The sequence below is a fragment of the Loktanella gaetbuli genome (assembly GCF_020531945.1).
GTDB classification, from domain to species: domain Bacteria; phylum Pseudomonadota; class Alphaproteobacteria; order Rhodobacterales; family Rhodobacteraceae; genus Loktanella; species Loktanella gaetbuli.
Genome location: NZ_JAJATZ010000001.1, coordinates 1 through 56844, shown reverse-complemented (window position 1 = coordinate 56844; position 56844 = coordinate 1). Strand labels below are relative to the sequence as shown.

Annotated in this window: 53 protein-coding genes and 1 tRNA gene (1 of these 54 only partly in view); 16 read left to right on the top strand and 38 right to left on the bottom strand. The window is 62.1% G+C overall.

Annotated elements, in window-relative coordinates; all coding sequences use genetic code 11:
• The 4 genes from LGQ03_RS00270 to LGQ03_RS00255 form a co-directional block, all read right to left on the bottom strand.
• Window positions 1–116 carry the beginning of a gamma-glutamyl-gamma-aminobutyrate hydrolase family protein gene (locus LGQ03_RS00270; RefSeq protein ID WP_226746794.1) on the bottom strand. It extends 661 nt beyond the left edge of the window, so only the first 116 of its 777 coding nucleotides appear in the window; its start codon is at window positions 114–116; its stop codon lies off the left edge, out of view.
• 76 nt (window positions 117–192) lie between these two features.
• A complete protein-coding gene (locus LGQ03_RS00265) occupies window positions 193–618 on the bottom strand; it encodes a GlcG/HbpS family heme-binding protein (protein ID WP_226746793.1) in 426 nt (141 codons plus the stop codon).
• A 28-nt stretch (window positions 619–646) separates the two neighbouring features.
• Window positions 647–799 carry a DUF2256 domain-containing protein gene (locus tag LGQ03_RS00260; RefSeq protein ID WP_090158837.1) on the bottom strand — a complete coding sequence of 51 codons (153 nt, stop codon included), beginning with the start codon at window positions 797–799 and terminating at the stop codon, window positions 647–649.
• On the bottom strand, window positions 799–1002 hold the full coding sequence (locus tag LGQ03_RS00255) for a hypothetical protein (RefSeq protein ID WP_090158838.1): 204 nt from the start codon (window positions 1000–1002) through the stop codon (window positions 799–801). The genes LGQ03_RS00260 and LGQ03_RS00255 overlap by 1 nt, the downstream gene beginning before the upstream one ends.
• A 115-nt stretch (window positions 1003–1117) precedes the next feature.
• Here LGQ03_RS00255 and pepN point away from each other — a divergent pair, with 115 nt between their 5' ends.
• Both pepN and LGQ03_RS00245 read left to right on the top strand, forming a co-directional pair.
• Window positions 1118–3667 carry an aminopeptidase N gene (gene pepN, locus LGQ03_RS00250; protein WP_226746792.1) on the top strand — a complete coding sequence of 850 codons (2550 nt, stop codon included), beginning with the start codon at window positions 1118–1120 and terminating at the stop codon, window positions 3665–3667.
• 81 nt (window positions 3668–3748) lie between these two features.
• Window positions 3749–4624: a lysophospholipid acyltransferase family protein gene (locus LGQ03_RS00245; RefSeq protein ID WP_226746791.1), complete on the top strand. Its 876-nt coding sequence runs from the start codon at window positions 3749–3751 to the stop codon at window positions 4622–4624.
• On the opposite strand, the gene LGQ03_RS00240 is transcribed toward LGQ03_RS00245, so the two are convergent.
• The gene (locus LGQ03_RS00240) at window positions 4575–5495 is read right to left on the bottom strand and encodes a transglycosylase SLT domain-containing protein (RefSeq protein ID WP_226746790.1); all 921 of its coding nucleotides are present in this window, start codon (window positions 5493–5495) and stop codon (window positions 4575–4577) included. The genes LGQ03_RS00245 and LGQ03_RS00240 overlap by 50 nt on opposite strands.
• A gap of 124 nt (window positions 5496–5619) precedes the next feature.
• Window positions 5620–6180, bottom strand: coding sequence for a type 1 glutamine amidotransferase domain-containing protein (locus LGQ03_RS00235; protein ID WP_226746789.1), 561 nt, complete (start codon window positions 6178–6180; stop codon window positions 5620–5622).
• A 116-nt stretch (window positions 6181–6296) separates the two neighbouring features.
• Between LGQ03_RS00235 and gatB the strand changes: the two genes are divergently transcribed.
• Both gatB and LGQ03_RS00225 read left to right on the top strand, forming a co-directional pair.
• Window positions 6297–7811 (top strand): Asp-tRNA(Asn)/Glu-tRNA(Gln) amidotransferase subunit GatB, encoded by a 1515-nt coding sequence (gatB, locus tag LGQ03_RS00230; RefSeq protein WP_226746788.1) that lies wholly within the window; start codon window positions 6297–6299, stop codon window positions 7809–7811.
• 36 nt (window positions 7812–7847) lie between these two features.
• Complete coding sequence (locus LGQ03_RS00225) at window positions 7848–8228, top strand: DUF4177 domain-containing protein (RefSeq protein ID WP_226746787.1); 381 nt, start codon at window positions 7848–7850, stop codon at window positions 8226–8228.
• Here the strand turns inward: LGQ03_RS00225 and LGQ03_RS00220 are convergent.
• Window positions 8225–8479, bottom strand: a complete 255-nt coding sequence (locus LGQ03_RS00220; protein ID WP_090158845.1) for a BolA family protein — start codon at window positions 8477–8479, stop codon at window positions 8225–8227. The two genes, LGQ03_RS00225 and LGQ03_RS00220, sit on opposite strands and share 4 nt — an antisense overlap.
• Window positions 8480–8551: 72 nt before the next feature.
• On the opposite strand from LGQ03_RS00220, the gene LGQ03_RS00215 reads away from it, so the two are divergent.
• Window positions 8552–9199, top strand: coding sequence for a J domain-containing protein (locus tag LGQ03_RS00215; protein WP_226746786.1), 648 nt, complete (start codon window positions 8552–8554; stop codon window positions 9197–9199).
• A gap of 22 nt (window positions 9200–9221) precedes the next feature.
• Here LGQ03_RS00215 and LGQ03_RS00210 read toward each other — a convergent pair whose 3' ends face one another.
• The 4 genes from LGQ03_RS00210 to LGQ03_RS00195 all read right to left on the bottom strand — a co-directional run bounded on the left by LGQ03_RS00210 (window position 9222) and on the right by LGQ03_RS00195 (window position 11667).
• Entirely contained in the window at window positions 9222–9716 is a 495-nt protein-coding gene (locus tag LGQ03_RS00210) for a hypothetical protein (RefSeq protein WP_226746785.1), read from the bottom strand.
• Between the two features lie 92 nt (window positions 9717–9808).
• Window positions 9809–10267 carry a peptide-methionine (R)-S-oxide reductase MsrB gene (msrB, locus tag LGQ03_RS00205; RefSeq protein WP_226746784.1) on the bottom strand — a complete coding sequence of 153 codons (459 nt, stop codon included), beginning with the start codon at window positions 10265–10267 and terminating at the stop codon, window positions 9809–9811.
• Window positions 10268–10394: 127 nt separating this feature from the next.
• Window positions 10395–11126, bottom strand: coding sequence for an anti-sigma factor (locus LGQ03_RS00200; protein WP_226746783.1), 732 nt, complete (start codon window positions 11124–11126; stop codon window positions 10395–10397).
• Window positions 11116–11667 (bottom strand): sigma-70 family RNA polymerase sigma factor, encoded by a 552-nt coding sequence (locus LGQ03_RS00195; protein ID WP_226747253.1) that lies wholly within the window; start codon window positions 11665–11667, stop codon window positions 11116–11118. Before LGQ03_RS00195 ends, LGQ03_RS00200 begins: the two co-directional genes overlap by 11 nt.
• Window positions 11668–11844: 177 nt before the next feature.
• Here LGQ03_RS00195 and cobS point away from each other — a divergent pair, with 177 nt between their 5' ends.
• From cobS to LGQ03_RS00170, 5 genes are all read left to right on the top strand, one after another.
• Window positions 11845–12831, top strand: coding sequence for a cobaltochelatase subunit CobS (cobS, locus tag LGQ03_RS00190; RefSeq protein WP_090158850.1), 987 nt, complete (start codon window positions 11845–11847; stop codon window positions 12829–12831).
• Window positions 12828–13139 (top strand): hypothetical protein, encoded by a 312-nt coding sequence (locus LGQ03_RS00185; protein WP_226746782.1) that lies wholly within the window; start codon window positions 12828–12830, stop codon window positions 13137–13139. Before cobS ends, LGQ03_RS00185 begins: the two co-directional genes overlap by 4 nt.
• Window positions 13140–13157: 18 nt before the next feature.
• Window positions 13158–15035, top strand: a complete 1878-nt coding sequence (cobT, locus tag LGQ03_RS00180) for a cobaltochelatase subunit CobT (RefSeq protein ID WP_226746781.1) — start codon at window positions 13158–13160, stop codon at window positions 15033–15035.
• Window positions 15036–15109: 74 nt separating this feature from the next.
• Window positions 15110–16900 carry an aminopeptidase P family protein gene (locus LGQ03_RS00175; RefSeq protein WP_226746780.1) on the top strand — a complete coding sequence of 597 codons (1791 nt, stop codon included), beginning with the start codon at window positions 15110–15112 and terminating at the stop codon, window positions 16898–16900.
• A 43-nt stretch (window positions 16901–16943) separates the two neighbouring features.
• Window positions 16944–17285, top strand: a complete 342-nt coding sequence (locus LGQ03_RS00170) for a DUF427 domain-containing protein (protein WP_226746779.1) — start codon at window positions 16944–16946, stop codon at window positions 17283–17285.
• A gap of 9 nt (window positions 17286–17294) precedes the next feature.
• Here LGQ03_RS00170 and LGQ03_RS00165 read toward each other — a convergent pair whose 3' ends face one another.
• The 15 genes from LGQ03_RS00165 to ftsW all read right to left on the bottom strand — a co-directional run bounded on the left by LGQ03_RS00165 (window position 17295) and on the right by ftsW (window position 34634).
• Window positions 17295–18968, bottom strand: coding sequence for a chloride channel protein (locus LGQ03_RS00165; protein ID WP_404807230.1), 1674 nt, complete (start codon window positions 18966–18968; stop codon window positions 17295–17297).
• A gap of 215 nt (window positions 18969–19183) precedes the next feature.
• On the bottom strand, window positions 19184–20836 hold the full coding sequence (recN, locus tag LGQ03_RS00160; protein WP_090158854.1) for a DNA repair protein RecN: 1653 nt from the start codon (window positions 20834–20836) through the stop codon (window positions 19184–19186).
• A gap of 18 nt (window positions 20837–20854) precedes the next feature.
• Entirely contained in the window at window positions 20855–21700 is an 846-nt protein-coding gene (locus LGQ03_RS00155) for an outer membrane protein assembly factor BamD (RefSeq protein WP_226746778.1), read from the bottom strand.
• 135 nt (window positions 21701–21835) lie between these two features.
• Window positions 21836–22753 (bottom strand): UDP-3-O-acyl-N-acetylglucosamine deacetylase, encoded by a 918-nt coding sequence (gene lpxC, locus LGQ03_RS00150; RefSeq protein WP_090158855.1) that lies wholly within the window; start codon window positions 22751–22753, stop codon window positions 21836–21838.
• Window positions 22754–22937: 184 nt separating this feature from the next.
• Complete coding sequence (ftsZ, locus tag LGQ03_RS00145; RefSeq protein WP_226746777.1) at window positions 22938–24566, bottom strand: cell division protein FtsZ; 1629 nt, start codon at window positions 24564–24566, stop codon at window positions 22938–22940.
• Window positions 24567–24743: 177 nt separating this feature from the next.
• On the bottom strand, window positions 24744–26078 hold the full coding sequence (ftsA, locus tag LGQ03_RS00140) for a cell division protein FtsA (RefSeq protein WP_226746776.1): 1335 nt from the start codon (window positions 26076–26078) through the stop codon (window positions 24744–24746).
• On the bottom strand, window positions 26078–26959 hold the full coding sequence (locus LGQ03_RS00135) for a cell division protein FtsQ/DivIB (RefSeq protein ID WP_226746775.1): 882 nt from the start codon (window positions 26957–26959) through the stop codon (window positions 26078–26080). The genes ftsA and LGQ03_RS00135 overlap by 1 nt, the downstream gene beginning before the upstream one ends.
• On the bottom strand, window positions 26947–27825 hold the full coding sequence (locus LGQ03_RS00130) for a D-alanine--D-alanine ligase (protein ID WP_264194292.1): 879 nt from the start codon (window positions 27823–27825) through the stop codon (window positions 26947–26949). Before LGQ03_RS00130 ends, LGQ03_RS00135 begins: the two co-directional genes overlap by 13 nt.
• A 117-nt stretch (window positions 27826–27942) precedes the next feature.
• Window positions 27943–28881, bottom strand: coding sequence for a UDP-N-acetylmuramate dehydrogenase (gene murB, locus LGQ03_RS00125; protein WP_226746773.1), 939 nt, complete (start codon window positions 28879–28881; stop codon window positions 27943–27945).
• Window positions 28878–29138, bottom strand: a complete 261-nt coding sequence (locus LGQ03_RS00120; protein ID WP_226746772.1) for a DUF2484 family protein — start codon at window positions 29136–29138, stop codon at window positions 28878–28880. The genes murB and LGQ03_RS00120 overlap by 4 nt, the downstream gene beginning before the upstream one ends.
• On the bottom strand, window positions 29135–29389 hold the full coding sequence (locus LGQ03_RS00115; RefSeq protein ID WP_226746771.1) for a DUF2484 family protein: 255 nt from the start codon (window positions 29387–29389) through the stop codon (window positions 29135–29137). Before LGQ03_RS00115 ends, LGQ03_RS00120 begins: the two co-directional genes overlap by 4 nt.
• Window positions 29386–30957: a hypothetical protein gene (locus tag LGQ03_RS00110; RefSeq protein WP_226746770.1), complete on the bottom strand. Its 1572-nt coding sequence runs from the start codon at window positions 30955–30957 to the stop codon at window positions 29386–29388. Before LGQ03_RS00110 ends, LGQ03_RS00115 begins: the two co-directional genes overlap by 4 nt.
• Before the next feature lie 4 nt (window positions 30958–30961).
• Entirely contained in the window at window positions 30962–32356 is a 1395-nt protein-coding gene (murC, locus tag LGQ03_RS00105; protein WP_226746769.1) for a UDP-N-acetylmuramate--L-alanine ligase, read from the bottom strand.
• 20 nt (window positions 32357–32376) lie between these two features.
• A complete protein-coding gene (gene murG / locus LGQ03_RS00100) occupies window positions 32377–33468 on the bottom strand; it encodes an undecaprenyldiphospho-muramoylpentapeptide beta-N-acetylglucosaminyltransferase (RefSeq protein ID WP_226746768.1) in 1092 nt (363 codons plus the stop codon).
• Window positions 33465–34634 (bottom strand): putative lipid II flippase FtsW, encoded by a 1170-nt coding sequence (ftsW, locus tag LGQ03_RS00095; protein ID WP_090158865.1) that lies wholly within the window; start codon window positions 34632–34634, stop codon window positions 33465–33467. Before ftsW ends, murG begins: the two co-directional genes overlap by 4 nt.
• A 155-nt stretch (window positions 34635–34789) precedes the next feature.
• Between ftsW and LGQ03_RS00090 the strand changes: the two genes are divergently transcribed.
• Entirely contained in the window at window positions 34790–35974 is a 1185-nt protein-coding gene (locus tag LGQ03_RS00090) for a BaiN/RdsA family NAD(P)/FAD-dependent oxidoreductase (RefSeq protein WP_226747251.1), read from the top strand.
• An 88-nt stretch (window positions 35975–36062) separates the two neighbouring features.
• Here LGQ03_RS00090 and murD read toward each other — a convergent pair whose 3' ends face one another.
• From murD to LGQ03_RS00040, 10 genes are all read right to left on the bottom strand, one after another.
• Window positions 36063–37460: a UDP-N-acetylmuramoyl-L-alanine--D-glutamate ligase gene (murD, locus tag LGQ03_RS00085; RefSeq protein ID WP_226746767.1), complete on the bottom strand. Its 1398-nt coding sequence runs from the start codon at window positions 37458–37460 to the stop codon at window positions 36063–36065.
• A complete protein-coding gene (locus LGQ03_RS00080) occupies window positions 37457–37804 on the bottom strand; it encodes a hypothetical protein (RefSeq protein ID WP_226746766.1) in 348 nt (115 codons plus the stop codon). The genes murD and LGQ03_RS00080 overlap by 4 nt, the downstream gene beginning before the upstream one ends.
• A 1-nt stretch (window position 37805) precedes the next feature.
• Window positions 37806–38888: a phospho-N-acetylmuramoyl-pentapeptide-transferase gene (gene mraY, locus LGQ03_RS00075; RefSeq protein ID WP_056031059.1), complete on the bottom strand. Its 1083-nt coding sequence runs from the start codon at window positions 38886–38888 to the stop codon at window positions 37806–37808.
• A 27-nt stretch (window positions 38889–38915) separates the two neighbouring features.
• Window positions 38916–40331 carry a UDP-N-acetylmuramoyl-tripeptide--D-alanyl-D-alanine ligase gene (locus LGQ03_RS00070; protein ID WP_226746765.1) on the bottom strand — a complete coding sequence of 472 codons (1416 nt, stop codon included), beginning with the start codon at window positions 40329–40331 and terminating at the stop codon, window positions 38916–38918.
• Window positions 40328–41821 carry a UDP-N-acetylmuramoyl-L-alanyl-D-glutamate--2,6-diaminopimelate ligase gene (locus tag LGQ03_RS00065; protein ID WP_226746764.1) on the bottom strand — a complete coding sequence of 498 codons (1494 nt, stop codon included), beginning with the start codon at window positions 41819–41821 and terminating at the stop codon, window positions 40328–40330. The genes LGQ03_RS00070 and LGQ03_RS00065 overlap by 4 nt, the downstream gene beginning before the upstream one ends.
• Before the next feature lie 19 nt (window positions 41822–41840).
• Window positions 41841–43625, bottom strand: a complete 1785-nt coding sequence (locus tag LGQ03_RS00060) for a peptidoglycan D,D-transpeptidase FtsI family protein (protein ID WP_226746763.1) — start codon at window positions 43623–43625, stop codon at window positions 41841–41843.
• The gene (ftsL, locus tag LGQ03_RS00055; RefSeq protein WP_090159196.1) at window positions 43622–43981 is read right to left on the bottom strand and encodes a cell division protein FtsL; all 360 of its coding nucleotides are present in this window, start codon (window positions 43979–43981) and stop codon (window positions 43622–43624) included. Before ftsL ends, LGQ03_RS00060 begins: the two co-directional genes overlap by 4 nt.
• On the bottom strand, window positions 43981–44952 hold the full coding sequence (gene rsmH / locus LGQ03_RS00050; RefSeq protein WP_090158870.1) for a 16S rRNA (cytosine(1402)-N(4))-methyltransferase RsmH: 972 nt from the start codon (window positions 44950–44952) through the stop codon (window positions 43981–43983). The genes ftsL and rsmH overlap by 1 nt, the downstream gene beginning before the upstream one ends.
• 10 nt (window positions 44953–44962) lie before the next feature.
• Window positions 44963–45400, bottom strand: a complete 438-nt coding sequence (locus LGQ03_RS00045; protein WP_143056786.1) for a division/cell wall cluster transcriptional repressor MraZ — start codon at window positions 45398–45400, stop codon at window positions 44963–44965.
• A 696-nt stretch (window positions 45401–46096) separates the two neighbouring features.
• Window positions 46097–47185, bottom strand: a complete 1089-nt coding sequence (locus LGQ03_RS00040; protein WP_226746762.1) for an Mrp/NBP35 family ATP-binding protein — start codon at window positions 47183–47185, stop codon at window positions 46097–46099.
• Window positions 47186–47417: 232 nt separating this feature from the next.
• Here LGQ03_RS00040 and LGQ03_RS00035 point away from each other — a divergent pair, with 232 nt between their 5' ends.
• Window positions 47418–47627, top strand: a complete 210-nt coding sequence (locus LGQ03_RS00035) for a DUF1127 domain-containing protein (RefSeq protein ID WP_056032087.1) — start codon at window positions 47418–47420, stop codon at window positions 47625–47627.
• 509 nt (window positions 47628–48136) lie between these two features.
• Here the strand turns inward: LGQ03_RS00035 and LGQ03_RS00030 are convergent.
• Window positions 48137–48589, bottom strand: coding sequence for an Lrp/AsnC family transcriptional regulator (locus LGQ03_RS00030; RefSeq protein WP_226746761.1), 453 nt, complete (start codon window positions 48587–48589; stop codon window positions 48137–48139).
• Window positions 48590–48660: 71 nt separating this feature from the next.
• Here LGQ03_RS00030 and LGQ03_RS00025 point away from each other — a divergent pair, with 71 nt between their 5' ends.
• Window positions 48661–49260: a LysE family translocator gene (locus LGQ03_RS00025; RefSeq protein WP_226746760.1), complete on the top strand. Its 600-nt coding sequence runs from the start codon at window positions 48661–48663 to the stop codon at window positions 49258–49260.
• Here the strand turns inward: LGQ03_RS00025 and LGQ03_RS00020 are convergent.
• Window positions 49257–51668 (bottom strand): ATP-dependent helicase, encoded by a 2412-nt coding sequence (locus tag LGQ03_RS00020; protein WP_226746759.1) that lies wholly within the window; start codon window positions 51666–51668, stop codon window positions 49257–49259. The genes LGQ03_RS00025 and LGQ03_RS00020 overlap by 4 nt on opposite strands.
• 152 nt (window positions 51669–51820) lie before the next feature.
• Here LGQ03_RS00020 and LGQ03_RS00015 point away from each other — a divergent pair, with 152 nt between their 5' ends.
• The 3 genes from LGQ03_RS00015 (at window position 51821) to LGQ03_RS00005 (ending at window position 56770) form a co-directional block, all read left to right on the top strand.
• Window positions 51821–52954 carry an alpha-hydroxy acid oxidase gene (locus LGQ03_RS00015; protein WP_226747250.1) on the top strand — a complete coding sequence of 378 codons (1134 nt, stop codon included), beginning with the start codon at window positions 51821–51823 and terminating at the stop codon, window positions 52952–52954.
• Window positions 52955–53023: 69 nt separating this feature from the next.
• Window positions 53024–56467, top strand: coding sequence for a pyruvate carboxylase (locus tag LGQ03_RS00010; protein WP_226746758.1), 3444 nt, complete (start codon window positions 53024–53026; stop codon window positions 56465–56467).
• A 228-nt stretch (window positions 56468–56695) separates the two neighbouring features.
• Window positions 56696–56770, top strand: a tRNA-Gly gene (locus tag LGQ03_RS00005).
• Window positions 56771–56844: the final 74 nt, after the last annotated feature.

Here is a 56844-nt window from a genome sequence, read left to right as displayed (position 1 = left end):
AAGGCGTCGCAGACCGCAGCAATCGCTTCGAGGTTCATGTCACCCACGGCCTGCACCGCATAGGTATCATTCAGCAAATGCGAATTGGCGATAACGCCGATGACGGGACGGGACACGCGATGCAATCCTTTCGATCAGGTTCTGCAAAGCGTAACGCGATTGTGCTGCGACTGCAAAGCGAGACCTGCAGCGTCAGATTTCGGCCGACAGACCTGCCGCTTCCAGACCGGCCACCGCGCAGATCGCGTCATTGTCAGAGGTATCGCCGGTCACACCCACGGCCCCGACGACTGCACCATCATGGCGCGCCAACACGCCCCCTGGAACAGGCACGACCTGTCCGCCGAAAACACCGTTCACGGCGGCCATGAAATAGGCCTGATCCTCGGCCCGTTTCATCTGGGCGGTTCCGGCCATGCCCAGCATCACGGCACCGTAGGCCTTGCCATGGGCGATCGCAAAACGACCGGGTGCTGCACCGTCCGCGCGGCTAAAGGCCAGCACATGCCCACCGGCATCCAGCACCACGACGGACAGCGGCTTGAGCCCCAAGGCATCGCCTTTTGCAAAAGCGGTGTCGATGATCGTGCGCGCCTGCGCCTGGCTGATCTGCGTCATGGCAGCTCCTGTCATGTTTGGGCTGGATTCAGCCGGATGTCCGCCGCATCGCGCGGCATTTGTCAGAACAATATTTCACGTCGTCCCAGACCTTGGCCCAGGCCTTGCGCCAGACAAACGGTCTGCCACAGGTCACGCAGACCTTGGATGGCAGATCCGTTTTCTTGCGCATCTTGGGCATTATTCGGTTTCGGCCGGCAGCTCGGTACCGGTGCGACCATCAATTTGCACCTCTGCGCCTTCAGGCTCGTTTCCGTCTGCCGACAGGAAAAACAGTAAGGTCGCCAGCAACAGCAGCGCGAAGATGACGACGGTGCCGATCCCTGTCAGGGCACCGCGATGGCGTTTTTCTTGTTTGTCCAGATCCGTCTTTGGGGCTGACATGGTCCGGCTCCTTTTCTTTCAATTCCGTGTTCTGCATGAAAATAGCGCGTCTTGCGACTAATCAATGTTGAACATACCGTGGCCGCAAAACCCAGCCCATTATCAGGACAAAGTCATGAAAGACAGCGCACCGCAAACCGTCTACCTGGCGGATTACGCAGCACCCGGTTGGCTGGTCGACAGCGTGCATCTGACATTCCGGCTGGATCCTGAGGCCACGCGGGTGGTGTCGCGCATCGCGTTCCGGCCGAATCCCGAAGGCACGCAGGATCGGTTCTATCTGGACGGTGAAAACCTGAAACTGATCGGGGCCACGATCGATGGTCAGCCCGTCACGCCCGAAATCACCGCCACGGGTCTCACCTGCCCTGTCCCTGACGGCCCGTTCGTCTGGGAGGCCGACGTCGAAATCGCGCCCGCCGCCAATACCGCGCTGGACGGACTTTATATGTCGGGCGGCATGTATTGCACCCAATGCGAGGCCGAAGGGTTCCGCAAGATCACCTATTATCCCGACCGCCCTGACGTGATGGGGGTCTTTTCCGTCCGCATCGAAGGCGACATGCCTGTTCTGCTGTCCAACGGAAACCCGGTCGCATCAGGCGATGGCTGGGCGGAATGGCACGATCCCTGGCCCAAGCCAGCCTATCTGTTTGCCTTGGTTGCGGGTGATCTGGTTGCGCACAGTGATCTTTTCACCACGACAGAGGGGCGCGACGTCGCCCTCAACATCTGGGTACGCCCCGGCGATCTGGACAAATGTGCCTTTGGCATGACCGCGCTCAAGGCGTCGATGGTCTGGGACGAACAGGTCTATGGTCGCGCATATGATCTGGACCTGTTCAACATCGTCGCCGTCGATGACTTCAACATGGGTGCCATGGAAAACAAGGGGTTGAACATTTTCAATTCCAGCTGCGTTCTTGCGAAATCCGACACCTCGACCGATGCGGATTTCGAACGGATCGAGGCGATCATCGCACACGAGTATTTCCATAACTGGACCGGCAACCGCATCACCTGTCGCGACTGGTTCCAGCTGTGCCTGAAAGAAGGTCTGACCGTGTTCCGCGATCAGACCTTTACCGGCGATCTGCGCGGTCATGCTGTCAAACGGATCGACGATGCGCTGACCCTGCGTGCCCGTCAATTCCGCGAGGATGCCGGCCCCCTTGCGCATCCCGTCCGGCCCGCCAGCTTTGTCGAAATCAACAATTTCTATACGGCGACCGTTTACGAAAAAGGTGCCGAACTGGTCGGCATGCTGAAACGACTGGTTGGCGACGACGGTTACCGCGCGGCCCTGACGCTGTATTTCGACCGCCACGATGGTCAGGCCGCCACAATCGAAGACTGGTTGCAATGTTTCACCGATGCGACGGGGCGTGATCTGACACAATTCGCACTGTGGTACGCGCAGGCAGGCACGCCGCAGATCACCGTGACCGATGATTTCGTGGACGGCACATATCACCTGACGCTCGCACAGATGACGCCCCCCACGCCGGGGCAGCCGGACAAACAGCCGCTGCATATTCCCGTGGCCGTGGGTCTGCTGGCACCCGATGGATCCGAGGTCGTGCCGACCCGGATGCTGGAACTGACGCAGGCGCAGCAGACCTACACCTTTGCAGGCCTCGCGGCGCGGCCGATCCCGTCGGTTTTGCGCGACTTTTCCGCACCCGTCATCCTGAACCACACACAATCTGCGGCGGACCGGGGCGTCCTGCTCGCACATGACAGCGATCCGTTCAACAGATGGGAGGCCGGACGCATACTGGCCCGCGATGTGCTGCTGGCCGCCGTGCGCGATGGTAAGGCCCCCGATCCGGCCTATCTGGACGGGTTGCGCGCGACACTGACGGATGACCAGCTGCATCCGGCGTTTCGTGCCCGCATCCTGGCCCTGCCCAGTGAACAGGACGTCGCTGATGCACTGGTGCGCGCGGGCGAAACGCCCGATCCTGACAGGATCCACAGCGCACGTCGGCAGGTCCGGCAAGCCATCGCGACAGCTTTGGATGCGCAGATGGATGCGGTCTTTGCGACAATGCAGGTGCCCGGCCCCTATGACCCACGGGCAGAGGACGCAGGCCGCCGGACATTGGGCAATACCGTTTTGTCCTACCTGACGCTGCTGGACGCAGGGCACCGCGCGGCGGCCCAGTATGAGGGTGCCGACAACATGACCCAACAGATCGCGGCATTGGGCTGTCTGCTGGACATCGGTGCCGGACAACAGGAGCTGGCGGCCTTTCGCGCGCAATGGCAGGGTGATCGGCTGGTGATGGACAAATGGTTTGGCCTGCAGATTGCCCGGTCTGATCCGGCCGAGACGGTCACACGCGCGGAATCCCTGACCCGCGACCCGGCGTTCGACTGGAAAAACCCCAACCGATTCCGTAGCGTCTTTGGGGCACTCGCCGGTCATATGGCCGGGTTTCACCGCCAGGACGGGGCGGGCTATGACCTGTTGGCAGACTGGCTGATCAAACTCGATCCGTTGAACCCGCAAACCACGGCACGCATGGTCACGGCCTTTGACGCGATGGCCCGCTATGACGCGACCCGACAGGAACTGATGCGTGCGGCCCTGACGCGCATCGCACGCACCCCCAACCTGTCGCGCGACACCACCGAGATGGTCGCGCGGATCTTGGGCTAGGTTCCACTGACCGGTGGACAAATCGCGCACAACGGCTATGTCACTCGCGACACGGCATCGGCTTATTTGCGGGGTTTGCGCATGACCGAGATCAGAGATCGCATTACCCCACTTATCGTGGAACGTGCGCCCTGGATGTATCGGCCCATACCAGGCATGCGATACATTCGCGGTCTGATGCACCTCGCGTTGGCCTACGACAAGACGGTCGCGATCGGCGAGTCACTGGAACATGCCACGTCGCAACAGATCATGGACACGATGGGGGAACGGCTGGCCAAACTGGTCACCGTATCCGGTCTGTCACATATTCCGACGCGTGGCCCCGCCCTGATCGTGGCGAACCATCCGACGGGCATCGCAGACGGGATCATCCTGTGGCACCTTATTTCGCGGGTGCGGCCGGACCTCTATTTCTTTGCCAACAGCGACATCCTGCGTGTCATGCCGCAGATGATCGACATGATTTGCCCGGTCGAATGGCGCATGGACAAACGGTCCCGCGAAAAAACCCGCGAAACCATGCAATACGTCCGTGAAGCAACCGCCGCGGATCGCCTGGGGGTCATCTTTCCCTCTGGCCGATTGGCCAAGCGGATCGGGCTGAAACTGCATGAACGCGAATGGATGCCATCGGCTGCGATGTTGGCGCGCAAATTCGATCTGCCGGTGATCCCCGTGAACCTGCAGGCGCGAAATTCGTCACTGTTTTACCTGTTCGACAAATTGCACCCGACACTGCGCGACGTGACCCTGTTCCATGAAACGCTGAACAAGGACCGCCAGCCATATCGCGTGACGATCGGGGAACCCATTCCCGCCGACCAGATCGACCGCAACAGCGAGGACGGTATCGAAATGCTGAAAAAGGCGACACTGGATCTGGGCGGCGTCGATGCACCCAACGTCAGTCTGCTGCGGATGTCACGGTATCCATTGTCGAAATCGTGGGGCTGAGATCCCGTAGCACGGGACGCGGCGCGCCTGCGTTTTCCACCACGCGGGATTCGGGCCGCAACATCGGCCGGGGCCGGGTCTGGACCACGCAGTAGTCCTGCTTGCGCGTCCAGGCCGACATTTCGGCAATTTTTGCACGGTTGCTCATCGGGCCCCAGTCGGCGGCAACACCGCGCCAGCGGCCATCCTGAACGGCGACGGCCCGGTCGCGGGCAACAGTGTGACCCATGATCCGCGCAGCACAGGCAAGGTTCGCAATCGGATCCTTGAGAGCCGCACCGGTGGTTGCCCTGCAACCGTAACCACGCGCTGTTGCCGGCAAAATCTGCAACAGTCCGTACCACAGCCCGCCACCGCCCACGGCGTTGGGGTTATGTGTGCTCTCATATTTGGTCAGGGCCGACATCATGCCGACCCAGAATGCACGCCGCAGCGTCGGGGAGTTCTGGGCATAGGCCGGGCACCAGGCCGCGATATCGCGTGGCACCTGGGTATCCAGACCATGCGTCGCGACAGCCGCCATGGTGGCGCGCGTCCACATGCGGGCCGTATTGGTGCTGCCCCAGCGGGTGTCGGGAATGAAATTCGGACGGATCGCCGGACGCAGGGGTGGTGCGCCGGCGATGACATTTACCGGATAACGGATCATGTGCACGGGACGTGCCAAAGGGCGCACCGACTGCAATGCCGTCAGCAGCGCGGCCTGCCTTTGTGCCGCGGCATCCTCGCGACCAAAGGGCCGTACTTCTGACGTGATCGGCGCGACCGTGGCATTTCTGGCCGCCAGCACAGCGGCCTCGGTCGCTGCACGCGCGTCCCCCCCGACGACACCCGCCAACAGACCCGCAGTTATGAAAACCCCCCTGAGCATGGCCGTCAAACTGCCCAGATCGGATCAATCGCACAAGAAATGAATCGCAGGCGTGGGCAATACGCCGCCCACAGCGGAAACCGCCGGTGCCTGTGGCACCGGCTTTTTATGTGATGACAGTGGTTTAGGCTGCAGGTCGCGGGTGAGGACCTTCTTGCACTTCTTCCACGATCTTGGCGACAAAGGCCTTGAGGTCGGTCGGATTTCGGCTCGTGATGATTCCATTCGAGATTGCAACCTCTTGATCGACGACCTGCGCACCAGCATTTTTCAGATCCGTGCGAATGGACGCAAAGCTGGTCATTTCGCGCCCGGCGACGACCTCTGCCTCGATCAGCAGCCATGGTGCATGGCAGATTGCGGCAACGATTTTCCCTGCCTTGACGGCATCCTTGATCAACTGGATCGGCGCTGCCTCCACGCGCAGCAGGTCAGGGTTGATCTGGCCACCCGGCAAGACCAAGGCGTCATAGTCGTCTATATTGGCGTCCTCGATCCTGAGATCAGCCTCTGCGGTATCGCCCCAATCGTCGCCTTCCCATCCCTTGATCGGCTGGCCGTCCAGCGTGGCAACATGGACGGTGGCACCCTTGGCGCGCAATTGATCGCGCGGAAATTCCAGTTCGGATTGCTCGAAACCATCGGTTGCGATGATCAGTATTTTGGCGTCGCTCATCTGTGTCATCATGCGGTCCTTTCGTCGGGGTCTGCATTTCCTATCTGCTGCATCAACGGGTTGTCCCGGCCCCTTGTTCCATCCACGGTGCTGGCTTAGAACACCGCGAACGAAAGAGGTGCCCCATGCTTGATCTGGAATACACAGCCCCCGCCCCCAAGGTGATCGCCGGAGCGAAACACGACTGGGAACTGGTCATCGGGCTCGAGGTCCACGCACAGGTCGCCACCTCGGCCAAGCTGTTTTCGGGGGCATCGACGCTCTTTGGTGCGGAACCCAACAGCAACGTCGCATTCGTGGACGCAGGCATGCCCGGCATGTTGCCCGTCATCAACGAAGGCTGTGTGGCACAGGCCGTCCGCACGGGTCTGGGACTGAAGGCACAGATCAACCTGTTCAGCGCATTTGACCGCAAGAACTATTTCTACCCCGACCTGCCGCAGGGCTATCAGATCAGCCAGCTGTATCACCCCATCGTGGGCGAAGGTGAGGTACTGGTCGAACTGGGTGACGGCACCGCGCGGCGCGTGCGGATCGAACGCATCCACCTGGAACAGGACGCGGGCAAATCCATCCATGACATGGACCCGAACATGTCGTTCGTGGACCTCAACCGCACGGGCGTCGCCCTGATGGAAATCGTCAGCCGTCCCGACATCCGTGGCCCAGAAGAGGCCGCTGCCTATGTCGCCAAGCTGCGCCAGATCATGCGTTATCTGGGCACCTGCGACGGCAACATGCAGAACGGCAACCTGCGTGCGGACGTCAACGTGTCGATCTGCCGTCCCGGTGATTACGAGAAATATCAGGAAACGCAGGATTTCAGCCACCTCGGCACCCGCTGCGAGATCAAGAACATGAACTCCATGCGGTTCATCCAGATGGCGATCGAGGTCGAGGCCCGCCGCCAGATCGCGCTGGTCGAGGACGGCAAGGAGGTCGTGCAGGAAACCCGCCTGTATGACGCGGACAAGAACGAAACGCGGTCGATGCGGTCCAAGGAAGAGGCGCATGATTACCGCTATTTCCCAGATCCCGACCTGCTGCCGCTGGAAATCGAACAGGCTTGGGTCGACGATATCGCAGCCTCCTTGCCCGAACTGCCCGACGCCAAAAAGGCACGTTTCATCAGTGAATTCGGCCTGTCCGACTACGACGCCAGCGTGCTGACCGCCGACGTGGCCAACGCCGCGTATTTCGAGGAGGTCGCCGCCGGAAACGATGGCAAGCTTGCCGCCAACTGGGTGATCAACGAATTGTTCGGTCGTCTGAAAAAGGATGGTGACAAGGGCATCGCAGACAGCCCGATTTCAGCCGCCCGGCTCGGCCAGATTGTCAGCTTGATCAAGGCCGAGACGATCAGCGGCAAGATCGCCAAGGACGTGTTCGACATCGCCTACACCCAGGACCGCGATCCCGAAGAAGTGGTCGAAACCGAGGGCATGAAACAGGTCACCGACACAGGCGCCATCGAGGCCGCCGTGGACGAGATCATCGCCGCCAACCCCGCGCAGGTGGAAAAGGCCAAGCAAAACCCGAAACTTGCCGGCTGGTTCGTCGGTCAGGTCATGAAGGCGACAGGCGGCAAGGCAAACCCCGCCGCCGTCAACACGCTTGTCGCGGCAAAACTGGGGCTGTAAGCCCCGACGACCGCTAGCGCTGGCACAAGGGATAACATGGTGCATTACGAATATCTGGTCGTCCCCGCCCCGCGTCGCGGGCTCAAGGCAAAGGGTCTGAAGGGTGCCGAGGCACGCTTTGCCAAGGCGCTGTCGGATGTGATGAACGCCCATGCCGCGGATGGCTGGGAATATCAGCGTACCGACACGCTGCCGTCGGACGAACGCGACGGGCTGATGATGAACCGCACGACAGTATTCCAGAACATGATGGTGTTCCGTCGCCCCTCACAGCCCGCGCCCGACACGCCGTCAGAAACCCTGCCGTTGATCGAAGATCTGACAGACGACGCGCCGGAGACCGAGGACATCCCTGCCCCGGTGGATGACACCCCGGCAGCAGACGCCCCGACCGAGGACCCCAAACCAGCGACCTAGTCGAAACTGATTGCCAGCGCGTGGATGCGACCGATGATCGCGGGACCAAGGGCTGCGTGAACGGCGCGGTGTTTCGCGATCCGCGACTGACCCTCCAGCGAAGATGCCGCGATGACCACACGCCAGTGGCTTTCGCCCGATCCGTCGTCACCGGAATGCCCCGCATGCAGCGCGCTTTCGTTCACGACATCCAGACGTTCGGGGCTTAATCCCGCCATCAGGGCCGCGCGGATTTCTGCGTCAAGGGCCATTATTTTCTCCATTGCTCTTCACCTGCCGAACCATTGGTTTAGAGTGCTGTCTCCGAGTCGGAAAGGGCCACCATGAACAAGAAAGATCCCTTCGGTTTCGACATGTCGGTGTCGAGCAGCAAGAAGAAGAACCCGCGCGGACGTCGCGGGATGTCAGGCGCGTCCGAAACATCGACGCGCGTGTGCGAACACGAGGGTTGCGAGGAGGCCGGCAAGTACCGCGCGCCGAAATCACCAGATACGCTGGATGACTACATCTGGTTCTGCAAGGAACACATTCGGGAATATAACCTGAAATGGAATTTCTTTGACGGCACGTCAGAGGCTGAACTGATGGCGCAAATGGACAAGGACCGCGCCACCTGGGAACGGCCGACCAAGCCGTTGAAACGATCGGTCGAGGAACGGGCCTGGGCGCGTCTGGGCGTACAGGACCCGCACGAGGTGCTGGGTGACAATGCCACGCGAAACCCCGGTCGCAATGCGGCTGCTGCGGGCGGCACGCGGCGCCTGCCGCCGACCGAACGCCGCGCGATCGAAATTCTGGACGCCAAGGACAGCATGTCCAAGGCCGAGATCCGCAAATGCTACAAGGCGCTGATCAAGGTGCTGCACCCCGACATGAACGGGGGCGACCGCAGCCAGGAAGAACAATTGTCAGAGGTCGTCTGGGCCTGGGATCAACTGAAATCCAGCCGCAACTTCCGCGAAAAGGACTAAGCCTGCGAAGGCGCGGAACCCGTTAGCTCTGCGCCTGAAAGGACGAGAGCGCGAAAATGCTTTCGCGCTCTCGCCGCCAATCGCGGATCAGCTTGTCCGCAAGCAGCAGCATTGCGATCCATGTGAACGCCAGAACAGGTTTTTCGATCAGCATGAGCACGAACAGCATCGGCCCGAACATCGTGCCGTAAAGCGGCAACATCAGCGATCCGCCGACCAATGCTGCCATGAAAGTGACGATGATCATGCCGCAGAACGCCCGACAGGGCCCAAAGCGGCCGGTCGATCCCATCCAGCGTCGCGCGAAATAGAGGCCTGCCAGGGCACCAAAGACGCCGCACAGCACGAACCAGCCATCTGACGTGGTGAACACGCGCAGCATTGATTGTTCATAGGAAATGTTGCTGACAAGGATGTGGGCCAAAAACCCGCCCAGCAGGGCAACGCCGATCCACGCCGTCAACAGACGGCGTTCGCCCACCGAAGGACGCAGCGGATAAAGAATTCGGTCGCGCATCACAGTCAAGGATCCATGTTTCCGGCCACCCTAACTGGATGGCCGGAAATGACCCATCTGAAACGCGTCAACAGATTGTTTCTAGATACGGCTCATGCTGCGCGGAACACCAGCGAAACACCGTTGATGCAATGCCGCTGCCCAGTTGGTGGCGGGCCGTCATTGAACACGTGGCCCAAATGGCTGCCGCAGCGACGGCAATGCAGTTCCGTGCGCGCCACCCCGATCTTGCGGTCAACCTTGGTGCCCAACGCGTTCTCGTACGACGCGTAAAAGCTGGGCCAACCGGTGCTGCTGTCGAATTTCGTCCGGGATGGATAGAGCGCAAGATCGCAACCGCGGCAGTGATAGACACCTTCGGCGGTATTCTTGTCCAGCGGACTGGACCCTGCCCTCTCTGTGCCTTCGCGGCGCATGACGTTGTATTCGGCCTGCGTCAGCATGGCCCGCCACTGCGCATCGGTCCGGGTCACTTCGAACTGCTGGGCTACCAGCGCGGCCGGGGCCGTGGTGGCGGCCAGTGCAGTTGCGATAAACATTCGTCTGTTCATGTCCGGTCTCCTCTTCTTCCCGGATTCGGCCTATCACGCTGCGCACACAAGATGTGCGCAGAATGCGGAAAACCACGAGGATGTGAAAACCATGTCAGCTGCGCCGCGGCCCAGAGGGGCCGCAACATCAGGCCTCGGTGATGGGACCAACCGCAAGGACACTGCCTGTGGGCGCACCCGTCGTGGACCCACCCGGCGGTTCGTCAGAAATCGCCAGCACCCCACCGGGCAAGGCCGGGATCAGTGTTGCATCAATCCCGATCTGTCCGGTTTCGTCATCAGGCAGCACACCCAGCGATACGGGCGGATTGTCGTCAGCGATCAACCACAGTTCCAGAACCCTGCCGTCCGGGGCCTGTCCGGCGGTGCGCTGCACCGTGAGCGTCTGCGCTGTGGCATCGTAGCTGGCCAGCACGATCAAGCTGTCATCCTCGGCCGCGATCTGCGCCTGAAGCGTCGGCGCGGACAAAACGGGTGGGTCAGAAACCAGGGGGGCCGCGGGAATATACAGATTGATCACCCACAAGACCGCCAGGGCCGCCACGACGCCGCCGGTCATGGCCGGCAACAGACCCAGACGATCCAGCCATGACCGGGCCTTTGTTGCCGTGGTCTCGACCGCATCTGTACCAAAGAGGTCGGACCTGATCCGCGCCAGCATTTTTGCGGGTGGATCAACGGGCGCGATATCGTCGGTCAGGGCCGCGATCCGTTCCGCCCAGAATGCGTATTCCAGACGCAGCTCCGGATCGACGGCCAGAACCTCTTCATAGGCCTTCGCCTCTTGGTCCGTCAGCAGGCCGAGCACGTATTCGGCTGTCAGCAGACGCTCTTCATCTTTTTCGATATCATCCGTCATGCGACAGGCACTCTCTTAACTTCAACAGACTCCGGCGCAGCCAGGTCCGCACTGTGTTGAGCGGCACATCATAGTGATCTGCCAGCTCTTGGTATGTCTCACCTTCAAGGTATGCCCGGCGCACCGCACCGGCCTTGTCGGGGTCCAGCTGGCCCATGCAATCCACGATCCGCACCCGATCCGACGACGCCATCGCCAGTGCCTCGGGTCCGGGGTTGCTGTCTGCAATCTCGGCCGCTTCGTCAATGCTCCCGGCCTGCTTTGCCTTGCGGGCCCGCACGCGATCCACCGAATGATTGCGCGTGACCGTGATCAGCCAGGTCATCGGGCTCAGGCCATTGACGCGGTAGCGGTCGGCGTTGCGCCATATCTTGACGAAGGCCTCTTGCAATGCGTCCTCGGCTTCTGCCCGATTACCCAACACACGCAGGCATACGCCAAAGAGTTTCGCGGAGGTCGCATTATATAGCCCGTCGAACGCGGCGCGGTCGCCCATGGCCATCCGCGCGATCATGTCCTCGATATCGGCTGTCGTGGTCATCGTCATCTACCCTGCTTGTCACCGCCACCTTGGCGCATCTGACAAAAAACGCAATGTTTCCCGATTGGGTCCCGCTCACACTGTCGCACCGCAACCGCTTTCCCTTTTCATTTCGGGCGATATGTTGCATCCCGCGACTATCATAATGCACAGCGAATGCGAGAGAAGGGCTGACCCATGGCCGACGGCACGATCGACATCAACGCCACCCCGACAACCGACATTTCCGTCCGCGAGGTGTTCGGTATCGACACCGACATGACCGTCAAGGGTTTTGCCGAACCGACCGACCGGGTGCCTGACGTGGACCCGACCTATACCTTTGACCCGGATACGACGCTCGCGATCCTTGCAGGGTTCGGCCACAATCGTCGCGTGATGGTGCAGGGCTACCACGGCACGGGCAAATCGACCCATATCGAACAGGTCGCCGCCCGCCTGAACTGGCCCGCCGTGCGTGTGAACCTCGATAGCCACATCAGCCGGATCGACCTGATCGGCAAGGACGCGATCAAACTGCGTGACGGCGTGCAGGTCACCGAATTTCACGAGGGCATCCTGCCCTGGGCGCTGCGCAATCCGGTCGCCATCGTGTTCGACGAATATGATGCAGGCCGCGCCGACGTCATGTTCGTGATCCAGCGCGTACTGGAGGCTGACGGCAAGCTGACGCTGATGGACCAGAACAAGATCATCACGCCAAACCCCTATTTCCGCCTGTTTGCGACGGCCAACACGGTCGGTCTGGGTGACACGACGGGCCTTTATCACGGCACGCAGCAGATCAACCAGGCGCAGATGGACCGCTGGTCGCTGGTCGCCACGCTGAACTATCTGCCGCACGACGTGGAAACCGAAATCGTCGTCGCGAAATCCCCGCATTACCAGAACGACGCCGGCAAAAAGACGGTGAGCCAAATGGTGACCGTGGCCGACCTGACCCGCACGGCATTCATGAACGGCGATCTGTCCACCGTCATGTCGCCGCGGACCGTGCTCGCCTGGGCCGAAAACGCGCGCATCTTTGGCAACGTGGGCTATGCATTCCGCCTGTCGTTCCTGAATAAATGCGACGAGTTGGAACGCCAGACGGTGGCCGAATTCTATCAGCGCTGTTTCGACGAGGAACTGCCCGAAAGCGCCGCAAGCCAGAGCCTGCGGTGATCGCGCGTCGCGTCATCGCCGGTGGTATCGTGCTGGGGCTCGCGTCTTGCGGGGCCAGCATCCCGTCGCGCGGCTATGAAGTGACCCTGTCCGACAGCGGCAAACTGGCGCTTGTCACGCCCACCTCGGATGCACCGACAATCGCGGGTATCGAACGCGCAGCGGAACGTGCGGCCCCGTGGGGCTGCGATGCCACCGCGGCACCCGTGATCTATGATCTGGCGGGCGGTGATCGGAACGCTGTCCTGCCCGCCTCTGCCGCCCTGCGATTTGCCGGGCGCATTCCCGCGACACTGTCCTGCGGCTAACCCAACCAAGGCCACCCCATGAGCAAACCGAGCGATAACCCAGCCGATCCGTTCAAGAAGGCCCTCGCAGAGGCCACCAAGGTCATGGCGGACGATCCTGACCTGACGGTCAGCTATTCCGTCGATCCCGCAGGCCAGACCAACGACACGATCCGCCTGCCCCAGATCAGCCGCCGCATGAGCCGCGAAGAGGTCCTGCTGGCGCGCGGCACCGCCGATGCCTTTGCGCTGCGCCATAAATTTCACGACGCCCAGACCGATACGCGCTATGCGCCCCAAGGTCAGATGGCGCGCGACATCTATGATGCGATGGAAACCGCCCGGATCGAGGCCGTCGGCGCGCAACACATGCCCGGCACCGCTGGCAACATCGACGCCAAGATCGGAAATGATGCCGCGCGCAAGGGTTACGACCAGATTAAATCCGCCGCCGACGCGCCGCTGGCCATTGCTGCTGGCTATCTGATCCGCCACCTCGCGACGGGCCGCGACCTGCCCGCCGGTGCGGACAATGTCATGGAACTGTGGCGCGGGTTCATCGAGGAACAGGCCGGCGGCACCCTGGAAAGTTTGCGTGACACGCTGGGCGACCAGCGTGCATTTGCGAAATTCGCGCGCCAGATCATCAGCGATTTGGGCTATGCCGATCAGCTGGGCGATGACCCCGACGGACCCGACGACGATCAGGACGACGAGGCCGAAGAAGGTCAGGACGAACAGCAGGAACCGGATTCCACCGGCGAGGACGACAGCGAAGGTGACGAGGCAGAGGCCTCGCCAGAGCAAAGCCAGGAACAACAGCAGGACGCGGCACAGGCCGAGGTCAGCATGGACGATCAAGCCGAGCCCGAGTTGGGCGAGGAAATGGAAATGCCCGACGGCGAGGCCCCGATGGAGCCGCCGCAGCCAGCCCCCGTGTCTGACGCAGACAAGGACTACCGCGTTTTCAGCACCGCGTTTGACGAAGAAATCAGCGCGGCCGATCTGGCAGAGCCTGCCGAGCTGGAACGCCTGCGTGCCTACCTTGACCAGCAGCTTGACCCGCTGAAAGGGGCCGTCAGCAGGCTGGCCAACAAGCTGCAACGCCGCCTGCAAGCCAAGCAAAGCCGCACATGGGAATTCGACCTAGAGGAAGGCATCCTCGACGCCGGACGCCTCGCCCGGATCGTGGCCAGTCCCACCACGCCACTGTCGTTCAAGGTCGAAAAGGACATGGAATTCCGCGATACGGTCGTGACCTTGTTGCTGGACAACTCCGGGTCCATGCGGGGCCGTCCGATTTCCATTGCGGCCATCTGCGCCGACGTGATGGCCCGCACGCTGGAACGCTGCGACGTCAAGGTCGAGATCCTGGGCTTTACCACCAAGGCGTGGAAAGGCGGCCAATCGCGCGAGGCTTGGCTCAAAGAAGGCCGCGCACCGGGACCGGGCCGTCTGAACGACCTGCGTCACATCGTCTACAAATCGGCCGATGCCCCCTGGCGGCGTGCGCGCCCCAATCTGGGCCTGATGATGAAAGAGGGGCTGCTAAAGGAAAACATCGATGGCGAGGCGCTGGAATGGGCCTATCGCCGTTTGATGGTCCGTCAGGAACAGCGCAAGGTGTTGATGGTGATCAGCGATGGTGCCCCCGTCGATGACAGCACACTGTCGGTCAACCCTGCGAATTATCTGGAAAAACACCTGCGCGACGTGATCGCGATGATCGAGAAACGCAAGGCGGTCGAATTGGCCGCCATCGGCATCGGCCATGACGTGACGCGCTACTATGACCGTGCAGTCACGATCACCGATGTCGAGCAACTGGCCGGTGCCATGACCGAACAGCTGGCCGGCCTGTTCGACAGCGATCCGCGCAAGCGCGCCCGCGTTCTGGGTCTGCGCCGCGCAGGCTGACCCGAATTGCCACTTGAAAACCTGACGCTCGCGGTGAAACTCGCCGCGAACGCGAACCTATGGATACCCGACGCATGTTTCAGACATTCTCTGCCAGCAGCGCCCCCGAACAGGGACCCGCACGCCTGTCCGCCCTTCGGGAACAACTGGATCAAAACGGGATCGACGGCGTGCTGGTTCCGCGCACCGACCGTTGGCAAGGCGAATATGTCGCGGCCTGTGACGAACGGCTGGCCTGGCTGACCGGGTTTACTGGCTCTGCCGGTTTTGCCGTGGTCCTGCCAGACATCGCCGGTGTGTTCATCGACGGACGCTACCGGTTGCAGGTGCGTGACCAGACCGCCGACGTCTATACCCCCGTTCATTGGCCCGAAATCAGCCTGTCGGACTGGCTGATCTCGCATCTGCCAAATGGTGGCACCGTCGCCTATGATCCCTGGCTGCATACCGTCACTGAAATCACCGAACTGACGGACAAGCTGGCCGCCAACGGCATCGACCTGCTGGCCGCGCCCAACCAGATCGATGCGATCTGGACCGACCGTCCGGCGCGGCCCGATGCCCCGTTTTTCGCGCAACCACTGGAGCTGACCGGAGAGAGCCACGCGAACAAGCGTGCGCGCCTGACAGCTGACGTGGACACCGGGCACTGGGTCATCACACTGCCGGACAGCATTGCGTGGCTGCTGAACATCCGGGCCAGCGATATCCCGCGCAACCCGGTGCCGCACGCCTATGCGATCCTGCATCACGACGGCACGGTCGACCTGTTCGCGCCCTTGGACAAATGCACGGATATCGCCGGACACCTGGGGCCTGATGTCACCGTTCACCCACCGGAAGACTTCGACGACGCACTTACCCAATTGGTCGGCCCCGTGCGCATCGACCCACGGGTCTGCGCCGATGCCATCGCCACGATCCTGTCGGATGCCGAAGCCGAAGTTGTTCATGCGACCGACCCCTGCATTCTGCCCAAGGCCTGCAAGACAGAGGTCGAGATTGCGGGAAGTCACGCCGCACATCTGCGTGACGGTGCCGCGATGGTGCAGTTTCTGGCCTGGCTGGATGGTGCGGCCCCGATGGGTGGATTGACCGAAATCGACGTAGTGCAGCAGTTGGAAACCTTTCGCCGCGACACCAACATGCTGCGCGACATCAGCTTTGAGACGATCTGCGGTGCGGGCCCGCATGGTGCCATCGTGCACTACCGCGTAACCGAAGACACGGATCGTCCCGTCAGTCCCGACGAACTGCTGCTGATCGACAGCGGCGGCCAATATGTCGACGGCACGACGGACATCACCCGCACCGTCATCGTGGGTACACCCAGTGCGGAACACCGTGACCGCTATACCCGCGTTCTGCAGGGCATGATCGCCATCAGCAGACTGCGGTTTCCAAAGGGCCTTTCAGGACAACATCTGGACGCGCTGGCGCGTGCGTCGCTCTGGTCTGCGGGTCTGGATTATGATCACGGCACGGGACACGGTGTCGGCAGCTATCTGTGCGTCCACGAAGGGCCACAAGGCATTTCGCGCCGCTCGACTGTGGCGCTGGAGCCCGGCATGATCCTGTCGAACGAACCAGGTTATTACCGCGAAGGCGCCTATGGCATCCGTATCGAAAACCTCATTGTCTGTGTGACGGCACCGGATCTGATCGGCGCGGATGACCGGCCCATGTTGTCATTCGAGACGCTGACGCGCGTGCCGTTCGACAGACGGCTCATCGCTGCGTCAATGCTGTCGGCAGGGGAATTGGACTGGATCAACCAGTACCATGCCGATACACTGAAATTGATCGGGCCGCTCGTGGAGGGGGCGGCGCGTGACTGGCTTGCACAGGCTTGCCAACCGCTCTGACAAGGGCATTTCCCTAAATACTTCGCCAAAAGAGGAGGTCGCCATGGCCGATCACATCACGATTTCCCCCGCAACTGCCAGCTGGGTCGTCCGCGCCGGTGGTGCTGTTCTGGGCGAAAGTACGAACGCCCTCATCCTGCACGAAGGTGATCGTGACCCTGTCGTCTATTTCCCGCGCGACGACATCGCGATGACGTTCCTCGATGCGACGGATCACAGCACAAACTGCCCGTTCAAAGGCACGGCAAGTTATTTTTCCATCGTCAATCGCAGCGCAACCTTGGAAAACGCCGTCTGGTCCTACGAGACCCCCAAGGATGATGTGGCCCGGATCGCAGGCTACCTGGCATTCGACACCAGCGTCGTGACGGTCGAAGAAGTCTGACCCACACCCTCAGGAATGTTCTTCCTCGGCCCGGTCGGCCAAAGCACGATTGAATGCCCGCAAGGCATCGACCTGAAACAACGCGCCTTGCAGCGTTGGTTCTTCGCCCTTTTGCGTGATGACCACAGGAACAAAGGCATAGGCCCCCCGGTCAAAGATGGGCATGGCCTGTTCCAGTGTCGCGCGTGCGTCGATATAGGTCCCCGCAGCGATCATCTCGCGGCAGGCCTTCTCCGCGGCGGCACGCGGGTCTGACATGGGGCGCATCACGTTGCCGACGACGAATGTCCCAAGCAGGTAGGCCTGCGGCCCCGCGGCCAGATGCACGCCACGGCGTTCCAACTGGTGCAGGAAATACGAATGTTCCACCAATCGCGACGCAAGCGCTGTCGACATGGACACGGCCACCATGACGGCCAGACCCGTCTGCCAATCGCCGGTCAATTCAAACACGATCAACGTGGTCGAGATCGGCGCGCCCATCACCGCTGCGGCCACGGCCCCCATGCCTGCCAGCGCATACAGCGTGCCCTCGCCGGATACGCTTGGGAAGATGCCTGTCGCCACAATACCGAATGCAAGCCCGGTCAGCGCCCCCACCATCAAGGACGGTGAAAACACGCCGCCCCCCATGCGGCCACCGATGGTGATGGCGACCGCTGCCACCTTGATGGCGACAAAAACCAATGCCTCGTGCAGCAGGAACCCGCCCGTCAGCGCTGCAACCGTCGTTTCATATCCCACGCCGATGATATGCGGAAACCAGATTGCGATCAGGCCCAGCAGCGCCCCTGCCGCGGCCGGACGGATATAGGCGGGAATACGGTAGCGATACTGGATCCGGCTGCCGATGTTGTCCGCCCAAAAGATCGACCGCATCAGCACGACGGCCACCAGACCACACAACAGGCCCAACAACAGGAATGCAGGCAATTCGACGTAGAATCCCAACGCGTTTTCCCGGTCGATGACAAATTCCGACACATCGCCAAAGGCCAACCGGTTGACCACCGTACCCGCGACAGAGGCGATCACGATGGGCGCAAAGGCATGAACCGCAAAGTGCCGCAAAACGACCTCGAGCGCGAACAGGGCACCGGCGATGGGCGCGTTGAAACTGGCCGACACGGCGGCGGCGACAGCGCATCCCAGCAGATCGCGCCCGGTCACACCGTCAGCACGGATGCGCACACAGATCCACGTTGAAATCATCGCGGCGATATGCACCACCGGCCCCTCGCGGCCCGATGATCCACCCATGCCCAGCGTCAAAAGACTGGCCCCCGCCGAGCCAAGTCCCTCGCGGAACGAGACACGGCCCTCGCGCAGGGCCGCCCCTTCGATGACGTCGGCGACGGATCGCACGCGGTTGTCGGGGACAAACCGGTTCAGGATCAACCCCACGATCAGGCCGCCGATGATCGGGACGATCAGGACCTGTGACCAATGCAGGCCGGTGACGAAACTGTGCAGGCGATTGGGATCAGTCGTGCCATAGGCAATCCGACTGACCAGATCGATGCCCATACGAAACAGCACGGCGGCACCGCCAGACGCGATCCCCAGCACAAGCGCAATAAACCAGAACTGGATCTGTCCCGGCCCGCGCAGCCGCATCACCATCCAGGCGCGACGGATCTGGCCCAGCCAACCGATGCGATCCTGTTCTTCTGACCCGTCCATTGCACTGACCTTTGCCGCTGCCGCATGCCCCGGCTAGCGTCTGCATGCCTGGTATTGCAACCACCTTCGCGCGCAAGCGGGCGCTTGATCCGATTGTTTCGCGAGGCTGGCCCCTGCGCAAGACATACCGTCGTTACATGCGCCGTCTAGGGTTCGGCTAATTTCAGCAGTCTCGGCGGGTGGCCCGAAGGGCCCCCGCCAATTCAGACTCTGGCTCAGCTGTCCATCAAGGCCATCGCAGCCGCACGGGCCGCATCGGTGATCGTGTCACCGGACAGCATCCGCGCGATTTCCGTGACACGTTCATCTGCCCCCAACGGCACGACGGTCGAGGTGGTTTCCGTCGCGTCCTGCCGTTTTTCGACACGCCAGTGATGGCCACCCAGTGCAGCAACCTGCGGCGAATGCGTCACAACCAGAACCTGACCACCGTCAGCCAGTGCCGCCAGCCTGCGCCCGACGGCATCCGCTGTCGCGCCGCCCACACCGCGGTCGATTTCGTCGAAAATCATCGTGACGCCGCCCTGCCCGGCCTGCGCCAGACAGACCTTCATCGCCAGCAGGAACCGGCTGAGTTCGCCACCCGACGCGATCTTGTTCAACGGTCCCGGTGGTGCGCCGGGGTTGGTCGCCACGGTAAAGGCCACGGCGTCGCGCCCCTCGGGTCCGGCGGGCGCATCGGTCATGTCGGTCCGGAAAACGGCGCGTTCCATTTTCAAAGGCGCGAGTTCTGACGCCATCGCGGCATCCAACCGGCCAGCCGCGGCAGCCCGTGCGGCGCGCAAGGCTTCGGCGTGGCTGTCATAGGTTACCTGTGCGGCGCGTTCGGCACGCAGCAGATCGTCCAGATCCTTTTCGCTGTCGTCCAGCAATGCCAGCCGCGCCCGCAGATCATCGGCAAAGGGGCCCAGTTCATCGGCCAGCACGTCATGTTTGCGCGCCAGACCACGGATCGCGAACAGACGTTCCTCGGTCGCTTCCAATTCGGCGGGATCAAAGGTCAGCGCGTCCAGCGCGTCCTGCACCCCGCGCTGCGCCAGATCCAGTTCGAGCAGCGCACGTTCGATCGCGGACAAAGGCTCGTCAAGCCGCCCTTCGGCCCGGTCGGCGGCACCGATCAGCCAGCGGTTGGCGTCGGACATCATGCCCTCGGCCCCCTGTAGGCCCAGTGCCTCGCCGGCGCGCGCGACGTCGGTCTTTATCTTTTCTGCCGCCTGCATGGTGCGGCGGGCGGCATCCAATGTCGCCTCTTCGCCGGCCTGCGGGTCCAGTTTGTCCAACTCGCCCACCGCGTGCCGCAAATATTCTTCTTCGGCGCGGACCTCTGCGATGCGCAGGGTGGCCGCCTCGCGAGCCTTGGTCGCGCGGGACAGGGACGTCCAGGCCGCACGCACCGCGGATAGTTCGGCATCGACACCCGCATAAGTGTCCAGCATCTGACGGTGCCCGCGCGGGTTCAGCAGCCCGCGATCGTCGTGCTGGCCGTGCAGTTCGATCAATGTATCGGACAAGGCGCGCAGCACCTCGCCGCTGGCCCGACGATCATTGACCCAGGCCGTCTTGCGCCCGTCCCGGGAATTGACACGCCGCAGGATCAGTTCGTCACCGCCCGGCAACCCCGCCTCTGACAATACGGTATGGGCGGGGTGGTCGGGGGGCAGATCGAAACTGGCCGTCACCTCGCCCTGTTCGGCACCCTGGCGCACCAGCTCGGCGCGACCGCGCCAACCCAACACGAACCCCAGTGAATCCAACAAGATCGATTTGCCTGCGCCGGTTTCACCGGTCAGCACGTTCAGACCCGGCTGGAACGTCAGTTCCAGCTGGTCGATGATCAGCATGTCCCGAATGTCTAATGTGCGCAGCATGTCAGATGCCTAGCACCCCTAGAGCCATTCGCCGCGGATGACCTGACGGTAAATCGAGGCAAGCCAGCTGTCGCCCTGTGCGCGGGCCTCCAGCCCCTGCCCCGTCAACAGGGCAAAGCTGTCCTGATACCAAGAGGTTGCAGGATAGTTTGCACCCAGGATCGCGCCTGCGGTCTGCGCCTCGTTTGTCAGACCCAGCGACAGGTAGGATTCGACCAGACGGTGCAGCGCCTCGGGTGTTTGCGACGTCGTCTGGAATTCCTCGACCACGACGCGGAACCGGTTCACGGCCGCAGAATAATTCTTGCGTTTGAGGTAGTAGCGCCCGATTTCCATTTCCTTGGCCGCAAGGTGATCGAAAGCCAGGTCGAATTTCAGGATCGACGCGCGGGCATATTCGCTGTCGGGATATTGTTCGATCACGGTCCGCAGCGCCTGAAGCGCCTGGAAGGTCAGCCCCTGATCGCGGCCGATCTCGTCGATCTGATCGTAGTAGGACAGCGCCAGCAGATATTGCGCATAGGCCGCGTCAGGCTGGGCCGGATAGAAATCCAGAAACCGCTGTGCAGATGCCCGGCTGTTGGGGTAATCCGCATCCCGGTGATAGGCAAAGGCCTGCATGATCAGCGCACGTTCAGCCCATTCGGAATAAGGGTACAGACGCTCGATTTCGCCGAAAAAGAACGCGGCCTCACCGGGATCGCCGGTTTCGACCTCGACCTCACCCAACTGGTAGATCTGCTGCGCTGACAGTGCTTCCATGGCGGCGGAATCGCGCGGGTTAAAGCTATCGCTACAGCCAACCAGCAGACCAAGCGATAGCACCAGCGTTGCCGTCCCAGACCGAATAAATTTGCCCGACATCGTTACGCCCCCGCGTCGTCTTTCACGTCCCGCACCTTATCGGCCGGGTTCGCGCAAACGTCTAACAGAAAAAACAGGCATGCAAAACGGCTTATGTCAGGGTTTGCCAAGATGTGAGACACACCCCGCCTGCGGTCAGGCAACGGCGACCATATCGGCAGCAGAGACGCCATGACCCGGCAGGCGTGCCGCAATCTGGGGTGTACAATCAACCCAGCGCCATGCGGCCGTGTTGTCGAACAAGGCACGCAACAGTGCATTGGTCAGATTGTGACCTGCCTTGTGTCCGGTGTAGCGCCCCAGGATAGGCGCACCAGCCGTGTAGAGATCACCCAGCGCATCCAGCATCTTGTGGCGCACGGCCTCGTCCGGATGACGCAGTCCGCCCGGTGTCAGCACATCCGCGCCGTCCACGACAACTGCGTTTTCCAACGTACCACCCAGCGCGAGACCGCGCTTGCGCATGTCCTCGACATCCGAATTCCGACAGAACGTGCGGCTGTCGCACAGCGTATGGACAAAGCTGCCGTTCGCCATGTTCAGCGTCTTGGCCTGATGACCGATCGCCGCATCGGGGAACTCAATCTCGAAATCGATCTGCAGGCTGGTCGCAGGACGCAGGCTGGCCCAAGCATCACCTTGGCTCACACGCACCTCGTCCAGCAGCTTGATCGCACGCAGTGGATTGCCCTGACGGGACACACCGACGCCAAGGATTCCCCGCACGAATTCGGCGGACGATCCGTCCATGATCGGCACTTCGGGGCCGTCGATTTCGATTAGCACGTTGTGCACGCCACAACCGGACAAGGCCGCCATCAGGTGTTCGATTGTCGAGACGATCGTATCACCCACACGCAAACGGGTGTTCAACGGCGAGATTTCGACGTGATTCCAGATTGCAGGCAGTTTGACGCCGGCCCCGGCCACGTCCACCCGCTGAAAGACAATACCGTGCCCAGCAGGCGCAGGACGCAGACGCAAACGAGCCGGACGACCGGTGTGGAGGCCCACACCGTCAAGGATCAGTTCGGATTTCAAAGTCGTCTGCATGACTGCACCTAACGGTTACATCGCTGTTACGAAGTATTAACGCAGCAATAGTACCAATGGGTTCACAACGACAATTCACACATTGCAACAAGCTGAAACAATGTCAGTCCGGCAATGTAACCTACTGTATCAATTGAAAAAGCCGCCCTGTTTGGGGGCGGCTTCTTGATGATGATGATCGTCTTTAGTTCGCTTGGCGCCGCAAGAAGGCGGGAATCTCGATCCGCTCCTGGTCGGGATCGATGTCAGCCTCGGGGCGCTGATGCGTCATCGGCTGTTCCCGCTTGGCGCTGACCTGCGGCTGCTGGCGCGGTGCCGCGGGTGCGGCAGGCTTCTGGTCGCCCGTCATGCGGTTGATCAGCGAATTGATCCCGAACCGCGGCTTCTCGGCTTCGGTTTCCTGAGGTGCGGCGGCACGCACCGGCGTTTCCTTGGGCTGACGCTGCACGGCGGCCTGCAGACGCGCAAGCGCCTCTGCCGACGGCTCACCCGGACGGGCGGCGCGCGGTGCGGTGAACTGCTCGGATGCGTCGATTTCGGGTTCGACGCGCGGACGGTAGGCCGGCGGCGGCAGATCATCGTCAAGTTCGGCGGCCTGCGGTGCTGCGGGACGACGCGCCTCTGCGGCGTGGCGTTCCTCCATCTCGTCCAGCAGGCTACGCTCTGCGCGCTCTTCGCGGCGCGGTGCCTCGGCACGGGCTGCGGGCTGCTCATAGCGACGCGGCTCTTCGCGGACGGGGGCCGGTTCGGCACGGGCGGCTGGCTCTTCACGACGCTGCTCGCGGACTGGTTCACGCACCGGCTCGGACATGCTGCGGCGCGGCTGGGGCTCTGCACCCGACTTGACGGCCGCATCGATGCCTGTCGCGACCACAGAGACGCGCATCCGGCCTTCCATGCTGGTGTCGAGAGTGGAACCGACGATGATGTTTGCCTCGGGGTCGACCTTTTCGCGGATCTCGTTCGCGGCCTCGTCCAGTTCGAACAGGGTCAGGTCATAGCCACCGGTGATGTTGATCAGCACACCACGTGCGCCCTGAAGGCTGATTTCGTCCAGCAGCGGGTTGGCGATGGCCTTTTGCGCGGCCTGCTTGGCGCGATCTTCGCCCTCTGCCTCGCCGGTGCCCATCATCGCCTTGCCCATCTCGTCCATGACGGCGCGCACGTCGGCAAAGTCGAGGTTGATCAGACCCGGACGGACCATCAGGTCGGTCACGCCCTTGACGCCCTGGTAGAGCACGTCGTCGGCCAGCGCGAAGGCTTCGGTGAATGTCGTGTTTTCTGTCGCCAGACGGAACAGGTTCTGGTTGGGAATGATGATCAGGGTATCGACGACCTTTTGCAGGGCCTCGACGCCTTCTTCGGCCTGACGCATGCGGCGTCCGCCTTCGAACTGGAACGGCTTGGTCACGACGCCGACAGTCAGAACGCCCAATTCACGTGCAGCCTGCGCGATGATCGGGGCAGCACCGGTACCGGTCCCGCCGCCCATGCCGGCAGTGATGAAACACATGTGCGCACCGGCCAGCATATCGACGATCTGTTCGATGCTTTCTTCGGCGGCGGCAGCACCTACGGTAGCGCGTGCACCTGCACCCAGACCCTCTGTGACCTTGAGGCCCATCTGGATCTTTGCTTCGGACTTGGACTGTTGCAGCGCTTGCGCGTCAGTATTCGCGACAACGAACTCGACACCGTCGAGCTCTTTTTCGATCATGTTGTTGACTGCATTGCCACCGGCCCCGCCGACACCGAAAACGGTGATGCGTGGTTTCAGGTCCTCGTGGCCCGGAAGGGAAAGATTCAATGTCATGCTCGGTCCGCCTGTTTTTATGTTGCACCCGTCCCACCGGGCAGAAATCACCTAATTCCTTTTATAGTAGCGGCTCTGCGCGCATACGTCACCCGAAAACCACACTGGGACCACAAAATGTGGCACGAATCCGCACAATTTTTTCACGATATGGCGAGTCGCGCCAAATCTTGATTCTCACCAATTGTCGCGGAACCATTTCACGGCCCGTTTCAGCGACCGTGCGGGATAGGTTTCCGCCGGCACGTCGAAATCCCACCATTCGTCCTGCGGGTTGGCCGCAAACAGCGCAAGGCCGACCGAGGACGAGAACGCAGGCCCTGTCGCCGCCTGCGGCAATCCTTGGACGCGCAACGGACGCCCCAGGCGCACCTGCTGCCCGAGGATTTTCGCCGCAAGTCCGTCCAGCCCCGGAATCTGGCTGCCACCGCCGGTCAGGACGATCTGCTGGCTGGGCAGATATTCGAACCCAGCCGCGTCCAGACGGGCGCGCACCTCTTCGAGGATTTCCTCGATCCGCGGCCGCATGATGCCGATCAGCTCGGCCCGGCTCACGGTGCGCCTGTCACGCTCCCAGTCGCCAGTATCGCCGCCGATCTCAATCATCTCGCGATCGTCCATGCCCGTGGCGACCACGCCGCCGTAGAATGTCTTGATCCGTTCGGCGGTCTGCATCGGGACCTGCAGACCCATCGAAATGTCCCCGGTGACGTGATCGCCACCCATACGCACCGCATCGGAATAGATCATGTGCTTTTTCATGAAAACCGACAGGCTGGTGGACCCGCCGCCCATGTCGATGCAGGCGGCCCCCAGTTCCTGTTCGTCCTCCACCAGGCTGGACACACCGGACACATAGGCAGAGGACGCGATCCCGGCCAGTTCCAGATCACACCGCTTGATGCAGAAAAACAGATTGCGGATCGCTGTGGCGTCCACCGTCAGCAGGTGCAGATCGGTCGCAAGGGTTGATCCCATCTGTCCGCGCGGGTCGGCCAGACCACTGCGGTGATCCAACGCGAAATTCACGGGCTGCGCGTGCAGCACGTCGCGGTCCTCGCCGAAATCGGGAACATCGCATGCGGCCAATACGCGGCTGATATCGCCTTCGGTCACAAAGTTGTCCGCGACCTCGACGCTGCCATCCAGACCGTAGGACCGCGGACGGGCACCGGCAAAGCATGCGATCACGTGATCGACGCGGACCTCGGCCATTTTCTGCGCAGCCTGCACGGCAGTGCGGATGGCGCGTTCGGTTTCCTGCATCGCGTCGATTTCGCCAAAACGGACACCGCGCGAACGCGTGGTGGCCGCCCCGATCACCCGGAAACGGGACTGACCCGCCAAGGAACCCACACCGTCATTGTCGCCCAGCCGGTCAGGACCGTCAAAACGCAGGACAAGACATGCGATCTTGGACGTGCCGACGTCCAGAATGGCGATTACGCCCCTCTGCATCGCCGCCTTGCGCACATTCCGCATAGCCCGTTGCGTTTCGTATAAATCCCGCATCACTGCCCCACCTGTTGAATTCTGCCTGTCGTCGCGGCGTTACGCGTTGCCGCGACCGCCTCTTGATTCATCCGGACCGTCGGTCGCTGCGGCATGCGCATGTCGACGATTGCCACATCGCGATCCAGAAGGTCCTGCGCCTCGTGCAGCGCGATGATCCGGTCCAGTGCCTCTACCGGTGCGTCAGCCGGCAACAACAACTGCTGACCGTCCTCCAGCACCATGTTCCAGCGCCGACCGCTGACCCGCACCAACCCGCGCATGCGATCCGCGATGGGACCCGCACTACGGAACAAGGTCAGCGCCTCGTCGATATGGCCCTGCACACCTTCTCCGCCGATCAACGGCAAATCCAGCCGGTCGACCCGCGCGGCCAGATCGCCTGCGAACACACCCTCCGCATCGATCATCCGTAGCCCATCGGGTGTGCGCCAGATCGCGACCGGCACACGCGGTGTCACATTGATTTCCAGCGCACCCGCGTCACCCACCCGCACGCGGGCCTCTGCCACCGCATCCAGAGCGACGACGTCGTCGCGCAGCTTGTTCAGATCCAAGTCAAAGGATGACACCGGAAATTCGGTATCCACGAGGCTGGCAACCGCGTCGGCCAGTTCCTCGTCGGCACCGTTGATCGCAAGGCCAGACACCATGAATTGCGGACGTTCCTGAAACGCCTGCTGTGCCGCGGTGATCCGCTCGGCCAGCAATGCCCGGTTGCTCGCGTTCATCGACCAGCCACCGGCGATGGCCGCGATGATCAAGGCCGGCACACCCAGCCGCAAACCGGTGCGCACACCAGGCGTCAGCATCCAGCGCTGCCAGCGATAGCCCCATTTCGACGGGGCGGGATCGCGGATCGGTCGGGTTACCGGTCGCATGACGCATCCTCGACCAAGGTGCGGCACAGCGTCGGGAAGTCGATCCCGACATGGGCCGCCTGTTCAGGGGCCAGCGATGTGGGGGTCATACCCGGCTGCGTGTTGGTTTCCAGCAGGATCAAACCATCCAGACCGCGGGTTTCATCCCAGCGAAAATCGGTGCGGCTGATCCCGCGACAGCCCAGCACCAGATGCGCCTTCAGCGCGTAGTCCATGCAGGCATCGAAAATGTCCTGTGGCAGCTCGGCGGGGATTACATGGCGCGAACCACCGGCCTTGTATTTGGCGTCGTAGTCATACCAGCCGTCCGTCAGAATATCGGTCACGGTCAGGGCGCGATTGCCCAGAACCGTGACAGTCAGCTCACGGCCCGGCGCATAAGCCTCGACCATCACACGGTCAGGCATGTCATCCGACAGCGGCGGCGGTGCATTAGCCATGTCGTGCACCAGATAGATCCCGACGCTGGACCCTTCGTTGTTGGGTTTGACCACATAGGGCGGTGCCATGACGTGACCTGCGCGCACATCGGCAGAGGCCGCAAGTAGGCTGGGCACAACCGGTAGCCCCGCGTCCACATAGGCCGCCTTGGTCCGTTGCTTGTCCAGCGTCAGCGCCGAGGCCAGCACGCCGCTGTGGGTGTAGGGAATACGCATCCATTCCAGCAGACCCTGCACGCAGCCGTCCTCGCCCCAGCGACCATGCAGGGCGTTGAACACCACATCAGGTGCGATGTCAGCCAGACGCGCGGCCAGATCGGGGCCCGCATCCAGTTCTGTTACGTCAAATCCTGCCTCGACCAGTGCCGCCGCACATTCGCGACCCGTTGACAGCGAGACCTCTCGCTCTGCCGATGGGCCGCCCATGAGGACAACAACTTTAGAGGGTGCCAATGCTGACATGCCCTTACCGCCTCGCTCGCGGGTCGTTTGCGACCCGTCATTATGAAATGGCCCTTGCCCGGGGCCGCCCCTTTTCGGGGTTTATGTGTTGGTGCCACGCGGGGCCCGTTCGCCGACCCGCATGATTTCCCACTCTAGTGTGACGCCCGATTCGGCGTAAACCCTCTTTCTGACCTTTTCACCCAAATCTTCGAGGTCTGCGGCAGTGGCACCACCCGCATTGGTCAAAAAGTTGGCATGCATCAAGTTCATGACAGCGCCGCCAAGGGTCGCGCCGCGCATGCCGGCGTCCTCGATCACCTTCCAGGCCTTCAGCTCGTGGGTGTCGTCATCGCGTCCCGTGGACGAATGGCCCACCGGATTGCGAAACGTGCTACCCGCCGTGCGGTCCCTGGTCGGTTGGGTCTGGTCCCGTTTGGCCAGCTGGTCCGTCATGCGCTGCGCCAGCTCTTGCGGATCACCCATGGGGCCGCGCAGCGTCGCGCCGACCAGCACGGCCCCATCGGCCAACGTGCTGGACCGGTATTGAAATTGCAGATCCTCAGCCCGCAGGGTGGCCCGCGTGCCATCGCGCAGCACGACATCCGCACTGACAAAGACATCGGCCACATAGGACCCGTAGCAGCCCGCGTTCATGCGCACGGCCCCGCCGATACTGCCGGGGATCGTGCGCAGAAATGTCAGGTCAACGCCCGCCTCTGCCGCGCGGCGCGCCACATGGGCATCAAGGGCAGCAGCACCAGCGGTCACCGTGTCGCCGTCAACCGTGATCGCGTTGAACCCACGCCCAAGACGGATCACGACGCCGCGCACACCGCCGTCGCGCACGATCACGTTCGACCCCACGCCCATCGGGAATACCGGCACGGCAGAGTCGAGGGCTGCGAGAAAATCCGCCAGATCATCGGCATCGGCAGGCTGAAACAGCACATCCGCCGGGCCACCGACGCGCAACCACGTCAGGCTGTCCAGCGGACGATCGGGTGTCAGCGTGCCGCGCACGGATGGAAGGTCGATCATTCGGCAGGCTCCTGCGGACGACGGGCGCGCAGCCAGCGGCCCAGATAGATGATGGGCCAGCGCAGGACAGAGCAGCCAGCCGCCATGAACACCAGCCCGATCAGCGGTCCATTCGCCCATGTCACCCACCCCAGCAGCGGGATACCAAGGGCGATCATCACATAGGCAAAGCGCCAGTGATTGTCACGCGACGGAAACATCGCGACCACATTGGCGGCAATCAGCCACAGCAGGCCCAGGATGACAGGCAGGCTCATTTCGGCACCTCCGGGCGTTGCCCCCGCAGCCGCGCGATCAGATAGCGCAGCGGATTGCGAAACATCGAGACAAAGGCCGCCAGTGCCACCAAGCCCACGATCCACCCCAGATCAACGGCCAGCCAGACGATCAGGACGGGTGCCACCAGCAACAAGGCCACCCCCGGCACGTATTGGTGCCGCATGGGAAGGAGGGCTGTGATGGTCGCTGCAATCACCCAGAGGGCGGAGAGGATGAGGGAGGGGGTCATGGCGCACCTCCACCGGGGAGGTTCAATACCTGATCCAAGATATCGTCGAGTCCGCTTAGGCGGCGATTGGTTCTGATCACGGCATCCGCCCCACGAACGAGATCACCACCAGCAGCCACACTGCGTTGATAGAACTTGGTCAGCGAAAGGCCCAAAGCCCCAGCGCCTTGGGCAAGACGTCCCTCTAATATCTTACGAAATTCTTCGGTTGTAGCTTCGGCAATCGCCGCTCGGTTTTCACGAAGTTCGCGCCTCATCTCATCAAGGATAGCGAAGCCCTCTGCGTCAAGGGCCACAAGTCCGCCGGTCGGCAAATCGTGAAGTCTGGCGATTGCATCGTCAAAAATTCTGACGACCTCATCTTGATCAACTTGATCGAGGGTCAGCTCTGAAAGTGGAGCAAGGGTGACATAGCTTGGACCGAAATGCAGGCGGCATAATCCCTTGAGCTGCTCGATACGGACATCCAGCCGATCAGCGAGCGTATCACCTAAATCAGTCCGGGCTTTTGCATCTTTTGCAAACAACTCCAATTCGGATGCTTGAAGCACAAGAAACTCAGCCCGAAGGTGGGTGTAGTCTTTCGTGCGTTGCAATTCCTTAAGAATGTTTTCTGCTTTGCGTCGCAGCAAGCCAGCAAAGTTACCGCCGCCGGACAGACTGGCAGCGTCATCGGCGAAATCCTGAAATAGGTCACGGACCTGTTCAGCATCGTCAAGAAAGGCTTGAACAACAACCGGGTCTCGAAGATGGCGCATATTGTCGGAAATGCCGACTAGGCGCATCACGCGGTAATAGCCATCGAACGTGAAATCAAACGGTGAAGCTTCCGCTAGTGGCGTCGAATCCTGCTCACGATATTTCGCCAGCACACCGTCAAACATCGGATTAACGTGGGCGGGGCCTTTTTTCCAGTCGCCCTCCTCCAGCGCACTCAATATCTTATGAACATCGTTTGCGAGAAAGTTGCCGCCCACCAACACTCGTTCATACCAAGCGACCCAAAACGACCAATCGGCATTCCTGTCATTATCGAAAAGAAGCTTCGAACGAACCCAAGCCGATTTAATATTCTCAGGTTGATCGAAACCATCCCATAGGCCGATAAACGGATAGCGATCATTTACAACTTTTTGCGAAAGGTCGTGTCGGGCACACTCGAAGGCATCAAAAGTGTCAGTTGCGAAAGACGCGAAAGAAACAGCTCGGGGATTTGCAAACGCGGCTGCAGCCGCTGCGTTTGCAGAAGCGGTAGCGCTGGGGTTCGCCCTGCTGTGGCTTGTGTTTGCAGCTCTGGAAGTAGCAAAAGCGATTTTATTGTAAAGTATTTTGGGAGCTGGCCAAAGCACAGACACGGAGGCGACAGCGATAGCACCGAAAATTGGTGTTGGAGTCAATTCTACTCCATCCACACTTGGATTACTCGCAAAATAATCTGAAGCAAGAGGCAAAACTCTGGCTGCCGCTCGAAAGGCCACACGACGCGCCGTTCGCAGCCGATAACCGTCCGGCAGCCCCTCCAGATACCGCTTCAGGCTTTCCTCATCCTGAACCTCTGCGATCTCCACCGCCCTAGCCTGCCAGCCGGTCTTTCAGGGCGTAGGCCCAGGCGGAAATCGTGCCTGCACCGAGGCAGACAACCATGTCGCCGGGGCTGGCTTGTTCGCGCACGAGGCGTTCGAGATCTTCCTCTGACGCCACCGCCCGCGCGTGGCGGTGGCCGTGGCGGATCAGGCCCGCGACCAGATCGTCGCGGGATGCGCCGGGGATGGGGTCCTCTCCGGCAGCGTAGACGTCCGAAATTCCGACGACATCGGCGTCGTTGAAACAGGCGCAGAATTCCTCGAAATGATGCGACAGGCGTGAATAACGGTGCGGCTGGTGGACGGCGATCACGCGGCCCTTGGTCGCCTGACGCGCGGCCTTGAGCACGGCCGTGATCTCGACCGGGTGGTGGCCGTAGTCATCGATGATCGTGATGCCGCCGACCTCGCCCACAAGGGTGAACCGGCGGTTCACGCCGCCAAAGCCTGCCAGTGCCGCACGGATCTGCGCCTTGGTCATGCCAAGGTGCCGTGCCACGGCAACCGCGGACAGCGCATTTGACACGTTGTGATCGCCAGGCATGGGCAGCACGCAGCCCTCGATCACGTCATCCTCGGATTGCAGGGCGATATCGAAATGCGCCTTGCCACCCTCATAGGTCAGGTTGACCGCGCGCACGTCGGCCTGCGCGTTGAACCCGAATGTCACGACCCGGCGGTCGGTGATCTTGCCCACCAGCGCCTGCACCTCGGGGTTGTCGGTGCAGCAGACGGCGAGGCCGTAGAACGGAATGTTGGACACGAAATCGAGGAAGCCCTGACGCAGGTTTTCGATCGTGCCCCAGTGATCCATGTGTTCGGGGTCGATGTTGGTGACGATGGCGATGGTGGCGGGCAGACGGTTGAATGTGCCGTCGCTCTCGTCCGCTTCGACCACCATCCATTCGCCCTGCCCCATGCGTGCGTTGGACCCGTAGGCGTGGATGATGCCGCCGTTCACGACCGTGGGGTCAATGCCGCCCTCGTCCAGCAGGGCCGCGACCATTGTGGTCGTCGTCGTCTTGCCGTGGGTACCCGCGACGGCCACGTTGGATTTCAGGCGCATCAGTTCGGCCAGCATTTCGGCCCGGCGCACCACCGGCAGGCCGCGCGCGCGGGCCGCGTCCAGTTCGGCGTTGCCCGGTTTGATGGCCGAGGAAATCACCACGACCTGCGCATCCGCCAGGTTTTCAGCCACCTGCCCGATGAACACCTGCGCCCCCATGTCCGACAGGCGTTTGGTGATTGGCGTGGCCTTCAGGTCGGACCCCTGCACGGTGTAGCCATGTTTCATCAGCACCTCTGCGATGCCGGACATGCCGATCCCGCCGATACCCACGAAATGAATGGGACCTACGTCCAGTGGCAATTTCGTCGGTGCCATATGCTGCAAACTCCCGTCCATCATCTGTGTTCACCCGCTAGGTCCAAGACCAGCGCAGAAAGACGCTCCGTAGCGTCCGGTATCCCGCAGGACAAGGCCGCCTGCGCCATTTGCCCTGCCCCGGTGGGGTGCAGCAGGACGGTTTCCATATGCTCTGCCAGCGCCTCGGGCGTGAACTTGCTCTCTGGCATCAGGATTGCGGCCCCGGCATCAACCATCTGGCGGGCGTTGGCCGATTGTTCATCCCGTATCGCACTGGCCAGCGGGACGAACACGGCAGGCCGCCCGATCACGCTGATGTCTGCCACCGTGCTGGCACCGGACCGCGCGATGACCAGTTGCGCCTCGGCCATCAGTGTCGGGATGTCGTAAAAGAACGTCTGCACATCAGCCGCGATCCCGGCCTCGGCATAGAACGCGTCGACGCGGGCGACGTCCTCTGCGCGGGCCTGCTGGTGGACGCGTATGTTGCGCCTCACCTCTGTCGGCAGGGCCGCGATCGCCGCAGGCACGACGTCTGACAGAATGCGCGCGCCCTGCGATCCGCCGATCACCAGCACCGACATCGGATAATCACCGGGCGGGATATAGCCCGCCCCGGCACGATCAAGGATCGCCTGGCGCACGGGATTGCCCGTGTGGATAGCCGCGATCCCATCGGGCAATTCTGTGGGCCAGGTGCCGCAGGCAATGGCGTCGACACGTTTGGCGAACATCTGGTTCACACGCCCCAACACGCCGTTTTGTTCATGGATCATGCGCGGGATGCCCAGCACTGTCGCGGCCGTCATCGCGGGAATCGCGGGATACCCGCCGAACCCCACGACCACATCCGGCCGGTCACGCCGCATGCCCATGATCGCCTGCGAAGCCCCGCCCGCGATGCGCAGCGGCACACCCAGCTTGGCCATCACACCGCCACGCGCGAATGTGGCGCTGGCAACCGTCGCCACCTCGACCGCATCCGGAAAGCCGCCGGCATAGCGCGCACCGCGCTCGTCGGTGGACAGTTTGACCCGCCAGCCGCGCGCCAGCATTGCCTCGGCCAGGGCCTGCGCGGGGAACATGTGTCCGCCGGTGCCCCCAGCCGCGATCATCAGCAGCTTGCTCATCGTGTGGCCCGCCGCATCAGGATGTCACCGATTTCGCCCTGCGGACGACTGCGGGTGAAGGCCAGCAACATGCCCACGGCGATCCCGGTCGCGATCAACGACGACCCGCCGTAGCTCACGAACGGCAGGGTCATGCCCTTGGCCGGCAGCAGCCGCACCGCCACGCCCATGTTGATCATGGCCTGCACGCCGAATGCGCAGGCAAGCCCGGTCCCGGCAAGCCGGATGAACGGATCGCGTTCCCGCATCAGGCGCGACAGGCTGCGCACGACGATCACGGCATAAAGCGCGATGATCACAACCACGCAGATCAGGCCGTATTCCTCGGCGGCAACAGCGATGATGAAATCCGTATGCGCATCGGGCAGTGACCATTTGACCTGCCCCTCGCCCACGCCGACACCGAAAAACCCGCCCTCGCGGATGGCGTTGGTCGCATAACCCAGCTGGGTCGTGGGGTCGACGTCGGGTGACAGAAAACCGTTGATACGGCGGGCAAAGTGTTCCGAGCTGTTGTAGGCCATGAAACCGACGCCGACCACGCAAGCCGCGAGGCCCAACAGCAGGACCATCGGTGCGCCCGCCACGAAATACATGACACCCCAGGCGAACAGCACCAGACAGGCCTGCCCGAAATCGGGCTGAAGCGCCAGAAAGGTCACGATGATCAGCGTCAGCGCAAAACTGTACAACCGGCCCGGCGGCCCGCCCACGCTCATGGCGGCCGCCATCATCCAGGCGGACATGATCACGAATCCGGGCTTGAGAAACTCTGACGGCTGGACCGAGGCAAAACCGAGTGAATACCAACGCGTGGCCCCCTTGCCGAAATCGGTGCCAAGGATCGGCAGCAATGCCAGCGCGACAAAGGCCGCGAGGAAACCCAGAACGCCCAAACGGCGCACCATGACCGGCGACATCAACGAAAATCCGAACATCGCGGCGATCGCCATCCCGCCAAAGAAGGCCTGACGCGTGACATAATAGAACGGCGGCAGGCCGTTTTTCGCGGCCAGCGGCGGTGACGCGGCCAGACCCAGCAACATGCCGATGCCGAACAGCACCAAGATGCAGCACATTGTCCATTTGTCGATCGTGCGCCACCAGCGCGGCAAGACAGGATCACCTGTCACCACGCGTGGCGCGCCATACACCATCTCGGTCATGCAAATTCCGCCCGAATTGCCTCGTTTCGCCCGGTTTCTCCGGGTCTGAGGGCAACGTTAACGCGATTGTGGCGCTGATTCTACTTCTAATTGACGCAGGCCCCCGTGCAGGCGGGCTCTTGCAACCGGCGCCATTTCGGGCGAACCCCGCCGTCATGCAGGTAAATACGCTGATATTGGGGGCCGGTGCCGCCGGAATGATGGCCGCGGCCCATGCCGGGCCGTCGACGCTGGTGGTCGATCACGCACGCGCACCGGGCGAAAAAATTCGGATCTCGGGTGGCGGACGCTGCAATTTTACCAATCTTTACGCGGAACCCGCCAATTTCATCTGTGCCAATCCGCATTTCATGAAATCGGCGCTGTCGCGCTATACCCAGTGGGATTTCATCGATCTGGTCAACGCCCACGGCATCGCATGGCACGAAAAAACGCTGGGTCAGCTGTTTTGCGACGACAGCGCAAAACAGATCATCGCGATGCTGCGCGCCGAAATGGAACGCGCCGGCGCACAGCTGTGGTTGCAGACCACCGTGGGCGAGATCACCCATGACGGCGCATTCCGGGTCAGCTTGATGCGCGAGGGGCGCGAAACACGGATCACCGCGCGCAACCTCGTCCTGGCCACGGGCGGTAAATCCATCCCCAAGATGGGGGCCACGGGACTGGCCTATCAGATTGCCGCACAATTCGGGCTGCCACTGGTCACGCCCCGTCCGGGCCTCGTGCCGCTGACCTTCGGCGAGACCTTCAAACCGCTCGCCGGTGTCGCGCTGCACAGCCGGGCGCAGGGACAAGGGCCCGCCTTTGAAGAGGCCACCTTGTTCACCCATCGCGGCCTGTCCGGGCCCGCGATCTTGCAAGCGTCCAGCTATTGGCAAGAGGGCGAGAGCATCACGCTGGACCTGTCGCCGCAAACATCGCTGTTCGATCTGCTGAAATCCGCGCGTCAGACCGCCGGTCGCCGTGCCCTGACCACTGTCCTTTCGCAACATTTACCTGCACGAGTTGTGGCATATCTGGGTGAAGACTTGCCAAAAACGAACCTCGCCGATCTGTCTGATGCCAGACTCGCCGACATCGCACAGCGCCTGCACCACTGGCAGCTGACCCCCACCGGATCAGAAGGCTACCGCACCGCCGAAGTTACCCTGGGGGGCATCGACACCGATGCGCTGAACTCTGCCACGATGGAGGCCAAGGCCCTACCGGGGCTTTACGCCATCGGGGAGGCCGTGGATGTCACGGGTTGGCTGGGCGGCTACAATTTTCAGTGGGCCTGGTCGTCGGGCTGGGCGGCTGGGACCGCAATCGCCAAGGCCGCGCATCATCTTGCCTGAAATACTCCGGGGGAGGCGCGCAAGCGCCGGGGGCAGCGCCCCCTACAACTCCTGGTCGCAGCTACCAAACGGCACGGGTCTGCGGCCGCTAGTGCAATGCGTCCGTAACCAGTTCCGCGAAATGATCGCCACGCGCGGCAAAGCTGTCGTATTGATCGAAGGATGCGCAGGCAGGTGCCAACAGGACCACATCACCGGGTTCGGCCTCGGCCATGGCCTCGGCCACCGCGTGATCCATCGTCGTGCAGATTGACGCCGTGACACCCGACAACTGGCGGGCGAAATCCTCTGCCTCGCGGCCGATGACATAGGCCTTGGCCACGGAACCCAGATGCGGCAAAAGCCCGGCCAGACCGCCTTCCTTTTGCAATCCACCGCAGATCCACCGGATTCGGCCAAAGGCCTGAAGCGCCTTTGCCGCGGCATCCACGTTGGTGGCCTTGCTGTCGTTTACATAGGTCACACCATCCCGTTCCGCCACGACCTGCGACCGGTGCGGCAGACCGGGATAGCTGCGCATCGCAGCCTCGATCCCGCGCGGCCCCAGGCCTAGCGTTCTGGCCGCAGCATAGGCGCAGCAGGCGTTCTGGTGGTTATGCGCCCCCGGCAATCCGGCGATCGCACGCAGGTCGATGGACGCCACCTGACGACCACGCCTGTTTTCGGTCAGGAACCCCTTTTTCGCGCAGACCGTCCAGCCATCCGCCAGCTTGCGGGTGACAGACACGCGGATCAGCCGGTCGTCACTGACGTCGGCAACCAGTTGGTTGGCCAGATAGCGTCCCTCATCCTCGTCCACGCCGATCACCGCGCGGTCCGGGCCGCCTTCGGAAAACAGCCGGCGCTTGGCCGCGAAGTAGCCGCCCAGACCTGCATGGCGGTCCAGATGATCCGGTGAGATATTGGTCAGCACAGCCACATCCGGGGTCAGATGCCGTGCAAGTTCGGTCTGATAGGATGACAGTTCCAGCACGACCACTTCACCGTCGTGGGCCGGTTCGATATCCAGCACGCCACGCCCGATGTTGCCCGCTAACTGCGTCGGCCTGCCGTTTTCGGCCAGGATGTGATGCAACAGGGCCGAGGTGGTGGATTTGCCGTTGCTGCCGGTGATGGCAATCACCCGTGGCTGCGTGTCGAATCCGTCCCAATCGTCAGTGGCAAAGGACCGGAAAAACAGGCCGATGTCATTGTCGACCGGCACGCCCGCATCCCATGCGGCCGCAATGACCGGGTTGGGGGCCGGATATAGATGCGCGATGCCGGGGCTGACGATCAGCGCCGCAATTCCGTCGAATGCGCCGGGCCGCGTCAGGTCGCGGACCTCGAAACCCTCAAGCTCTGCCGCCTCGCGCCCACGCGGGCTGTCGTCCCAGACGATGGCCCGCGCCCCGCCCGCACGCAGCGCCTGCGCTGCCGCAAGGCCAGATCGTCCCAAGCCTAGAACCGCGACGGATTGGTCCGAAAAACCCTGAACGGGGATCATGAAAGTGCCTCAATAAATAAGCCAAACATTTGAAACTCAACAGCTAAAACTGCAACAGGGGTCGCCCAATAGGCGATCCACCCAATAAGTTTGTGCCCACCGCTGCCCAATGCCTGCGCTGCAATACTAAGTCGCAAGTACCCAATACAAATCAGTGCGATGTGAATGATTGCGGCAGAAGCTAACCCTATCCAGCCAAGAATAAATGAAACCGGATCAAAATCAGACGAATTTGACAATAAATGCAGCTTGGCGCTGTAGATACAAACCGCTCCAATTCCCAAGGCAATTAGGATTGTTGAACCAGCTTCCTCAAGTCGCTTCATCCATGGGCTTATTTCCACGCTACCGCACCTTGAGTGTCGCAAGACCGATCATCGCGAGGATCAGGGCGATGATCCAGAAGCGGATCACGATCTGCGGCTCGGCCCAGCCCTTTTTCTCGTAGTGGTGGTGGATCGGGGCCATCAGGAACACACGTTTGCCTGTCCGCTTGAAATACAGCACCTGGATGATCACCGACAGCGCCTCGACCACGAACAGACCGCCGACGATGGCCAGCACGATCTCGTGCTTTGTGGCCACGGCGATTGCACCCAGCGCACCGCCCAGGGCCAGCGACCCGGTATCCCCCATGAACACGGCAGCCGGTGGCGCGTTATACCACAAGAACCCCAGCCCCCCGCCGATCAGGCCCGCACAGAAAATCAGAATCTCGCCAGAATCCGCAACATAATGCAGGCCAAGCGAGTCCGCGAAATCCACACGTCCGACGAAATAAGCAATGATGCCAAAGGTGCCCGCCGCAATCATCGCAGGCATGATGGCCAGGCCGTCCAGACCGTCCGTCAGGTTCACCGCGTTGGCGGCCCCCACGATCACGATCATCGCGAATGGCACGAAAAAGAAACTCAGGTTGATCAACACGTCCTTGAAAACCGGCACAGCCAGCTGGAATTGCAGGGTCTCGGGATGAAAATACGATGCCCAGAGGGCCGCAATCGCCGCGATCGCAAATCCCAGACCTAGACGCACCTTGCCGGGGACGCCGTCGGTTTTCTGCTTGCTGACCTTGGCGTAATCATCGGCAAAGCCGATCGCAGCAAACCCCAGCGTCACGAACAGCACCATCCAGATATAGGGATTGTCCCACCGCGCCCACAAAAGTGTCGAGGTCGTCAGCGCCCCCACGATCAGCAGCCCCCCCATGGTCGGGGTGCCCGCCTTGACGAAATGCCCCTCGGGTCCGTCACTGCGGATCGGCTGGCCCTTGCCCTGCGTGCGGCGCAGGACATTGATCAAGGGCAGGCCAAAGATGAACCCGAACACCAGCGCCGTCATGAACGCACCACCCGCGCGGAACGTGATATAGCGGAAAAGATTGAAAAAATCGCCGCCGTCTGACAGGGCTGTGAGCCAGTAAAGCATAATGTGGTTCCCTTGCTGGACCGCGCGTCAGCGATGCCCGAGTTTTCGGATGGCGTCAACGACGCGAGAGACCTGCGATCCCTTGGATCCCTTGACCAGCACAACATCGCCTGCGTCGATCAGGCCCATGACGGCGTCGGCCATGTCATCGGCCTGCGGTGTCCATTGGCCGCGCAGGTCGGCCGGCAGAGCGTCGAACAACGCGCGCATGCGCGGCCCGGCACAATGGACCGTGGTCAGCGCCGCCAGATGCGGGCAGTCCGCGAGGTCCGCGTGCATCTGTATCTCGTCCGGTCCCAGTTCCAGCATGTCCCCCAGGATCGCGATACGGCGGCCGGTCTGGATCAGACCGACGCCATCGCGCGGCGTGCTGGCGGCAAGAACCTCCAGCGCTGCCGTCATTGATGTGGGATTGGCGTTAAAGGCATCGTCGATCAGGTCAATCGTGCCACCATCCTGGCCTTGGTCGACGATCACCTGTTCGCGCGTGCCGCGGCCCTGCGGCGGCAGCCATTGCCCCAGGTTCATGGCCGACTGCGCGGGGTCCGCCCCCAGCGCATCGGACACGGCCAGAACGGCGACGGCGTTCATGGCGAAATGGCGGCCAGGCACGGACAGTTTGCACAGATATGCTGTTTCGGCATGCCGCGCCTCGATGATCGTGGCCGCATCTGTGATGCGCACATCACCAACCCGCCAATCGCCCGAGGTTCCAAATGTAACAATTTTAGCCCCGTATTGCGCGGCAACATCGCGCAAGATGTCGGATGTGTCCAAATCCGCATTCAGGATCGCGGTGCCACCCGCCGTCAGACCCGCGACGATGGACGCCTTTTCATGGGCAATGCCCGCCAGATTTTCGAACGCCTCGAGGTGGGCAGCCGCAACGGTAGTGACCAGGGCCACATGCGGACGTGTCAGTTGCGACAGCGGTGCGATTTCGCCGGGATTGCTCATGCCGATCTCGATCACCGCATAGGTGCAATCGGCAGGCATGCGGGCCAGCGTCAGCGGCACCCCCCAGTGGTTGTTGTATGACGCCTCTGCGGCGTGGGTCGCCCCCTGCGGGGCAAGTGCGGCGCGCAGCATTTCCTTGGTCGATGTCTTGCCCACCGATCCGGTGACGGCAACGATCCGTGCAGCCGTGCGGGCGCGCGCGAACCGCGCGAGATCAGCCAGCCCGCCCAGAACATCGCCCACGATCAACAGCGGCGCGTCATCGCCAACCCCTGCGGGGCGATGGGTGACGAGGGCCGCAGCAGCCCCTTTTTCAAGTGCCTGTGCCACGAAATCATGTCCGTCACGGGCCGCAGTCAACGCCACGAACAGATCGCCCGGCTGAATCGTGCGGGTATCGATGGACACGCCCTGCGCCTGCCAGTCTGCCGTCGTCGTGCCGCCGGTGGCCGCCACCGCGTCGGCACTGGTCCACAGCACGGTCATATCCGCCCCTCCAGTGCGGCGACGGCGACACTGGCCTGTTCGGCATCGTCGAATGGCAGCACCGTGTCGCCGACGACCTGACCTGTCTCGTGTCCCTTGCCGGCAATCAGCAGCGCATCGCCGGGGCCAAGCGCGTCGATCCCGCGCAGGATCGCCTCGGCCCTGTCGCCCACCTCGATCACCTCGGCGCTGTCTTGTGCGGTCGCCCCCGACAGGACCGCAGCCCTGATGTCGGCAGGCCGTTCGGACCGGGGGTTGTCGTCGGTCACCACCACCAGATCGGCATTGGCGGCCGCCGCCTGCCCCATCAGGGGGCGTTTACCCTTGTCGCGGTCACCACCGGCACCCACCACCACGACGATACGACCCATCACATGCGGCCGCATCGCGCGCAGGGCCGTCTGGATCGCATCAGGAGTATGCGCATAGTCGACAAAGACCGGCGCGCCGTTTTCACGGGTTGCCACCAGCTGCATCCTGCCACGCACGGTCGTCAGCCTGTCCAGGGTCGCAAACACGTCCCCGGCGATGGCACCCGCCGCAATCGCCAGACCACAGGCCACGACGACATTGTCGGCCTGAAATCCGCCGATCAGGTTCAGACGCGCGCGGAACGGACGATCCTGCCACATCAGCTGCAGATCCTGGCCGGTATCGTCAAAACGCTGGCCCACGATCCGCAACCGCGCATCGGGACTGCGGCCCGTGCCGATCACCTCGATCCCGCGGGCGGTGCACAGGCTGGCAACCTCTTGGCCGCGTGGATCATCAAGGTTGATGACCGCCACGCCGTCCTGCGTCAGCACCCTGGTGAACAGGCCCATCTTGGCCTCGAAATAGGCGTCGAATGTTTCGTGATAATCCAGATGATCCTGGGTAAAGTTCGTAAATCCGGCGGCCGCCAGCACGACGCCGTCCAGACGCCGCTGATCCAGACCATGCGATGATGCCTCCATCGCGGCATGGGTCACGCCGTCCTCTTCGGCCTCGGCCAGCACGCGGTGCAGCGTCACCGGATCGGGTGTTGTGTGATGCAAGGGCGCAGTCCAGGCGCCTTCGACCCCCGTCGTGCCAAGGTTGATCCCCGCATAGCCCAGCAATTCCCAGATCTGCCGGGTAAAGGTCGAGACAGAGGTTTTCCCGTTCGTGCCGGTGACGGCGACCATGACCTCGGGGTGGGCCCCGAACCACAGCGACGCGGTCTGCGCCAGCGCCTGACGCGGGTCCTGCGCGACGATCAGCGCCGCATCGCTGGTGGCCAGCGCATCGGCGGCAAGTGCCGCACCTGCGGCATCCGTCAGGATGGCAGCAGCGCCCTGCGACAACGCCTTTTCGACATAGGCCGCACCGTGGACCGTCGTGCCCGGCAGGGCCGCGAACAGGTAACCGCGCCTGACCGCGCGGCTGTCGGTTTCGACACCCAGAATGCGGGGGTTCCGACCGCCACGCGCGTGCAGGCCGAGGTCCAGCAGGGTCTTGATCTCGGACATTGTCGTTCTCCGGCGGGCGTCAGTTCGAGGAGAGTGTTACACTAGCCTGCACGGTGGGTTCAATCTGTGGTCTGATTCCCATCAGCGGTGCGACGCGCCGTATCATTTCCGCCGCGACCGGCACCGCGGTCCAACCAGCCGTGCGCCGCGGATCGTCGCCCGCACTTTCGACAGGTTCGTCCAACGTCACGACCACCACATACTGCGGATCGGATGCAGGAAAGAGCGATGCAAAGGTCGTGATGGTCTTGTCGTCGTAGTAGCCACCGCCGTTGGCCTTTGGTTTGTCGGCCGTCCCGGTCTTGCCCGCGACCTGATAGCCCGCGACCTCGCCCATCGAGGCGGTGCCGCGTGTCACCACCTGTCGCAGCATATCGACGGATCGCAACGCAACCTCTGATCGCATGACGCGCGGACCGACCTGCGCCGCATCACGCCGCAACAGGGTCGGCGTCACCCGCGTGCCACCGTTGGCGATGATCGCATAGGCCTGTGCCAGATGCAGCGGCGAGGTCGAGAGGCCGTGGCCAAATGAAATCGTGGCCGTGTTCACCTCGCCCCAGCGCGGCGGCAGCAGGGGACGCCCTGAGGGTGCCTCTGACAATTCGATCAGCGTGGGTTCGGTCAGGCCCAGGTCCGCAAGGAATTCCTTTTGCCGCTGGCCACCGATTTGCAGGGCGATGCGGGCCGTGCCGGTGTTGGACGATTCCACGATCACATCGGTCGCGGTCATGGCGGGGTCCATGCGGTGAGAATCGCGGATCCGCTGGCGGCCAAAGGTCAGCGGCCCAGTGGTGTCGATGATCGTAGCAGGATTGATCAGCCCCAGTTCCATCGCCTGAGCGACGGCAAAAATCTTGAAGGTCGAACCAAGCTCATAGACCCCCTGGACAGCGCGGTTGAACAACGGACTGTCGGACTGGTCGCCCGTGGTCAGCACGGGCGGGCGATTGTTTGGATCGAAATCCGGCAAGGAGGCCAGCGAAATGATCTCTCCGGAATGGATATCCATAATGATGGATGCCGCACCCTTGGCATTGAGCAATGCCATCCCCCCTGCCAGCACCTCTTCGGCAGCGGCCTGCACGGTCAGATCCAGCGACAATTCCAACGGTGCGCCTTCGTTGGCGGGATCACGCAGCAGGTCGTCGAACCGGCGTTCGATCCCGGCAACACCGATGACCTCGGCGCTGGACACGCCTTCGCGTCCGTAGGACGCGCCGCCCAGTACATGCGCCGCAATCGGCCCGTTGGGATACAGTCGCATTTCGCGCGGTCCGAACAACAGACCCGGCGACCCGATATCGTGCACCTGCTGTAATTGTTCGGGCGAAATCTGGCGGCGGACCCAAACGAATTTGCGCGAACCGGTAAAGTCCTTGAGCAGCCGTTCTTCGTTCAGATCGGGGAAGATTTCGGCCAGTTCGCGTGCCGCCCGTTCGGGTTCGATCATCTGGTGCGGCTGCGCATACAATGCGTGCGTCGCGAGATTTGTCGCCAGAATACGCCCGTTGCGGTCCACGATGTCGGCTCTCTGGCCGATAATGGGATTGCCGCTGTCCACGACGCGCGGTTCCTCGGGCATCGAGCCGGCCAGCGTGGACATCCGCACCCCGATGGTTCCAAACGCCAAGGCAAAGGCAGCGCCCAGGATCAGCAAACGCGATTCCGCCCGGGCGCGGCTGCGATCGGCCATCGCCTCGTGCCGCAGTCGCAGGTTTTCCTTTTCGATGGCGGACGGGTCCTCGCCCGTCTCGCGGGCCTTGAGGACGCGGGCAAGCGGGCGCAGCGGCGTGCGGATCACAACGGGTCCTCCTCGGTAGATGGACCGATCGAGGTCACATCGATGGGGTTGGTGATCGGCAGGATATCAGGGATCGGATAGACGATATAGCGCGCGTCACCAAAGCTGTCGGGCGACAACGGCAGCAGACCCAGCCGGTCAAAGTTCAGCTCTGCCAGATCGGTCAGTCGGTCCGGGCGGTTCAGATAAGCCCATTCCGCACGCAGCATGCCCAGACGTTCATGCGCATCGCCGATCTGCGCCTGAAGGCGGCGGACGTCCTTGATCGCCGTCTGCGTGCGATAGTTTTCCTGATAGGCCCAGAACCCTAGCCCCATCACGGCCAGGGCAGCGGCGATATACATCACGAAACGCATCATCGTTCTGATTTCCTCAGTGGCATGCCCAGGTCGGCGCGGGCGATGGATTCGGCCGGGGCGTCGGTGCGGGTGGCGACCCGCAATTTGGCCGAACGTGCACGGGGGTTGGCCGCGACCTCTGCGGCATCTGCCGCGATCGCCTTGCGGGTTTTCTGGGTAAAGGCGGGTGTGACCTCTTCCAGTGCGGGGGCATAGCGGTTGGCATTTGCCGTCGTTCCGCTGCGCGCCTGGATGAAGCGTTTGGCCATGCGGTCCTCGACCGAATGAAATGTCACGACGGCCAGCTGACCGCCGGGGCGCAATGCGCGTTCAGCCGCCATCAGGCCTTCGGCCAATTCACCGTATTCGTCATTCACCGCGATGCGCAGCGCCTGGAATGTCCGCGTCGCAGGATGCGACTGGTTCGGTTTCGCGCGCGGCAGACAGGATTCGACGATTTTTGCCAGTTGCAGCGTGGTCGTGATGGGCCGGGCCGCAACAATCGACCGCGCGATCCGGCGGCTCATCCGTTCCTCACCGTAAAGATAGATGATGTCTGCCAGTTCCGATTCCTCGGCCCCGTTCACCAGATCAGCCGCCGAAGGTCCCGATTGCGACATACGCATGTCCAGCGGGCCGTCACGCATGAACGAAAACCCGCGCTCTGCCAGATCCAGCTGCATCGACGACACGCCCAGATCCAGCACCACCCCGTCGAGGTCCTGCGCATAGGTGTCCAGTTTGGAAAATTCGCCAGCAACACAGGTGATGCGGTCGCCGTAGCCTGCAATCCAGTCCTGCGCCATCTCGAATGCCAGCGGATCGCGATCCACCGCAATGACCCGGTCGGCGCCTGCATCCAGCAGGCGGCGGGTGTAACCGCCTGCCCCGAATGTCCCGTCCAGCCAAGTGCCGGCTATCGGCGCACAGGCGTCGATGATCGCGTTGATCAGAACCGGAATGTGGGGGGCGTCGCTGGCAGATGACATCAATCAGACCCTAATCGACCAGGCTCATCGGGTCGAAATCGGCACCCTGCTCTTCAATCCAGTCATCCAGCGGGGCGTCAACCTCACCTTCGAAGTTCTCGAGCTTCCAGATCTGGAATGAATCGCCCTGCCCCATGAATTTCAGCTCGCCCTCGACGATGCCCAACTTCTTGCGAAACGCCAGTGGCATCACGACGCGCCCGTCCTTGTCGACGGTCAATTCGTCCGAATAGCCCATGAACAGGCGGCGCAGCTTGGATTTGTTGGGGTTGCTGTCGGGCATGTCCAGAATCCGCCGCATCTTGGCGTTGAATTCGGTCATGGTCATGATCTGCAGGCTTTCGCCCAGATGATTGCCGAATAGGATCTTGGCCTGCATGGGTTTGTCGGGGGACCATTCGGGGTCGCCGGCCTCGATCACGCGTCGAAATTTGGCCGGGATGGACATGCGCCCCTTCCCATCCACTTTCGACTGAAACTGGCCTGTAAAACCCAGGTCCACCGTGATCCTTCCTGCCCGCCCCAAATGCGTCCTTGAATGTGGAAACGGCGGATTGAGATAGCTGCCACTACTCAACCCGCCGTCTCGTGCCCTTTGGAGTAAGGGCGGGACCAGCTGCGCGCGCCATCTGGGGGGATGTCTGCTCGCTCGCGCGCCGGATCGCTTTTTCAGTAAAAACGAGGCCTGTATGAAACCTGACTTTTTGCCGGTGGGGTCTTTGGCGCCCCTTGTTTGTCTGCCCGTCGTTACCGTGAGCCAGTTGTGCCATGTCACCTATCATCCGGCAACGCCTAAAATGGGAATTCTGTGAATCACGCTGAACATCACACCGATTCACGCGGCCGTGATCCGTAGGTTATCCACAGACAGAAAAATACATTTACCGCCCCTGTGGATAAAAAACACTACATCTAGTTGAAATTTGATCGGTTCCAGAAAGTTCACAATGGCCAAAAAAAGTTTTCATTGTCGCTGCGAGTCGGAGGGTCGTCGTGTCGATCACGCATCAGTCAAGACCCTATAGCGCACAGAATCGCAGAATTTTTCCGGCGTAAAGCTGAGAATCGGAAACGCCCCGGACGATGTCCAAGGCGATTCACAGAGATTCAGAATCTATCGGCGAATCCGGGTCGCGGTATCCCGTCAGGCCATGCCGCCGTCGATGAACCGCCGAGCCAGCGCGGCATAGGCGTCGGCAACAGGACCCTCGCCAGCCGCAACAGGCACGCCGGCATCACCTGACACACGGGTTTGCAGATCAATGGGCAAAGCACCCAGGAACGGCAGACCCAGCGCCTCGGCCTCGTGGGCAACACCGCCGTGACCGAATATCTGGGTTTCCTCACCACAATGCGGGCAATGAAAGGTACTCATGTTTTCCACCAGACCCAGGATCGGCGTCTTGAGCGTGCGGAACATGTCCATTGCCTTGCGGGCGTCCAGCAGCGCCACGTCCTGCGGTGTGCTGACGATCACGGCGCCGGTCAGTTCGGTTTTCTGCGCCAGCGTCAGTTGCACGTCGCCGGTTCCGGGTGGCAGGTCGATGATCAGAACATCCAGCTCGCCCCATTCCACCTGCCCCAGCATCTGTTGCAATGCCCCCATCAGCATTGGCCCACGCCAGACCACTGCCTTGGCCGGGTCAACCATCAGACCGATCGACATCATGGTGACACCGTGCGCCTGCAACGGAATGATCCGCTTGCCGTCGGGACTGCCGGGGCGTTTGTTCACCCCCATCATGCGCGGCTGGCTGGGGCCATATATATCGGCATCCAGCAGACCGACCCGCCGCCCCTGCCGCGCGAGCGCGACAGCGAGGTTGGATGATACGGTCGATTTGCCCACGCCACCCTTGCCAGACCCGATTGCCAGGATGCGATCGACCCCGGCCACACGCACGGGACCGGCCTGCGGCGTCGGATGACGCCCCACCTTGAGACTGGGAGGCGCATCGCCTGCCCCCGCTGGCGCGGTTTTGGGCGCACTGTGCGCGGTCAGAACGGCAGAAACATCCGTCACACCGTCAATCGCCCGAACAATGTCCACCGCCGCCGCGCGGATCGGTTCCATGCGCGCGGCCGTTGCAGCGTCCGGTGCCTCGATCACGAAACGGACCGTTCCCCCATCGATCGTCAGCGCACGGATCATGTCGCGCGATACCAGATCACCGCCGTCCGGTAGACCGACGCGCCCCAGTTCCGATGTGATTGTCTGTTTATCCAGCGCCATGCGGTGCCCCCTTCGATGCGGTCATGCGATACCGCGCGCACACTGGTCCCGGCGTGCCCAAGGTGCAAGTGCCCCGAAAACCCAAGCGTAAAGGATTTGTAACAGACCTAGAGTAACTTGCGCCTGCTGCATAGCAGCATTGACGAGACAGCTATTGTGCAGGTGCAGCATAATCCTAGATATTGGTCACAAGCAGCAAACAACGCTGAACACAACAAAGACGAGAAACAACATGGCTTACACAAACACGAACGTCGCGCCGTCCCTGACCCAGCGTTTCGCTGGTTTGCGCAAGCAGATCGCCGACGCCGCTGCAAAGCGCCGCGTCTATCGCAACACGGTAAACGAACTTTCCGCGCTGACCAACCGCGAACTGGCCGATCTGGGCATCTCCCGCTCGATGATCCGCAGCATCGCAACCGAAGCAGCCTACGGCAACTGAATTCCAATCGGGAAAGAACCAACCTCCTCCCTGGTTCCGACCTGACAGCGCCGCCCGCCACCTCCTCCCTTCAGGTGGGCGCGCATAACACAAAGCGGCGGCCCTGACCGACCTCCTCCCCGTGTTGGGGTCGCCGTTTTGAACAACAGAATACGGGCGCTGCACCTCCTCCCGCGGTGGCCCGGATGACCCGGATAGATGGCTACCTCCTCCCAGCCGGATATTTGGGTAAAGACCTGGGTCCGCCGCTCTCCTCCTCCCTGCGGTCGGACCCATGCAGACAGCGGTGGTGGTCACCTCCTCCCGGCCATCACCGCACCCTGAATTTGCATACGGACGCTGCACCTCCTCCCGCGGCAGTCCGCATCGTCGGAACCCTCTACCTCCTCCCGGAGGGCCCGACGCCGGCGCAAGCCCGACCTCCTCCCCGAGGTTTGCGCTCACAAATGGAAAGGCGATGCGCACCTCCTCCCGCGCGTCGCCTTTTTCATTTGTGGTCTGAATTTAAATCAGGCGCGCAGGTCCTTCGGGCTTCCCATCACCATATAGCTTGTGATCGACCGCACATGCGGCACGGTGCCCAGGGTATCGGAATGAAACGCCTTGTAGGCGGGCAGATCCGCCACCTCGACCCGCAGCATGTATTCGAATGCGCCTGCCACATTGTGACATTCCACCACGTCCGGCGCGATCGACATTGCGTGCTCGAACGCCTGCTGCGCAGCCTTGGTGTGTTCTGACAGCCCCACGGCCACATAGACCACAAAGGCGCGTCCAGTCTGCACAGGGTCCAATCGCGCACGATAGCCGCGGATCACGCCGCGGCGTTCCAGATCCTGAACCCGCCGCAGACAGGCAGACGGTGACAGGCCGACGCGGTCTGCCAGCTCCAGATTGCTGATGCGTCCATCCGCGGCCACCGCACGCAATATTTCAGCGTTTATTCTGTCAATTTCGTTCATAAATGCAAATTTAGCAATTTAGGCACCATCTTTGCAATCCAGTGCAATCTGATACGCGGTATGATTGTGAGATGGAAAATGTCACGCTCTACCTGCTCTTTCAGTTTGCCTTTGTCAGTTCGGTCACACCGGGGCCGAACAACTTGATGCTGATGGCGTCCGGCGCGAACTACGGATTTCGCCGGACGATCCCGCATATGTTCGGCATCAGTCTGGGCCATTCCTTTATGGTGGCGATGATCGGCTTGATCTTGTTGCGGGTGTTCACGGCCTATCCCGTGCTGAACACGATCCTGACCGTGCTTGCGGTGCTGTATATGTCGTGGCTGTCATGGAAAATCGCGACAGCGGTCCCGCCAGAGACCTCGCAGGTCAAGGGCAAGCCGTTCACGTTTCTCCAGGCCGCCGCGTTTCAATGGGTCAACCCAAAGGCATGGGTCATGGGGATCACTGCGATTACCGCATTTGCCCCGCAGGACCGCCCCGTCTGGGTGGGCTCATTGATCGTGGCTGGCGTGTTCCTGCTGTCCAATCTGCCCGCGATCACCATCTGGGCGGCCCTTGGCGTGCAGGTCCGCAGGTTTCTGGGCACCGCCCGCAGGCTACGCGCGTTCAACGTGACGATGGCCGCACTGCTGATGGCATCGCTGATCCCGATGATCTGGCACTAGAACGGCACATCCGACGCGGCATCTGCGGCCACAACGAATTTCGCGACCACATGTTTGTCACCCGCCTTGTCAAAGGTGATAGACAGCTTGTCGCCCTCGATCCCCTTGATTTCGCCGTAACCGAACTTGGTATGGAATACCCGGTCGCCGGTTGTAAACGCGCTCACGGCCGTCATGTCGATCGTCATGTTGCGCGCCTCGGCCGGTTGCGACACGCCACGGGTCTGGCCCCGCGCCTGCAACCGTCGCCACCCCGGAGAATTGTAGACATTCGCGTCATGCGCCTTTTGGTGCAGGTCCGACATGGATTCTTCGCGCAGTTTGGGCGACGCGTTGGTGGACATGCCCGCCGCGCCATAGCCGCCACCGTACAGCCCCGGCGGCGTCAGCACCTCGACGTGATCCTCGGGCAGCTCGTCAATGAACCGCGACGGCAGCGCCGATTGCCATTGCCCGTAAACCCGGCGGTTGGCCGCAAAGGAAATCGTGCAGATCTCTTCGGCCCGCGTGATCCCGACGTAGGCAAGGCGGCGTTCCTCTTCGAGGCCTTTCAACCCGCTTTCATCCATCGACCGTTGGGACGGGAACAATCCGTCTTCCCATCCCGGCAGGAACACGGCGGGAAATTCCAGACCCTTGGCGGCGTGCAGGGTCATGATGCTGACCTTTTCGCCGTCCTGTTCGGTCTCGTTGTCCATGATCAGCGCGACATGTTCGAGGAAACCCTGCAGGTTCTCAAAGTTATCTAGCGCCTTGACCAGTTCCTTGAGGTTTTCCAGACGACCCGGTGCTTCTGGCGTCTTGTCGTTTTGCCACATGCCAGTGTAGCCGGATTCATCCAGGATCATTTCGGCCAGTTCCTGATGGGTGTCCGATTCCTGCCTGACCTGCGCGTGCCAGCGGTCCAATCCGTCGACAAGCACGCCGAGCTCGCGCAGCCCCTTGCCACCCAACAGCTTGCCCTGCACCACGATGCGGGCACCTTCGACAAGGCTTACTCCATTGGTGCGCGCGGCCCGCTGGATCGTCTGCACGGCCTTGTCGCCCAAGCCCCTTTTGGGGGTATTCACGATCCGCTCGAACGCCAGATCATCCTCTTGGGACACGGCAAGGCGGAAATAGGCCATCGCGTCGCGAATTTCCAAACGTTCATAGAATCGCGGACCGCCGATGACGCGGTACGGCAGACCAATGGTCAGAAACCGGTCCTCGAACGCGCGCATCTGGTGGCTGGCACGCACGAGGATCGCCTGGTTGTCCAGGCCGACAGGGTCCTGCCCGCGCGTGCCACGTTGCAGCGCCTCGATTTCCTCTCCAATCCAGCGGGCCTCTTCTTCGCCGTCCCAATGGCCGATCAGGCGGACCTTCTCGCCGTCTTCGGCGTCGGTGAACAACGTTTTTCCCAGACGCCCCTTGTTGGACGCGATCACACCCGATGCCGCGGCCAGGATATGCGGCGTGGAGCGGTAATTCTGTTCCAGCTTGACGACTGTGGCGCCCGGAAAATCAGTCTCGAACCGCAGGATGTTGCCGACCTCTGCCCCGCGCCAGCCATAGATCGACTGATCGTCGTCGCCCACGCAGCAGATGTTTTTATGCGCAGAGGCCAGCAGGCGCAGCCACAGGTACTGGGCCACGTTCGTATCCTGATATTCGTCCACAAGGATGTAGCGGAACCAGCGCTGATACTGGCGCAGGATATCCTCGTGCGTCTGAAAGATCGTGACCATATGCAGCAACAGGTCACCGAAATCGCAGGCGTTCAGGTCCTTGAGCCGGGCTTGGTAGGCCGCGTAGAGTTCGACCCCCTTGTGATCGAATGCGGCGGCCTCGGCCAATGGCACCTTGTCGGGGCCATAGGCCTTGTTTTTCCAGCCGTCGATGATCCCGGCCAACATGCGCGGCGGCCAGCGCTTTTCGTCGATGCCGCCTGCAACGATCAACTGCTTCAACAACCGCAACTGGTCGTCGGTGTCCAGAATCGTGAAATTTGACTTCAGCCCGACAAGTTCGGCATGACGACGCAACTGCTTCACACAGATCGCGTGAAATGTGCCCAGCCACGGCATGCCTTCGACCGTTTCGCCCATCAGGCGGCCGACGCGGTTTTTCATCTCGCGTGCGGCCTTGTTGGTGAACGTCACCGCCAAAATCTCATTCGGGCGGGCGGTTCCCGTATGCAACAAATGCGCGATCCGCGCGGTCAGCGCGCGGGTCTTGCCGGTGCCGGCACCCGCCAGCATCAGAACAGGACCGTCCAGCGCTTCGACCGCAGCGCGCTGCGCGGGGTTCAGCCCGTCCAGATAGGCGGCATTCCCGCCAAAGCGTGCAGCCACACCCCCTGCCCGCGCCCGTTGCGACAGCGGCACGGCGGCCTCGAATGCGTCATCTTCTGAAAAATCATTCATCCCTCTTTCTTAATGCTTCGCGTAAAACAAAGAAACCCCTCGTTCACGTTTCGTTCACGCAACACGACGTCCCTTTTGCAAAACTCTTGCCGCAGCGATATCCGCATCGTCACGACTTCCATCCTCTGATGCAAAGCCCTAGCGTGGCTCGCATGAACCTGCACAGCCGCTATCCCGCCATCGCCGATCTGCGCGCCCGCGCGCGCCGCCGGATTCCGCATTTTGTCTGGGAATATCTGGACTCGGCAACCGGTGATGAGTCCGCGCTGGCCCGCAACCGCGCGGCACTGGACGCCGTGCTGTTGCAGCCCTCGATCCTGCACGGTGAATTTACCCCGGACCTGAGCGTCAGCATGATGGGGGCCACCTATCCGCTGCCATTCGGCATCGCCCCGGTCGGCATGTCCGGGCTGGTCTGGCCAGGCGCGGAACGTCTGCTGGCACGCACCGCCGCCACGGCAGGCATCCCTTACGGCATGTCCACTGTCGCGACCCAGACCCCAGATGACGTCGCCCCCCATCTGGGCGAACATGCCTGGTTCCAGATCTATCCGCCCCGCGATCCGCAGATCCGCGCCGACATGTTGCGCCGCGCCCGCGACGCCGGATTCGGCACGCTGGTCCTGACGGTGGATGTGCCCGTCGCATCACGCCGGGAACGGCAGACACGCGGCGGCCTGACGAACCCGCCGCGCCTGACGCCCCGGCTGGCGATGCAGGCGGCGATGTGTCCGGCCTGGCTGAACGGCATCCGCCAGACGGGCATGCCGCGCATGCGGCTGATCGACAGCTACAGCGATACCACCGCCGCCCTGCCGTCCACGGCACACGCAGGCTATCTTTTGCGCACCTCGCCCGACTGGGATTATCTGCATGCGCTGCGGGCAGCCTGGGATGGGCCACTGGTGGTCAAGGGCGTGCTGGATGCAGGCGACGTCCCCCGCCTGGGCGAGGCCGGGGTCGATGCGATCTGGGTCAGTAATCATGCAGGGCGGCAGTTCGCCGCCGCCCCTGCAACAGCGGACGTGCTGCCCGCTATCAGTGCAGCCACCGACCTGCCGATCATATGCGATTCCGGGATCGAGGGCGGTCTGGATATTCTGCGCATGATCGCGCTGGGGGCCGATTTCGTGATGCTGGGCCGCGCGTTCCACTATGGTCTTGGCGCGATCGGGGACGCGGGGGCCGCGCATGTCATCGACATACTCAAACAGGACATCATCGCCAATATGGGGCAACTGGGGACGCGAAAACTGTCCGAGCTTCCATCGCGGCGGGTCCGTTAACGCTAACACCAACACTGGACATCCCCGTTGCACCGCTTAACAATGCTGCAACTGCGAAAGGATCACATCATGGCCGACTTCAAGAAAATACTGATTGCAAACCGAGGCGAAATCGCGATCCGGGTCATGCGGGCGGCCAATGAGATGGGCAAAAAGACGGTCGCCGTCTTTGCCGAAGAGGACAAGCTGTCGCTGCACCGGTTCAAGGCCGACGAGGCCTACCGCATCGGCGAGGGTCTGGGCCCGGTTGCCGCCTACCTGTCCATCGAAGAGATCATTCGCGTGGCCAAGATGGCCGGCGCCGATGCTATTCACCCGGGCTATGGCCTGCTGTCGGAAAACCCGGATTTCGTGGACGCCTGCACGGCGGCGGGCATCACGTTCATCGGCCCCAAGGCAAAGACGATGCGCGAATTGGGCGACAAGGCCAGTGCCCGCCGCGTCGCCATCGAGGCCGGCGTGCCGGTCATCCCCGCCACCGAAGTGCTGGGCGAGGACATGGCCCTGATCAAGAAGCAGGCAGCCGAGGTCGGCTATCCCCTGATGCTCAAGGCCAGCTGGGGTGGTGGCGGTCGTGGCATGCGCCCGATCATGAACGAATCCGAGCTGGAGGAAAAAGTCCGCGAGGGCCGCCGCGAGGCCGAGGCCGCATTCGGCAACGGCGAGGGTTATCTGGAAAAGATGATCATGAAGGCCCGCCACGTCGAGGTGCAGATCCTGGGCGACAGCCACGGCGAAATCTATCACCTGTGGGAACGCGATTGTTCCGTCCAGCGCCGCAACCAAAAGGTCGTGGAACGCGCCCCAGCCCCCTACCTGTCCGAAACGCAGCGCGAGCGTATCTGCAACCTGGGCAAGAAGCTGTGCGCCCATGTGAACTATGAATGCGCAGGCACGGTCGAATTCCTGATGGATATGGACTCGGGCGAATTCTATTTCATCGAGGTGAACCCCCGCGTGCAGGTCGAACACACGGTCACCGAAGAGGTGACAGGCATCGACATCGTGCGCGCCCAGATCCTGATCGCCGAAGGCAAAAGCATCGTCGAGGCGACCGGTTGTGCGTCGCAATATGATGTCCAGCTGGACGGCCACGCCCTGCAATGCCGGGTCACGACCGAGGACCCGCAGAACAATTTCATCCCCGATTACGGCCGTATCCAGATGTATCGCTCAGCCACCGGCCCCGGCATCCGCCTGGACGGCGGCACCGCCTATTCCGGTGCGGTCATCACGCGCTACTACGACAGCCTGCTGACCAAGGTGACCGCCCGTGCGCCGACGCCCGAAATGGCCATCGCCCGCATGGACCGCGCGCTGCGCGAATTCCGTATTCGCGGCGTCAGCACCAACATCGCATTCGTCGAAAACCTGCTGAAACACCCGACGTTTCTGAACAACGAATACCACACCAAATTCATCGACGAGACGCCGGAACTGTTCGATTTCAAGGCGCGCCGCGACCGCGCCACGAAGATCCTGACCTATATCGCCGACATCACCGTGAACGGGCATCCCGAAACGGCCAACCGTCCGCGGCCAGCGGCAGACGTGAAAATGCCGAAAGCCCCGGTCAAGACAGCCTCCGATGTGCCCGACGGCACGCGCCAGATCCTTGATCGTGACGGTGCTGCCGCGGTCGCCCAATGGATGAAGGACCAGCCGCAGCTGCTGATCACCGATACCACCATGCGCGACGGTCACCAGTCGCTGCTGGCGACCCGGATGCGGTCCATCGACATGGTCACCATCGCCCCGACCTATGCCACCAAGATGGCCGGTCTGTTCAGCGTGGAATGCTGGGGGGGGGCCACCTTTGATGTGGCCTACCGGTTCCTGCAGGAATGCCCGTGGCAGCGTCTGCGCGATATCCGCGCAAAGATGCCCAACGTCATGACGCAGATGCTGCTGCGCGCCTCGAACGGTGTTGGCTATACCAACTATCCCGACAACGTGGTCCAAAGCTTTGTCGCGCAGGCCGCCACATCAGGCGTCGACGTGTTCCGCGTGTTCGACAGCCTGAACTGGGTCGAAAACATGCGCGTTGCGATGGATGCGGTGATTGACAGCGGCAAGGTCTGCGAAGGCACGATTTGCTACACCGGCGACATGCTGGATCCCGACCGGGCGAAATACGATCTGAAATACTACGTCGGCATGGCCAAGGAGATGGAAAAGGCCGGCGCACACGTCCTTGGCCTCAAGGACATGGCGGGCCTGCTCAAGGCACCGGCGGCGGCGCAGCTGTTCAAGGCGTTGAAGCAAGAGGTCGGCCTGCCGATCCATTTCCACACGCACGACACCTCAGGGGCCGCGATTTCGACCGTCCTCGCGGCAGCCGCCGCTGGCGTGGACTGCGTCGATGCCGCCATGGACGCATTGTCCGGCAATACCAGCCAGCCGACCCTGGGGTCCATCGTCGAGGCGCTGCGCGGCAGCGACCGCGATACCGGCCTCGACATTGCAGCGATCCGCGAAATCTCGAACTACTGGGAACAGGTCCGCGCGCATTACCTTGCCTTTGAATCCGGCCTTCAGGCCCCCGCGTCAGAGGTCTATCTGCACGAAATGCCCGGTGGGCAGTTCACCAACCTGAAGGCACAGGCGCGCAGCCTCGGCATCGAGGATCGCTGGCACGAGGTCGCCCAGACCTATGCGGATGTGAACCGGATGTTCGGCGATATCGTCAAGGTCACGCCGTCATCCAAGGTGGTGGGCGACATGGCCCTGATGATGGTCAGCCAGAATCTTACTCGCGCACAGGTCGAAGACCCATCGGTCGATGTGTCATTCCCCGACTCGGTGATCGACATGATGCGCGGCAGCCTGGGCCAGCCGCCGGGCGGATGGCCCGACGCGATCCAGAAAAAGATCCTCAAGGGCGAGAAACCCAGCACCGACCGTCCTGGCAAACATCTGCCGCCCGTTGATCTGGAGGCCGCGCGGAGCGAGCTGGCCGACAAGCTGGGCACCGCGATCGACGACGAGGATCTGAACGGCTACCTGATGTATCCCAAGGTCTTTACAGACTATGCGGCACGTCACGATCTGTATGGTCCGGTGCGCACGCTGCCGACCAAGACGTTCTTTTACGGGATGGAACCCGGCGAAGAAATCAGCGCCGAAATCGACCCGGGCAAGACGCTGGAAGTACGCATGCAGGCCGTGTCGGAGATGAGCGAGGACGGCGAGGTCAAGGTCTTCTTTGAACTCAACGGTCAGCCGCGCACGATCCGTGTTCTGAACCGTCTGGCTGCCGCCGACCGCGTCAGCAACCCCAAGGCCGAACTGGGCAACCCCAACCACATCGGCGCGCCGATGCCGGGTGTGGTGGCCTCTGTCGCCGCACAGGTTGGCGCAAAGGTCAAACAGGGCGACCTGTTGCTGACCATCGAGGCAATGAAGATGGAAACCGGCATCCACGCCGACCGTGACGCGGTAGTCAAGGCAGTGCATGTCACAGCCGGTGCCCAGATCGATGCCAAGGATCTGCTGATCGAATTCGAAGACTGACAGACAAAGGGTGCCGGGGGCGCTGCCCCCGCGCCTTGCGGCGCTCCCCCGGAGTATTTCGGGCAAGATGATGCACCTGCGGGACGGCGGGTGGGGCGTCTTTGCGGCGTGCCGCAAACAGCGACATCCGGCGTCACGGGGGACTTTCGAAAACTTAAGTCGCCTTTGTGCAAAAAATCCACTTGCAGCCAAAAAGCCGGGACGGTAAAGCCTGCCTCACTTGATGATGCGGGCGTAGCTCAGGGGTAGAGCATAACCTTGCCAAGGTTAGGGTCGGGCGTTCGAATCGCCTCGCCCGCTCCATCAAGAACCGAACTGGTGCGCGGGCGTAGCTCAGGGGTAGAGCATAACCTTGCCAAGGTTAGGGTCGGGCGTTC

Excerpts from the sequence above, each read along its gene's own strand:
- LGQ03_RS00045 (WP_143056786.1), bottom strand. The coding sequence starts at position 45,400 with ATGTCCATCCCGGCCAAATTTCGACGCGTGATCGAGGCCGGCGACCCC.
- LGQ03_RS00220 (WP_090158845.1), bottom strand. The coding sequence starts at position 8,479 with ATGGCCCTTGACGCAGAAATCCGCGCGGCCCTGATGGCGGGATTAAGC.
- LGQ03_RS00065 (WP_226746764.1), bottom strand. The coding sequence starts at position 41,821 with ATGTCCGAGATCAAGACCCTGCTGGACCTCGGCCTGCACGCGCGTGGC.
- LGQ03_RS00135 (WP_226746775.1), bottom strand. The coding sequence starts at position 26,959 with ATGCGACCGGTAACCCGACCGATCCGCGATCCCGCCCCGTCGAAATGG.
- cobT (WP_226746781.1), top strand. The coding sequence starts at position 13,158 with ATGAGCAAACCGAGCGATAACCCAGCCGATCCGTTCAAGAAGGCCCTC.
- ftsA (WP_226746776.1), bottom strand. The coding sequence starts at position 26,078 with ATGCGGGATTTATACGAAACGCAACGGGCTATGCGGAATGTGCGCAAG.
- LGQ03_RS00210 (WP_226746785.1), bottom strand. The coding sequence starts at position 9,716 with ATGCGCGACCGAATTCTTTATCCGCTGCGTCCTTCGGTGGGCGAACGC.
- LGQ03_RS00245 (WP_226746791.1), top strand. The coding sequence starts at position 3,749 with ATGACCGAGATCAGAGATCGCATTACCCCACTTATCGTGGAACGTGCG.
- LGQ03_RS00010 (WP_226746758.1), top strand. The coding sequence starts at position 53,024 with ATGGCCGACTTCAAGAAAATACTGATTGCAAACCGAGGCGAAATCGCG.
- cobS (WP_090158850.1), top strand. The coding sequence starts at position 11,845 with ATGGCCGACGGCACGATCGACATCAACGCCACCCCGACAACCGACATT.
- LGQ03_RS00015 (WP_226747250.1), top strand. The coding sequence starts at position 51,821 with ATGAACCTGCACAGCCGCTATCCCGCCATCGCCGATCTGCGCGCCCGC.
- LGQ03_RS00215 (WP_226746786.1), top strand. The coding sequence starts at position 8,552 with ATGAACAAGAAAGATCCCTTCGGTTTCGACATGTCGGTGTCGAGCAGC.
- recN (WP_090158854.1), bottom strand. The coding sequence starts at position 20,836 with ATGCTGCGCACATTAGACATTCGGGACATGCTGATCATCGACCAGCTG.
- LGQ03_RS00165 (WP_404807230.1), bottom strand. The coding sequence starts at position 18,968 with ATGGACGGGTCAGAAGAACAGGATCGCATCGGTTGGCTGGGCCAGATC.
- LGQ03_RS00035 (WP_056032087.1), top strand. The coding sequence starts at position 47,418 with ATGGCTTACACAAACACGAACGTCGCGCCGTCCCTGACCCAGCGTTTC.
- LGQ03_RS00020 (WP_226746759.1), bottom strand. The coding sequence starts at position 51,668 with ATGAATGATTTTTCAGAAGATGACGCATTCGAGGCCGCCGTGCCGCTG.
- murB (WP_226746773.1), bottom strand. The coding sequence starts at position 28,881 with ATGATCGACCTTCCATCCGTGCGCGGCACGCTGACACCCGATCGTCCG.
- LGQ03_RS00225 (WP_226746787.1), top strand. The coding sequence starts at position 7,848 with ATGGTGCATTACGAATATCTGGTCGTCCCCGCCCCGCGTCGCGGGCTC.
- LGQ03_RS00195 (WP_226747253.1), bottom strand. The coding sequence starts at position 11,667 with ATGACCACGACAGCCGATATCGAGGACATGATCGCGCGGATGGCCATG.
- LGQ03_RS00255 (WP_090158838.1), bottom strand. The coding sequence starts at position 1,002 with ATGTCAGCCCCAAAGACGGATCTGGACAAACAAGAAAAACGCCATCGC.
- murG (WP_226746768.1), bottom strand. The coding sequence starts at position 33,468 with ATGAGCAAGCTGCTGATGATCGCGGCTGGGGGCACCGGCGGACACATG.
- LGQ03_RS00175 (WP_226746780.1), top strand. The coding sequence starts at position 15,110 with ATGTTTCAGACATTCTCTGCCAGCAGCGCCCCCGAACAGGGACCCGCA.
- LGQ03_RS00040 (WP_226746762.1), bottom strand. The coding sequence starts at position 47,185 with ATGGCGCTGGATAAACAGACAATCACATCGGAACTGGGGCGCGTCGGT.
- LGQ03_RS00130 (WP_264194292.1), bottom strand. The coding sequence starts at position 27,825 with ATGGGCGGCCCATCGGCAGAGCGAGAGGTCTCGCTGTCAACGGGTCGC.
- ftsW (WP_090158865.1), bottom strand. The coding sequence starts at position 34,634 with ATGACCGAGATGGTGTATGGCGCGCCACGCGTGGTGACAGGTGATCCT.
- ftsZ (WP_226746777.1), bottom strand. The coding sequence starts at position 24,566 with ATGACATTGAATCTTTCCCTTCCGGGCCACGAGGACCTGAAACCACGC.
- LGQ03_RS00155 (WP_226746778.1), bottom strand. The coding sequence starts at position 21,700 with ATGTCGGGCAAATTTATTCGGTCTGGGACGGCAACGCTGGTGCTATCG.
- pepN (WP_226746792.1), top strand. The coding sequence starts at position 1,118 with ATGAAAGACAGCGCACCGCAAACCGTCTACCTGGCGGATTACGCAGCA.
- LGQ03_RS00030 (WP_226746761.1), bottom strand. The coding sequence starts at position 48,589 with ATGAACGAAATTGACAGAATAAACGCTGAAATATTGCGTGCGGTGGCC.
- msrB (WP_226746784.1), bottom strand. The coding sequence starts at position 10,267 with ATGAACAGACGAATGTTTATCGCAACTGCACTGGCCGCCACCACGGCC.
- LGQ03_RS00025 (WP_226746760.1), top strand. The coding sequence starts at position 48,661 with ATGGAAAATGTCACGCTCTACCTGCTCTTTCAGTTTGCCTTTGTCAGT.
- LGQ03_RS00200 (WP_226746783.1), bottom strand. The coding sequence starts at position 11,126 with ATGACGGATGATATCGAAAAAGATGAAGAGCGTCTGCTGACAGCCGAA.
- LGQ03_RS00235 (WP_226746789.1), bottom strand. The coding sequence starts at position 6,180 with ATGACACAGATGAGCGACGCCAAAATACTGATCATCGCAACCGATGGT.
- LGQ03_RS00265 (WP_226746793.1), bottom strand. The coding sequence starts at position 618 with ATGACGCAGATCAGCCAGGCGCAGGCGCGCACGATCATCGACACCGCT.
- LGQ03_RS00240 (WP_226746790.1), bottom strand. The coding sequence starts at position 5,495 with ATGCTCAGGGGGGTTTTCATAACTGCGGGTCTGTTGGCGGGTGTCGTC.
- LGQ03_RS00120 (WP_226746772.1), bottom strand. The coding sequence starts at position 29,138 with ATGAGCCTGCCTGTCATCCTGGGCCTGCTGTGGCTGATTGCCGCCAAT.
- LGQ03_RS00070 (WP_226746765.1), bottom strand. The coding sequence starts at position 40,331 with ATGACCGTGCTGTGGACCAGTGCCGACGCGGTGGCGGCCACCGGCGGC.
- lpxC (WP_090158855.1), bottom strand. The coding sequence starts at position 22,753 with ATGCAGACGACTTTGAAATCCGAACTGATCCTTGACGGTGTGGGCCTC.
- rsmH (WP_090158870.1), bottom strand. The coding sequence starts at position 44,952 with ATGTCATCTGCCAGCGACGCCCCCCACATTCCGGTTCTGATCAACGCG.
- murD (WP_226746767.1), bottom strand. The coding sequence starts at position 37,460 with ATGATCCCCGTTCAGGGTTTTTCGGACCAATCCGTCGCGGTTCTAGGC.
- LGQ03_RS00170 (WP_226746779.1), top strand. The coding sequence starts at position 16,944 with ATGGCCGATCACATCACGATTTCCCCCGCAACTGCCAGCTGGGTCGTC.
- LGQ03_RS00090 (WP_226747251.1), top strand. The coding sequence starts at position 34,790 with ATGCAGGTAAATACGCTGATATTGGGGGCCGGTGCCGCCGGAATGATG.
- LGQ03_RS00115 (WP_226746771.1), bottom strand. The coding sequence starts at position 29,389 with ATGACCCCCTCCCTCATCCTCTCCGCCCTCTGGGTGATTGCAGCGACC.
- murC (WP_226746769.1), bottom strand. The coding sequence starts at position 32,356 with ATGGCACCGACGAAATTGCCACTGGACGTAGGTCCCATTCATTTCGTG.
- LGQ03_RS00260 (WP_090158837.1), bottom strand. The coding sequence starts at position 799 with ATGCCCAAGATGCGCAAGAAAACGGATCTGCCATCCAAGGTCTGCGTG.
- mraY (WP_056031059.1), bottom strand. The coding sequence starts at position 38,888 with ATGCTTTACTGGCTCACAGCCCTGTCAGACGGCGGCGATTTTTTCAAT.
- gatB (WP_226746788.1), top strand. The coding sequence starts at position 6,297 with ATGCTTGATCTGGAATACACAGCCCCCGCCCCCAAGGTGATCGCCGGA.
- ftsL (WP_090159196.1), bottom strand. The coding sequence starts at position 43,981 with ATGCGTTTCGTGATGTATATCGCCGCTGCCCTGGCCGTGATGGGGCTA.